Here is a 57,671-nt window from a genome sequence, read left to right as displayed (position 1 = left end):
CACTGGAGCCGATGCAACGGCAGGAGCCGAAGGTGCAAACACTGGAGCCGACGCAACAGCAGGAGCCGAAGGTGCAAACGCTGGAGCTGACGCAACAGCAGGAGTCGATGGTGCAAATGCTGGAGCTGACACAACAGCAGGTGTGCAGGCGCATGCTGGCACCAGCCCCGGCAAGCAAGACACGGAAGCTGCGGAGGAGTTAGGAGCTGAGGAGCCAGGGAGCAGCAAAAAGGGTTTTTTTGCCAGATTATTCGGAGACGACGAAGATACAGAAGATGAATCTGATGCAGATTCAGACTCCGGGTCAACAGAGCCACAGGCGCAGGCGGGGAACGGAGCTAAGGCCCAGGCGCAGCAGCCGGACAAACCCAAGCAGAGTCAAAAGAACACCGGCCAGACAAAGGCAGCAGAAAACAAAAATAAAGATCCGCTGCAAAAGAAACGGGACGCTGAGCAGTCCGATTCCCTGGAGCAGTCGATTATTTACTGGCAGGGCAATGACAAAATCTCACCCCGTCTCGATGAAACGAAAAAAACACTCACTGAAGTGCTGGGCCTGGGCTCCTCCTTTGATGTGATATTCCGCGAAATGACCTTCTGCGGGCGCAGGACGGCACTGCTATGCATCAGCGGATTCGCCAAGGATACGATTATTGCTGAAATCCTGAAGCGCTTATCCTATGCGAAGCCAGAGAATATTAATGCCGATTTGCTGGTCAGCTTCATGAACGATTACATCCCCCACATTCAGGTGGAAAAAGGCGACATTCTGAGCGAGAGCATAGGCAAATATCTGGCGGGAATGAGCGTCATCTTCATAGATGGCGAAACAGAAGTTATTATCATAGATACGCGTATCTATCCTGCAAGAAATCCTGATGAGCCCTCCATTGAACGGGTGGTGCGCGGTTCACGCGACGGATTCACAGAGACCTTGCTGAGCAATGTCGCGCTGGTCAGAAGACGGGTGCGTGATCCCGGATTAAAATATGAGCTGCATCAGGTTGGCCGCAGGACGCGAACCGATGTCTGCGTAGCCTATATTGACGATATTGTTGACAAAACCCAGGTACAGGCTGTCACCGATAAAATTAAAAGCCTGGATATTGACGGTATCCCGCTGGCGGACAAGCAGCTTGAAGAGGCGATTGTCGGCGGGGGCTGGAATCCTTATCCGATGGTCCGTTATTCGGAGCGCCCCGATGTCGTCGCTTCGCATTTGCTGGAAGGCCGGGTAGTGGTTTTTGTCGACACTTCGCCCAGCGTTATGGTTCTGCCGACAACGTTCTTTGATCTCTGCCAGCATGCGGAGGAGAACCGCCAGACTCCCTTTATGGGGACTTATCTGCGCTGGGTGCGGTTTATCGGGATCTTTGCTTCGATGTTCCTGCTGCCGCTCTGGATGCTGCTCGTTATCCATCCCGAGCTGAAACCGGCGGCGCTGGATTTTATAGGTCCGCAGAAAATGGCCAAAATTCCGATCCTGGCCCAGTTCCTTATCGTCGAGCTTGGGGTTGATCTCTTGCGCATGGCTGCGGTGCATACACCGACTCCGCTTGGCTCAGCTATGGGCCTGATTGCCGCAATACTGGTCGGAGACATCGCTGTAAAGACCGGTCTCTTCGTTAATGAAGTGGTGCTCTATATGGCGGTCGCCTCCATAGGCATGTTCGCAACACCCAGCTATGAGCTGGGGCTGGCGAACCGGATCGTCAGGCTTGTGCTGCTGCTTGCCGTGGCTGCGTTTCAGGTGCAGGGATTCATAATCGGCACTACGCTGCTGATTATTCTGCTGACCACACACCGTTCCTACAATTCATCATATTTGTGGCCATTTATACCGTTTAATGCAAAGGCGATGGGTGAGATCATCCTGCGCCGGCCGGTGCTAACTTCCGTAACAAGGCCTTCCTTCAACAAAACCAGAGACAATACACGGATGCCGCCTAACACGGGGAATAAAAACAAATCGTAGGAAAATACAAATCAACTGCAAATTAGTCCATTCTATGGCGTTCCCTCTGTCTGCTATACTGAATACACTAAATAGCCCCGTAAGAGTTCATTACAAACTGAAAGGAACACTTCGGGACCACAAAACATACATTAGACAGGGTGGAATTAGAGTTTCCACAGAAATTGGAGGACTGCGCAAAATGTTTTTACACGGGACGAGCCGAATTAATGATAGCGGGCATTTGGAGATCGGCGGATGCGATGTTGCAGATTTGAAGGCGGAGTACGGTACCCCGCTGTATATAGTGGACGAGCAATTGATCCGGCGCCGCTGCCGCGAGTATATGGACGCTTTTGCAGCTTCCGGACTTGAGTTTCAGGTTGCTTACGCAAGCAAGGCTTTTTCAGTAATGGCGATGTGCCGGGTTGCTGACGAAGAAGGGTTGTCACTGGACGTTGTATCTGATGGCGAGCTGTATACCGCACTGCAAGCCGGATTTCCGGCTGAGCGTATTCACTTCCACGGCAACAATAAGACACCTGATGAGATCGAAATGGCGATTGACGCCGGAATCGGTTGCTTCGTAGCCGACAATCTGGTTGAGCTTGGCATGCTGCAGGCGATTGCCCTGCGCAAGGAAGTGACTGTGAATATTCTGCTCCGCGTCACGCCTGGGGTGGAGGCACATGCGCATCATGCCTATGCCTCAACAGGCCAGACCGACTCGAAGTTCGGCTTCGATATCGGTAACGGCTCCGCGCAAGAAGCAGTGCGTCTGGCTTCCGGCAAAAGCAATCTGCACCTTCTGGGCGTTCATTCGCACATCGGCTCGCAGATTTTTGAAACGGAAGGCTTTGAGCTGGCGGTTGAGCGGATTGCCGACTTCACCCGTAAAGTGAAAGAAGACCTGGGCATTCAGTTCCGCGTAGTGAACCTTGGTGGCGGCTTCGGTATCCGCTATGTTGAAGGTGATACGCCGCTGCAGGTATCCGAATATGTAGCGGCGATCACAGGCGCGGTGAAGAAGCATTTTACAGGGATAAACGAAACGCTGCCGCAAATCTGGGTGGAGCCGGGCCGCAGTATTGTGGGCGATGCCGGAACTACGCTGTATACTGTAGGCACAAGCAAGGAAATTCCTGGCGTACGCAAATACGTTGCTGTTGACGGCGGTATGACTGACAACCCGCGTCCGGCGCTCTATGAATCCAAATACGAGGCGCTGCTGGCCAACCGTGCCACCGAAGCGAATGAAGAGACCGTTTCGATTGCCGGCAAATGCTGCGAAAGCGGAGATATGCTGATCTGGGATGTGGAGCTGCCGAAGGTGGAGAGCGGGGATCTGCTCGCTGTAGCCTGCACCGGTGCTTACAACTATTCCATGGCCAGCAACTATAACCGGATTCGCCGTCCGGCGGTAGTCTTCGTCCAGAACGGGCAAAGCGACCTTGTCGTGCGCCGTGAGAGCCACCAGGACATTATCGCCAACGATATTGTACCGGCGCGCATCGCGAAGCAGGCGGTTGTGAAGTAGATCTGCAGCGGCAGATAATAAGAGCATAAACAGCAGGCGGGAGAACTTCCGTCTGCTTTGCTTTGTGCGTGATTTCATAGTACACTAAGAAAAGTGTTCAATATCTGAAATTTCGAAAGGGGTCATTTACATATGGCAAAGCAAGCGAAAATCACTCTTGAAAATGGCGGCGTAGTGCTGCTGGATTTGTTCGAAAAGGATGCTCCTAATACAGTAGCCAACTTCGAAAAGCTGGCTAAAGACGGATTCTATAACGGGCTGGTTTTCCACCGCGTTATCCCAGGATTCGTAGCTCAAGGCGGATGCCCGAATGGTACAGGCTCCGGCGGCCCTGGCTACACCATCGACTGTGAGATCAACCCGAACAAGCATGAACGCGGAACGCTTGCTATGGCGCATGCCGGCAGAAACACAGGCGGAAGCCAGTTCTACATCTGCTATGCACCGCAGCCGCACCTTGATGGCGTTCACACTGTATTCGGCAAAGTGGTTGAAGGCATGGACCAAGTGGATGCTTTCAAAGGACGCGACAAAATGACTTCAGTGGAAATTATCGAAGCTTAATTTTCACTATTTCAGCTAAATAGCAATGCAAAAAAGGCAGGCCCCGGATATGGGGTCCTGCTTTTTTTGTGCGCGCTTTTGCTTACAATATCCTTCTCCGGCGTTCATGGCGGGTGCTGAAGTGCTGCGGCAGCCAGAAGAACACCAGGTACATCAGTACAAAGACGGCAAAAGCAAACGCCTCTTCAACCAGCAGATAATACGGGTAAGGTCCAAAATAATCCAGCACGGAAAAAGTGCTTGGTTTGTGCGCCAGGAACATGTAGTTGGACCCCAGCATTCTATCGGCAGCATAGACCGCAGCAGCGATAATATTGAGGCAGAGCATCGTGAAGAACAGCGATTTCCAGGTTGGCCTATAGCCTTCAATCCAGGTCATATACAGCGAAGCAAGGATAATCGCGCCGTGGGCGATGAAGAACAGCAGGAAGCGGAAATGCGGGAATGGATATACCAAATTTGGTGTAATGAGCGCAATGAAAGCACCGGAAGTTCCGGCAAAATAAAGAAAGGAATAGAGCAGACGGCTGCGGGTAAGCAGCATAACGATGGAGAGTAGCAGCGTGATTCCGCACAGCTCCAGCGGCAGTGACGCACTTTTTTTCCATATGTCCTGGGATACATACCACATTTGCAGGGCTCCCTCTGACAACAGCAGGATGACCACCAGCAGCAGGCGGATGAATCTCCTTGGCCCGGAATGTGAGCGAAGTGTAAACCGCGCCCCATAGAGCAGCAGACAGAAACATGCGACTAAAGACAGGGCAATGAGATGTGAAGGGGAGAACATGGTGAAATCGGTATCGTGCTGCCGGTCAAAGAAAGATATACGGTCCACAAACTGCCTCCTTAGGCCTAAAAAATATTTTTTCAAAAAAAATTATCCGAATTTTAAGATTTTATGATTCTAAAGATCTATCGTTAGGTGATATAAGTATATATCGCAGACTCTGGCCAGAACAGGATCAGATACAAATTTCTCATAAGATGAACGTAGAATTTCCAGAATACATAACTGGCCTTTTTGCGGAGTATGTCTCTACAGGGGCATTCGGCGGTGATCTTTATAAGACCTTTGGTATTCTGGCCGTTTTCTGAACATACCTATGTGTATTCAGATGGGATGAGCTGCAAGGAGGATTCATTGAATCCCACAATAATTTGGGGAACGGGGGCTTTTAGTAAATGGTGAAAAAAAGAATTAGCATGGCCGTCGTAATCCTTATGCTGTTTGTGCAATATGCCTACGGCATAGGATTTACTACGCAGGTTAAGGCAGCATCCATTGAAAATGATCGGGACATCATTACCAGTGTCTCTATGGCGGTGTACGGAGCGGACGGACAGACCGTTACAGACAATGTGTATGAGGTGGGGGCGAACGTCAAGCTGGACTATACCTGGTCGCTTCCAGATGGTCATGGCTATAACGCCGGAGATACCTTTACCTTTCAGATCCCCGCACAATTCCAGTTGTTTAATGACATCAGCGGACCGCTGGTTTCGGATGACGGAGAAGTGGGCAGCTTCAGTGTGAGCCAGTCTACACACCAGGTGGTCATGACCTTCAACAACTACATTGAGACTCATGACAACGTGCAGGGAACGCTTAGAATCAATACGAAATTTGATAAGCAGGTGATCACCGGAAGCACGGTGCAGGAGATCAAGTTCCCTGTGAACGGCGGGATACAGACGGTAACGGTAATCTTCAAGCCGTCCGTTGACTCGACGATTGAGAAGAAGGGAGTGTCCAGCGGCTTCAACGCAGACTCCATTCAGTGGACCGTTGATGTCAACAAGAAGCTGGAACATGTGTCAAACGCTGTTGTCACCGACCCGATCCCGTCCGGTTTGTCTTTGGACAGTACGGTTACACTTGCAGTGTATCAGCTTGGAGTTCAGCTCGATGGTACGGTTACTGTAGGCGCTCTGCTTGACAGCAGTAAATATACGGCTGACGTTTCGGGCGGGAAGCTTACTGTGAATTTTACCGATCCTGTGATTAACAGTGCTTACCGGATTGCCTATACCACTGCAATCGTGTCCGACTCACCGTACTTCACCAACAGGGCGACATTTACCGGGGATGGACGTGTTCCTGTAAGCTCTTCGGCAATAGTATCGGTGGAGCGCGGCGGAAGCCTCAAAAAAATGGCAACTGCTTATGATTGGGGCAGCCAGACCGTTTTCTGGGCAATTGAGTACAATTACAACAACAAGAAAATCCCGCAAGGCAATGCGGTCCTAAAGGATTTATTCGACGATTCACAAAGGCTTGAGACAGGTACGTTATATGTCTATCCGGTAACTCTGGATGCTGCCGGGAAAGCCACAAAGGGTACTCCTCTTGTAAATAATGTGGACTATACCGTAACAGGGCTTGGCATTGTCGGTAAGAACGGCTTCAAGCTGGAGTTCACAAGCGATATTTCTTCAGCTTACCGGATTGAGTATCAGACAGAGTCGCAGAGCCGCGTATTCAAAGACACAACCATCACCAATACGGTATCGGACAGCACCTACAGCGCTGAGGCGAAACAACTGATCCGTCCGGCAATTATTTATAAAAACTTGTCCGGTATAGATTATAAGAACAAAACGGTAGTTTGGAAAATCACTGTGAATGGCGATAATTATCCGATGAGAGAAGTTGTGGTCACGGACTCCTTCCCGCAAGGGGGATTGAAGTTCGTTCCGGGAACGCTGGTTGTAAGGGATCCCTTCGGTACGGTGCTGAATAGCTCAGCCTATACCCTGGAATACAATACGCCGGTGCAGCCGAATGCCCAGTTCAAGGTAAAGTTTGCTTCACCGATCAGAGATACTTATACCATCACTTATACAACGCAGTTCAACAATGACTGGTTAAATGGCAACACCGATAATTTTGTCAACAATGCGCGTGTAGACTGGAAGGATATTGAGGGTCCGCCCCTTTGGACAGAAGCACAGGGATTATTTATTCCCCGTCCTGAAATGAAGAACAATGGCTTCAAAGCGGGAAGCTACAATGCTTCCGCCAAAGAAATCACCTGGACTGTAGGCGTCAATTACAACAGCAAAGAAATTGCTGATCCCAATGTCACAGACGTTCTAAATTCGGGGCAATCTCTGGTCCCAGGTTCGCTTAAGGTCTACAACATGAATGTCAATGCCAAAGGCGATCCTTCGCAAGGCTCCGAAGTCAGCAGCAGCGATTTTTCGTACAGCGTGAGCGGCAATGAGCTTAAGGTAGTCTTTGCTAAGCCTATCAGCTCGCCGTATTATATTGTTTTTAAAACAAGCCTTGAAGGACAATTGGTGGGCACTTCAGTCTTCAATACGGCTAAGCTGCTGGACGGCACTAAGAAGGTCTCCAAGGATCTGACCGCATCTGTGAACATCCCCCACGGAGATGAATATGTCCATAAAGAAGGCCGGCAAAATGGCGACAAACTGGATTGGACGATTACGATCAACCGCACGCAGTCTTATGTGAAAAATGCAGTGGTCAGGGATTATCCTAGCTCCAATCAGATTCTGCTGCCTGATTCCTTCCACCTCTATCCTGCCGCTGCTGCAGCGAACGGAGAGGTGACAAAGAGCGGAGCTGAACTGGTGAAGGATGCCGATTATACCTTGAACATCAGAACGGATGACGCAGGCAAGCAGTATTTCGTGCTCAGCTTCCTGCATGATATCAACTCCGCTTATATTCTGGATTATCAATCGCTAATCGTTGCGAACTCAGGCGATAAGCTGGTCAATTCAGTGTTTTTCGACGGTACTAATATCGCATGGGGAACCAAGTATACGACAAAAGAGGTTATTGTAGGTGTCTCCAGCGGCTCGGGAACAGGCAGCGGTGTCCGTGGAACCTTGACTGTTCAAAAGCTGGACGCTGCCAACAATCAGCTTGCACTTAGCGGCGCAACCTTTGAGGTATACCGTCTGAGTGGTACGGAACGGGTGCTTGTCAATACCCGGACTACCGATGCCGCAGGCAATGCGGTGTTCAATAATCTGTGGCTGGGCAATTATATCCTGATTGAGAAGGCGGCCCCGGAAGGCTATGCGCTCGATACCAAAGAGTACCCGGTTACTATCGGTTCTTCGGCCAATATCAACCTGACTGTACTTAATACGAAGCTGGCAACACCGACTCCAACGCCGACACCAACACCGACACCGACTGCAACGTCTACGGCAACTGCAACGCCGTCGGCATCACCGGTAGTATCGGCGACACCAGGATCGAGTGCAGTTCCTACTGTGACACCAACACCAGGAACACCTGCAACACCGTCTCCTTCACCCACTGCGGCACCTACTGCGGTGAGTCCTGTCAGTACTGTCGCACCAACACCGGGAGCTTCCCAGATACCGGGAGTGATTATTAATGAGGATCCGGTTCCGGCCGGTGCAGCGCAGACGGCTACACCGACGGTTTCACCGAGCCCGGCGGTTTCCCCAACACCGTCAGCAGATAATGGGATTGAAATTGACGATGATGAGGTTCCGGTAGGAGCCGTTAAAGACCCTGCAAGCGGCGGTAAGCTACCGCAGACTGAAGGCAAGCTACCGCAAACCGGAGAAAACAGCCCAATGCCGATTTACCTGGCAGGTCTTGGATTGATTCTTGTTGGCTTTATTCTAAGCCGGGTATTCAAACGGTCTAAAGAATAGAACATTTGATAGCTAAAGAGCACGCGGCAGATCATCTGCTGCGTGTTCTTTTTTTTGGCGGGCTTCAGCCCGCCGAGCATTCGAAGTATGAGAAATCCAAAGCCGCATGCTATTTGGGTTGTCTAAGCCCCATTTGGTAGACATTAGGGGGAAACTGGGACATGAATTGTAGTCCAAGCCTTATGGCCCAATGGGGGTGAGTGGCAGGTTTGCCGGGAATAACGGCAGAAATGCCGTTGCTAGAGGATGAACAGTCGGTTTGCCCTGGAACAACGGCAGAAATACCGTTGTTGGAGAGAGGAAGGCCGATTTTCCCAGAAACAACGGCAGAAATGCCGTTGCTAGAAGACAGAAGTCCGGTTTTCCCAGAAATAACAGCAGAAATGCCGTTGTTAGAGAACGAACAGTCAGTTTGCCTAGTAATAACGGTAGAAATACCGTTGTTAGAAAACGAGTGGTCGGTTTGCCCAGGAATAACGGCAGAAATGTCGTTGTTAGAGGACGGTCAGCCAGTTTTCCCAGAAACAACGGTAGAATTACCGTTGTTAGAAGAGTCAAATGTCGATTTGTTCCGCGGCTCCAAGTGGGAAACCCGCCGCCTTCTTTCATAACGGCGGTCTTCCAGCCCCCTGCTTATTGGGGGCTGCTCTTTGCCTTCAGGCAGCAAACGAGCGCCCTCAGGCATGAAGCTGCGCCTCGGCTTCCCGCTTCTGCAATGCCTCCTGCTTACTGCCGCTCTTAAGTCCTCTCCGTCCCAGCAGTGTGACAAGTAAAATGGCAAATCCGGAGGCCAGTAGCAGGAGCTCAGAAGGAATCTGGTCCACGAGTACTCCGAATAGAATCATCCCAACCGGCGCGATTGCCCCGGAAGCTGTTTCGACAACGGCGAATACCCTTCCGCGGTAATCCTCTTCAATGATCTGCTGCAAATAGACCTGAATCGGGATGTTGATATTCATCACCGTGACGCCGACAAGAAACATCAGCACAAGCAGGAAAATAAAAGTAAAAGTGCTGCTGAAGGAAAAGATCAGCGGAAACGCCATGCCGAGGAACAGCAGACCAAGTATGCACAGGCCCCGGATCAGGGAGCTGGTGGGATTGTTGCTTTGGCGGCGGACTGTCAGCAGCAGGGACATGGTTAGCATGCCTGCCCCCAGCATGGCCTCGATTGTGCCATATTGGCCGGAAGTGAGCGAGAGGAGCTGTATAGCAACAAAGGGCAGCACGATATTTAGTGATACGACGAAAAAATTGACCCAGAAAACGATAATAATTACAGCGCGGATGATGGGCTTTTTAAAAACATAGGAGATGCCCCCGGCGAGACTGTCCCGTAACTCCGCGAGCACATGGGAGCGGACCTGCGGGGCAGGGGCTTCCGCTGCCGAATGGGAAGGTTCACTGTGTTCTGCCATATCCGCAGATGGCTTGAACCGCAGTCCGAAGCTCATGAGAGTGGAAACGGCGAAGCCGGCTGCGTTCAGCAGCATGAACAGCTTCAGGGAGACAATGGCGTACAGCATGCCGCCGAGTACAGGGGCGAGCAGGTTGCCGATGGAGCCGGCGATTTGATTGAGCGAGCCGGCGCGCTGGATCTGGTCTTTATCCACAAGCTGCATCAGGGAGGAAGAAACGGAGATTCCATAGAAGGTGGAGCAGATGGACAAAAGAACCAAAGAGGCGTAGATAGGAAGCAAAGAGACACCTTCAAGAGAGACAGTCAGGAAGGCTAGCAGCAGCGTAAGAACGGCAGCAAGGTCAGAGCAGATCAGCAGTGTGCGGCGGTTCATCCGGTCTGCCATCACACCGGCGAACGGCGCCAGCAGAATCCGGGGCAGCATCCCGCATACCATCGTAACAGCGAAGCTTCCGCCGGAGCCTGTGAGGTTCAGGATATATAACCCGACTACAAAGGTATACATTCCGGAGCCCAGCATGGAGGCCAGCTTGCCGGTGAAGAACAGGAGCATATTCCGGCTGCTTGGTGACGAGAAAATAGTGTTTTTAGTACTCATGTGAATCACTTCCTTCAGTGAAAGTTAAATTTAATTAAACTTATTGTAAACCTGCAGAAATGAAATCGCAATAAAAAGTTTAATATAATTTAACTTAACTTAACTTAACTTTTTATGAGCTTGCTGTTACGCTATACTGGAGATTAAGACGGACAGAAGGATGGCACACTTATGACAACCAAACAAACGCTCGGAGATAAAATCAAGCATTTGCGCATTACCAAGGGGCTTACACAGAGTGACTTGGCCGGAGAAGATATGACCAAAAGTATGCTCAGTCAAATTGAAAATGGCCGGGCGCTGCCTTCCATGCGCAGTCTGCAAATATTGGCTGCACGGCTTGGAGTGGATGCGGGCTATTTCCTTGAAGAGGAACAGAGTGAAGACCTGCCCTGCTTGGTTCGCGACATTGAAGCCAAGCATAAGCAAAAAAACTACCAGTCGATTGTTTCCACCGTAAAACCGCTTATGGATGGGAAGCTGCCGATGACTGTGGATGCCGCACGGTTGATGGAGTTCTACGTGAGCGCCTGTTATTATACAGGAACGGATGGCGGTGAAGAGGCGATACAGCGGGCTGTGGAGATCTACGAGCGGTTCAATTTATATGTGGAAAGCGCCAAAGTCCAGTATTTGGCCTATGCCCTGATGTTCGCCCGGGGCAGGTATAAGGAGAGCCTTGAGCTGATCCTCCGTGTCAGGGAAGATTATGTGAGCAAAAAAGTCGGCAACGACTTTTTATTCGAAATCGACCTTCATTATGCAGAGAGTGTTACATTATCGGCGCTGGGTGACTATGACGGAAGCCGTGAGGCTGCGCTCGCAGCAATTGCGCTGTCGCGGGAGGAAGGCGTGTTTTATTTAACGGACCATTTATACCGCGTGTTGTCCAATCTTGCCCAACTGTCCGGGAATCTGGAAGAGGCGCGGAAATACCTGGATAAAGCAGGGCTGTTTGTACAGCTTACGGAGGATGACCAGTCCGTGCAGCTTTTCCGGTTGTCCGAAATCAGACAGGCTAACATGGAGCAGCGGTATGAAGAGGCTTTATCGCTTGGACAGCAATATCGGACCCAAATCAAGGGAAGCAAATATGAATCCAACTGGTTCCTTCAGTCTGGAATCGCCCTGTACCATCTGGGCCGGGATGAAGAAGCGCTGGCATCTCTCTCCAAGGTCAATCTGCCTGATGATGCCTATCACCCGCTGGACCTTGCAGGTTATTTCACCGCCTATGCCTACAAAGCCAAAATCTATTCCAGACAGGGGAAGATGGAGGAGGCGCGCCAACAGTCGAAGATTGCTTACGAACGGGTAAGCCAGTATCCGCCTTCGTCATACAGCAAGTTCATAGAAGCCACTTACCGGGAGCTGCATCATTAGAGCTGTCTCAAATTTCTCTCAAAAAGCCTGCAGAAATGCTATAATAACTTTAAATTCAAGATTTCGGAGGGATTAGCAATGTGGAAAGAGTTTAAGAGCTTTGCGCTGAAAGGAAATGTGCTTGATCTGGCGGTTGCGGTAGTGATTGGAGCAGCTTTTGGAAAAATTGTCTCTTCACTGGTAACTGACATTATTATGCCGCTTATTGGTATCCTTACTGGCGGTATAGATTTGAAGGGGCTTAATTTTCATTATGGAAAGGCAATTGTCAATTACGGGGTATTCCTGCAGTCTGTTGTTGATTTCTTTATCATCTCCTTCTCGATATTTATGGTGATCAAGCTGGCAAGCCGGTTTAAGCGCAAGGAAACGGTAAAAGAAGAGGCCGCACCAGCGCCTGCACCAACGCCGGAGGTAGCTTTGTTAACGGAAATTCGTGATTTGCTCAGCGCAGGCAAGCGGACTGAAACTGATAATTAAGTTACATACCCTTCAGGACAGGAAGAATGTCCCTGATAAAGTGAAACCGCCAAAACCCAGTCGTATCAAGGGGGTTCGGCGGTTTTATTGTGTGCAAATTTATTTATTAGGGTAATTATTGTGATAATCGGGAAACCAGAATTGAAGAGGGTTTTTATGTAAGAACATTTGCACTCTCTCTTTCATAAGATATCGCAATTGATGAAGAGAGGTGGCCGAGGATGGAAATACCTGTAACAGGCTTCGTTGTACATTCGGGTGATTCCGATTTCAACCATTCGCATAAGCTGTATATTACTTCGTGGGACGGTAGACCAACTAATGTTCACGTGCATCCATTTGAAGGAAATACATCATTTGATATGGGGCATTACCACCATTACGCTGGAGTAACAGAGCCGGCTCCGACTGGAGTGCCGCATGTTCATCAATATTATGCAGAAACATCATTTAATGACCAGCATAAGCACCTCATTAGAGGAACAACGGGGCCAGCTATTCCCTTGCCAGGAGGCGGGCATTACCATCATTTTGAAGGGTATACCACAGTAAACGGCAGGTTCCCTCATGCTCATGGGTACAGCGGTAACACTGGGAATGAGGAAGGATTACGAATTTAGGCTTCATGGATACAATGAACGAACCGGTTGGTTGCTGCCGGTTCGTTTTGTTTTGACTCCAGATCGATAAGCATTTAAAATGAAGCGAAATGGAGTGATGAGTTTATGGCAAAGCGCGCGATGACGCCTGAGGCGAAGGCTTTAAAAGCTCAGGCTATCTTAGACAAAGCGGCAGAAATGTTTCTTTCATCCGAGTACGAAAAAATTAAAATGTCTGATATTGCGAAACAGATGGGCATGTCGAACGGTATTTTGTTTGTGTACTTTAAAACAAAAGAAGCGTTGTTTTTCAGCCTGCTGTGCCGGGAGTATGAGAAAAGGCTTGCCCGCCTCACGGGAATGGTGAGGGAAATGCCAATCATGGATTTTAATGACTTCAAAATGCTCCTAATCAATGAGCTTACAGAGCTGGTAGATCATAACCCCTTGTATATTAGACTGGAATCCATGCGCACAGCGGTTCTTGAGAGAAATATAGATGCAGAAACAATGCTGAATCAGAAGATCAATTTGTACAAGCTGATGTCAGAGGTGGTGTCCCTAATTTGCAGTCATAACGCATTGCCGCATGAGGATGTCGTGGAGATCCTTCAAGCGGAGGCGTCGATTATAACCGGGTGCAAATTATCTGCCACCTTGCCCGCAGAGGTTATTGATATTATCGAAAAAAACGGGTTGGATGGCTTTAAACGTGATTTTAAAGATGATGTTCTAAAGACAACGATTTGTTATTTGGATGGTTACCTTAAGAATCATATAGAAGCTCGTATTACCAAGCAATAGTTGAAATCTAATTTGCGAAAAGGAATCGGTTTGTCGCTTATGAATAAATCCAGCCTTGAGAATCACAATAAGTAGGGTGTGAATTCATAAAAGGTGGTTCTTCCATGAAAGGTACAAAAGGGGCATTGATTGCTCTGGCTTCCATTCCGCTGATAATGACACTCGGGAATTCCATGCTGCTGCCTGTTCTGCCGCAAATATCGAAAGAGCTGGGTATCAATGCTTTTCAAGTCAGTATGATCATTACTGTTTATGGTCTTATTGCCATCTTGATGATTCCAATTGCCGGATATTTATCTGACCGTTTTGGACGAAAAACCGTGATTTTACCCAGCCTCATTCTTGCTGCCTTAGGTGGAGCGGTCTGTGTTGCGGCTGCCTGGTTCTTTACTGGAGGAACTGCTTATTGGCTAATACTGGGGGGACGTTTTCTTCAGGGAATTGGAGCAGCAGGCGCATTTCCGATTGTACTTCCTTTAGTAGGGGATCTGTTCAAGGATGAAAAGCAGGTCAGTAAAGGATTGGGAATCATTGAGACCTCCAATACCTTTGGAAAGGTATTAAGTCCAATACTGGGTGCTTATCTGGGGACATTGCTGTGGTATGCGCCTTTTATAGCCATTCCTATCCTTTGTTTGATTTCATTTGTGCTGGTTGTGCTTCTCGTTAAAAAACCAGAGACAGGCGAGCAGGCTGCAAAAAAGAGCCTTGGGCAATTTTTAACCGTCATAAAAGGAATCTTGCATGAGAAGGGCCGCTGGCTGTATGCAATTTTCGCGATTGGTGGAATATGCATGTTTGCAACCTTCGGGGTCCTGTTCTATTTATCCGAGACCTTGGAAGCAAAGTATAACCTTCATGGAGCCACAAAAGGATTTGTACTGGCTATTCCCCTTGCCTTGCTGTGTCTGGCTTCTTATGGGAGCGGAAAGATCATCGGGAAAAATAAATTAGTAATGAAATGGCTTGGCTTCGGTGGAATAGCATTACTTACTGCGGCAATGTTCATTATTTGTTTTAGCCAAAATATTTATTTTATTGTAGGATTCCTATGTCTAAGCGGCATTGGGATTGGAGCAGCCTTGCCATGTATGGATGCACTAATCACAGAGGGTATTGAAAAAGACAACCGGGGTACAATCACTTCTCTTTATAGCAGTATGAGGTTTATCGGGGTTGCGCTGGGACCGCCGGTTGTTTCGCTCCTGATGAACCGGGCACATTGGGTCTTATTTGGCACAATGGCAGCAGTAGGGGCAGTCGGTGGAATACTGTCCTTGTTCGCTGTTACTCCGAGTAAAGAGAGGACTGAAGGGGACAACCAGAAGTAAAGAATTTCATCAAACCGCCAAAACCCAATCATATTAAGGGATTTTGGCGGTTTTTTTGTGTGCAGATTTGCTTTTGATCCTGATTGCCCAATATTCAGAAAATCTTTAGAAATTTCCCCTGAAGTTCTTCAGAGTTAATCTATACAATGGTGGCATTGATAATCCGATACAGGAGTTGAGAACTTGCCCCGCCTAAACCAACAAAACTCCCAGCCTGCATGGAAATCTCTGTTATGGCTTATTACTATTCCGGTCATAAATGTTTTTTATGGCATACTAAATGCTCCCAGAGAACATGTCTATAGTCTGGAAACGAGTCTGGACCGCATGGTTCCTTTTGTCCCTTCGTTTATTATCCCTTACTTACTATGGTACCCGTTTATTACCGCTGTACTGATTGCCCTTGCGTTTAAGAACAGGCAAATCTACTTTCAAACATTGCTTGCGCAATGCAGCGGCCTAATCATCTCTTATATCTTTTTTGCTCTGTTTCAAACCGTGATTCAGCGTCCCGATGTTCTGACAGAAACAGACTTTATTCACCGTATGGTTGTTTCTGTGTACAGCAATGATCAGCCATACAACTGTTTTCCAAGTATTCATGTGTTAACCAGCTATCTCATGCTGCGGGGATCACGCATATTCGGGCAAAGGATCTGGTTGTCGATTTCCGCAATGTCCGTTCTAATTATCGTCTCTACCGTGTTGGTGAAACAACATGTATTGGCAGATATTGCCGGGGGGATTCTAGTCGCAGAGTTGTGTTACCGGTTGGCAGGCAGAGTCATTTTATACGTGCGAAAAGACAACAATATTAAGCCGCCAGTATGATTGCCCGCCATGAGCATTTGAAAAGACTTCTTTTTATACTCATAAATGGTCTTCTGTGAGCTTCAATCCGGGGATATATACGATATTAATATAATTATGGCCGATTTTGTGAGAAAACAAACGATTTTTATACTATTCTGTAAGTGGGAACAAGAAGGTAAGGTGCAAGTGAGTACGGAAATCTGGTATTTCCATTGAACTACAACAACTCTCAACTTTTAAGGAGGGAACTTTATGATTCTCCAAGCTGTTTCGTTTATATTTTTGGTAACAGGTTTGTACTTCTCTATAAAAAGCTTAGTTAACTCTCAGTGGCTCGAAAAAATGGCTAAACGTCAACATGAAAGATTTCTCTATTATACAAGTACCAGCTATTCAAGTATGGAGGGGAACGACAATTAAGAAATGGATTTCATTGACCCTGTTTGCGAAAATCTTGTGGGATTTGACCTATTTGTTTACGAAAAACATACGAAAAATAGCTTGCAGTTTGAAAACCGCAGGCAATGGCTATCTCACCGACAGGTCTATTTGTCTCTCTTAGCATTTCACAGCTTTTTTGAATACGATACTGAGTCAAGTAATTATTGGGTGTCAGCCCAACGTATTTTTTGAATAGCTCACAGCATCTGCTCCTGCATACTGAACCGGCGACTGCAATCTCATCAATTGTTATTTTTGAGTCATAATTCTGATGAATGTGTCCAGTCATTTTACGGATTGTCATCCATGAAAGTTCATCATTAATATGTCCGGGAACCTGCTGTATATGATCCGCTATACTCGCACATAAAGATGCTGTCTGGGACAATAAACGAAGTAAATTGCCTGCATTGCTGTGCATCTCATCATAAATCTGGGCAAGTAAGAGCAAAATTTCCTGCTGCCAAGGAATTTGGGACGATAATAATAAAAAATCGTCAGTATTTGAACCGAATTTTTCTTCCAGGTACGCTTTTCCCGCGAGTGTGCCTTCACCAAGCAGTGAAGGATGGACGACGATTACAATGTAAGAGCAATCGTCCTTGTTTGCAGAAAAGCCGTAATGAAGACGTTTACTGTTTACGAAAATTCCATTACCTTTATCAAGAGAAACGGTTTGCCCGTTCACAAAATATTTCATTGACCCATCAAGCACTAAAATGAACTCTAAATCCGGGTGCCAATGACAAGCAGCAGCGTATTTATCGAATTGATAAAGCGTCCCTTTTCGTGCGTATAAAGGAAAATCCGGCAAATTATAATTTAATCTTTCAGATAAATCGGAAAATACTTCAAGTTGTTTGTCCATAGCTATACCTCATGAAAATATACGATTTTGATATTATAATAAACACTTTTGGAGGAGAAAACAAACGGAATCGAATACAAGTACATTCAATCGAGAGCTGTTATCCTTAGTAATTCCTATTGCACTGCAGAACCTTATATCAGCAACAGCAGTTTCAGCAGATGTTGTAATGCTGGGAGTTGTCGGGCAATCTGCAATGTCAGCCGTGTCATTGGCAGGACAAATAACCTTTGTTTTGACCTTATTTTATATGGGGATGTCAGCAGGAGCAGGTATTCTGGCTGCACAATATTGGGGGAAAAAGGATCTGCAAATCATTCAGCGGGTTCTTAGCATCGCCTGTGTGTTTTCTATTTGCATATCTCTTATCTTTTTCGTGATCTCCCTATTATTTCCAGATGCATTGATGCGCTTTTTTACGAAGGATGAGGAACTGATCGGATACGGTGCAAATTTTCTGCATACGATTTCTTTTTCCTATCTTGCAATGGGTCTTACTCAGATGTATCTCGGCGTGATAAGAAGTATGGAAAATGCACGTCTGAGTGCATTAATTAGCTCCGTAGGCTTGCTCCTGAATATTCTGCTGAACGCGCTGTGTATATTTGTCTTTTTTCCAGGCATGCCTGATAAAGCGATAACGGCGGTTGCCCTTGCGACAGTTATTGCACGTTTTTTTGAGCTTGGATGGTGTTTTGTTTATTCGATTACACGAGGGCCGGTTCGCTTCCAATTGCCTGTACGTGATGCTATACAGCGCAAATTGCTTAAGGATTACTTGAGATACACAATGCCCGTGCAAGGAAACTATATCGTTTGGGGAGGCGCTTTGGCTGCAACGGCTGCAATTATTGGACATGTAAATGCTGATATGGTCGCGGCTAATTCCGTTGCGTCGGTAGTAAAGAATCTGGCCGTTGTATTATGTGGAGGCATTGCCACAGGTGGATCGGTGCTTGTCGGAAAATATCTGGGTAATGGTGAAATCGAGATGGCAAAAAGAGCCGGGAGCAAGTTGAACTGGTATGCGCTGTTATTTGGCGTCCTTTCCGGTGTGATGATTTTGCTAATTAAACCGTTGGTGTTCTATGCGGTGGATTTGAATCAAAACGCGCAAGACTATCTTCATAGCATGCTTTATATATGTGCATATTATTGCATTGCCAAGTCGATGAATTCGACGACCATTGCCGGCATATTCGTCGCTGGAGGAGATTCCAAATTTGGGTTCTGGTGTGATACTGTGGTAATGTGGGGTATCATCTTGCCATTAAGTTATCTCTGTGCTTTTGTGTGGCGGGTGCCGCCGGTTGCTATGTATGCCGTAATCAGTTTGGATGAGCTTATCAAGCTGCCGGCCGCCTTAATGCGGTATCGCCAATTCAAATGGCTAAACAATATTACAAGAAATTTTGCTGAAGCAAAATAAAGGAATTTATACAAAAGGAGAAATAGAATGAATATTAGAGAACGAATGTCGAGCCTGCAATTGTTTACCGATCATGATGCTAACTATCCCGAGGAGGCTGCTGAACTTGCCCGTGCCCGCCAGCGCGGCAAAGCGCTTTGTTATGAGATTAACCGCTTGCATCCCGATGATACGGAGAAGCGGTCGGAACTGATGAAGGAGTTATTTGGAAGCATGGGGGAGAACGTATGGATGGAACCTCCTATTCGCATGGCATATGGCTCTAACACCACGGTAGGAAGTAATGTCTATATTAACTTTAATTTGACTGTCGTAGATGATTATAAAGTTACAATTGGAGACAATGTAATGTTCGGCCCTAACGTGACAATTGCAGTTACGAACCATCCGGTACATCCTGATCTGCGCAGGGAAGGCGGGATGTACGCCCTGCCGGTAGTGATTGAGGATGATGTATGGATTGGCAGCGGCGCTATCATTGTGCCAGGCGTTACCCTTGGCAAGGGTTGTGTCATCGGTGCAGGAAGTGTAGTTACCAAGGATATTCCGGCTAATGTAATAGCTGTCGGAAACCCATGCAAGGTACTTCGTGAAATTACAGAGAACGACAGAGTATATTACTACAAAGACATGCGGGCAGATCAGGTCCAATGGTAAAGGGTGAAATCTCTGGGAAGCTGATTGATGGTTTCCGGATGAAAGTTACTTAATACCTGGAACATAACGGCTACGCCGTCCTTCACTGGACAGCGTAGCCGCAGTTTTTTAACCTAGTGATGTCAGAGATACATCATTGAAGCGTTACGTTGTCAACGTAAACGGCTGTCTGACCGTAGCTGTTCGCCGAGGCGAGAAATTGTACACCGATTTCCCTGACATCGCCAAGATTGGCTGCTGTTGCAAGGTTGATTGACAGCGTCGTACCTGTAGAAGAATTAAGCTTGACGGCATTGCCTGCATACCAAGTCCAGCCTGAGCCTGTCTTAACATAAATCTTGGCATAGAGGCCGTCACCTGCAGAGCCCCAAGCTGCATGTTTGACGGTTGCGCTTAACGTTGTCTTGCCGCTTAGGTTGCGGTTTTGCGTGAGGAACAGAGTGTGTTGGGAATTACCGGACATTATGAGATCCGATTTAAGAGAATTGCTGCCCTTGGATGACCACTCGTTGACACTCCATGGACCATTGGATATATTCGAACCGGTCCAGCCCTGCGTACTGCCTTCGAAGTCATACAAGGTGGTCGCATTACCGCTGGGGTCCGAAGGATGTCTCCACTCGGCGTACTGGGCGTGACCGGCAAGGATGCTTTTCAGATAGTTGCCTCCTGCTGTGAGGCTCCCATTGGTATTGAAAATGCTGGCGCCTTCCGTCTTGTCATTGATCGCCCAGTTAGCCCATGACAGGTTGTTCTGATTCATCCAATTGAGCCATTGATTCGTAGAATCGTAATTAATGCTGCCGTCGCCGTCCGCATTGACGAAGCCCATCTCGGTAACAAAAAGCGGAATACCCTTGCTCATTGCGTAGTTGGCTTTGTCCCGAAGCGACTGAAAATGAGATCCAGCGTAAAAATGCAATGTATAGGCGATATTGCTGGTGGATGTAATGGGATCGTTCGCTGCCAGGTCTACATCCTGAGACCAGAACGGTGTGCCAACGATAATCAGATTGTCGGAATGTTGACGAATGACCGGAATAACTTGCTCGGCGTAACTTTTGATTGTCCCCCATGAGACTTGTGTAGGTTCGTTGTAAATCTCAAAGATGACATTGTCATAGCTCCCGTATTCCTGCGCCATCCGGCTGAAGAAGCTTTTGGCGGCGTTGACGTTGTTGTGTGCGTCATGTGAGTGCCAATCAATGATGACATAGATCCCTTTTGCGATTGCCGCATTAACGATATCACGAACTTTGGACTCGTCAGCCGTGTTATACGGATTTCCGCTGGGGTCCACGCCATAAGCCGCTCTTACGATCTCCACCTGAAATTCATCCACCATCCGGTTCACAGTAGCGGCATTCCAGAACGGACCTGACCAGTTGCTCCAAAAGAAGCTTGCTCCTTTGACCATCATGGGCTGATTCGTTTTAGAGCCGTTAATCTTGTTTCCGTTTGCTTTCATTTCGCCAAAATAACTTACCGGGTTGGCATACGCGGTTGCCGAGGCAGGCGTTACAGGAATGGCCGCTTGAACAAGCAGCGTTAAAACAGTGAACAGCAGGATTTTGACTAACGGCTTGACGGATGACTTGATTAATATATTCATAATTCTCTTCTCCTTAGATAGGATATGGTCATTCAGGAAATTTGGAAAATAAAAAGTTCGATCTAATCCCAAAACCATCATAAAGAAAGCGTTTTCAACAAGTGATATCACCTCCTTCATTTGCCATATCTATTCCAGTTCTCTTCCTCTGACGCAATATAACCCCTTAAAAATACATTTTATTCTACTATTTGTCAATTACTCAACTCGTAACTGAAATACTTGCGTTTTTCGAGCAGCAGTGGTAATATTTTCGCTAAGTTAAGCCTGTGGTAGAAAACGAACTAAATATGTGATTATCCTTCAGGGCAGGGTGCAATTCCCTACCGGCGGTGATGCTGCTGTATATTAGCTGAGAATGCTGATTGCGCTGCTCAGTCCGCTACCCGCTTCGTATGGTTCATACGGACGGTGGACCCGGTGCAATTCCGGGACCGACAGTATAGTCTGGATGGAAGAAGGAGAGATTGACGTTCTGTGCTTGTGTAGACAGGCGTAGTGCAGTGTTTTCGAATATTATGTGCGAACTTTCACAAAAGGGGACTTTTGACTGTAGGATCGCGCAGTTTTATTTGAATTGCCGTAAACTCTCGTATAACCCGTCTTGAACTCCTCCTGGAGATTGAGACGGGTTTTCTGTTCTGAACTGAAATTCAGCTTATACATCAATGTGATCGGAGGCAAGACATGGATAGAATGAACGACGAGTTTTATATGTCGCTGGCGCTGGATATGGCGGAAAGAGCACAAGGACAGACAGGCATCAATCCGGTTGTCGGCTGTGTTGTTGTGAAGGATGGAGCGATGATCGGGCTTGGAACCCATCTGCAGCGCGGGACAGGCCATGCGGAAGTGCATGCGCTGAATATGGCCGCAGGCAAAGCGCAGGGCAGCACAGCTTATGTAACCCTGGAGCCATGCAGCCATTATGGCAAGACACCGCCCTGCAGCCAAAGACTGATTGATGAAGGCGTCGCCCGGGTGGTTGTAGCCTGTGAGGACCCTAATCCTCAGGTTGCCGGCCGGGGAATTGCCATGCTGCGCGAGCAGGGGATTGAGGTAGAAGTAGGGCTGTTGCGCAGCCGTGCGCTAAGGCTGAATGAGAAATTTATCAAATACATTTTGACCAAGCAGCCATTTGTTACGCTGAAGAGTGCCAGTACACTGGATGGCAAACTGGCGACCCGGACGGGAGACAGCAAATGGATTTCGAACGGTCAGGCGCGGGAGATTGTACATACGCTCCGGCACCGTCATCAGGGGATTATGGTCGGCGTCAATACCGTAATTGCCGACAATCCGTCCCTGACGACCCGGATGGAAGTGCCGGGACTGAATCCGGTCCGTATTGTCATCGACTCCACGCTGCGCATTCCGCTGGACGCAGCCGTTGTGTGTGACAAACAAGCGCCAACGATTGTCGTAACTACAGAATCCGCTGATCCGGTGAAGCGTGCGGCGCTTACGGATGCTGGTGTCCAGATCGTGGTTAGCGGCGCAGGGCCGCGTGTAGACCTGCAGGCTGCGATGATTGCGCTGGGGGAGCTCGAGATCGGCTCGATTCTGCTCGAAGGCGGCGGAACCTTGAACGGCGCGATGCTGGAGAGCGGACTTGTGGACCGGGTTATCCTCTTCTTCGCTCCGAAGATCGTGGGCGGCGGCGTGGCTGCGCCGGGGACCTTCGACTTTCCGGGCGTCGAGCTGATGCGTGATGCGATCACCTTAGAGGGATTGGAAGTGGAAGTGCTCGGGGATAATGTGTGTATCAGCGGCACGCCCATCCGCTAACCATGCGGGTGTTAGCCTAACAATATTTCAGGAGGGGATCACATGTTCACAGGCTTGATTGAGGAAGTCGGCGTCCTGCGCGGTGTCACCAGCGGAGGAGAGATGATGGTGCTGAATATCGGCGCTTCCCTCATCATGGATGATCTGAAAATCGGCGACAGCGTGTCCGTGAACGGGGTCTGTCTTACGGCGACCTCAATCGGCGACCATTCGTTCACTGTTGACGTCATGCCGCAGACCTACCGCAACAGCACGCTGAAGGAGCTGCGCAGTGGCAGCAAAATGAACCTGGAGCGGGCGATGGCCGCCGGCGGACGTTTTGGCGGACATATCGTTCAGGGCCATGTCGATGGAACCGGTGAAATCCGCAGCGTGAAGCGCGACCAGAATGCGGTCGTATTCGAGATTGCGCCGGAGCGCAAATCGCTGTTCAAATTTATTATTCCCAAAGGCTCCATCACGATTGACGGCATTAGCCTGACAGTGGTTAACACCACGTCGTCCCTGTTTACCGTTTCGGTGATTCCACATACCCTTGGAGAAACAGTGCTTGCGCATAAGCGGCCGGGAGACCGGATCAATATTGAATGCGATGTGCTCGGCAAATATGTTGACCATCTGCTGAACTACGGTTCCCGCTCCGGCAATGAGGAAGAAGAGAACAGCTCCCGGATCAGCCATGATTTTCTCGCGGCGAACGGGTTTGTATAATTAAGATTTGGCTTACGGCTAAGCTCGTCAGGGCTTCGTAAAGCTATCAGGAGGACAGAAATATGAGCCAGCAAGACAAGAAGGAAAGTATCCTCGACCCTATCGAAGATGCCATTTATGACCTGATGCGCGGCAAGGTTATCATCGTGGTCGATGATGAGGACCGCGAGAATGAGGGGGATTTCATCGCCCTCGCTGAACGCGCCACACCGGAAGTGATCAATTTCATGATCACGGAAGGACGCGGGCTGGTCTGCGTGCCGATTACGGCAGAGCGGGCAGAGGAGCTGGATTTGAAGCCGATGGTGGCGAACAACACCGATAACCACGGCACCGCTTTTACCGTCTCCATCGATCACAAGGACACCACCACCGGGATTTCTGCCGGAGAGAGATCCATGACCATCAAGGCGCTGATGGACCCGGATGCGAAGCCCTCCGACTTCCGCAGACCGGGCCATATGTTCCCGCTGATCGCGAAGAAGGGCGGCGTGCTGCGGCGCTCCGGCCACACGGAAGCGGCTGTCGATCTCGCCCGCATGTGCGGCGCCTATCCGGCCAGCGTCATTTGCGAGGTGGTCAAGGAAGATGGAACAATGGCCCGTCTGCCGGATCTGGTGGAGATTGCCCGCAAGCATGATCTTAAGCTGATCAGCATCAAGGACCTCATTCATTACCGCAATGAGAAGGAACACCTGGTTACCCGTGAAGTGTCGGTGAAGCTCCCGACGGATTTCGGCGACTTCCAGACCATCGCCTACACGAACGAGGTAGATGACAAAGAGCATGTCGCCTTGGTCAAAGGCGATATTACCGGGGAGGAGCCGGTGCTGGTGCGGGTGCATTCCGAATGTCTGACCGGCGATGTGTTCCACTCCCACCGCTGCGACTGCGGCCCGCAATTCGAAGCGGCGCTGCGCCAGATTGAAGCGGCGGGCCGGGGGGTTCTGCTCTACATGCGTCAGGAAGGCAGAGGCATCGGCCTGATCAACAAGCTTCGCGCCTACAAGCTTCAAGAGGAAGGTCTCGATACCGTTGACGCCAACCTGAAGCTGGGCTTTCCGGCGGATTTGCGCGATTATGGTATCGGAGCGCAGATTCTTAAAGACCTTGGCGTCAGCAAGATCAGGCTGCTGACCAACAACCCGCGCAAGATCAAAGGCCTGGAAGGCTACGGTCTTGAGGTTGTGGAGCGTGTGCCGATTCAAATGCCGGAGAACAAGGACAATACCAAGTATCTCCATACAAAGCAGGCCAAGCTGGGCCATCTGCTGTCTTTTGACGACATTGAGCAAAATGAGGATTCCAAGCGTTAAAATCCATATAATTTACTAATGAAGGGTAGATGAATACAATGCCAAACTTTTTAGAAGGACATTTAGTATCCGAGGGATTGAAATACGGGGTAGTCGTAGGACGTTTCAATGAATTCATTACAAGCAAGCTGCTGTCCGGCGCGCTCGATGCCTTCAAGCGTCATGGCGTAGCTGATGATGAAGTGGATGTGGCCTGGGTTCCGGGCGTGTTCGAAATTCCTTTGATCGCGCAAAAAATGGCCGAAAGCGGCAAATACGATGCGGTCATTACACTCGGCACCGTCATCCGTGGATCTACAACCCATTATGACTATGTGTGCAATGAGGTTGCCAAAGGCGTAGCGGCAATCAATCTCAAGACAGGCATCCCAACTATATTCGGCGTAGTAACAACCGAAAATATTGAGCAGGCCATCGAGCGTTCCGGAACCAAAGCCGGCAACAAAGGCTGGGATGCTGCGACTGCTGCCATTGAAATGGCGAACCTGAATAAGCTCTTTAAATAAGAGAGCCACTTGACGAATGGGCCTCAAACGTGCTTATTTATATGTATAAGAAGAAAGCATGGTCAATAAGAACTTTCTACTTGTGTAGCGCCCGGGCGGCGCTGCACTTTACTTTTTTTTGGCGGGAGGAAACCGCGTGACGGTATTGTACAAGCTGGAGACATTCGAAGGTCCGCTCGATCTGCTCTTGCACCTAATTGACAAGGCGGAAATCGACATCCAGGACATTCCGGTCAGCGAGATCACCGAGCAGTACATGGATTACCTGCGGAGCATGCAGGAGCTTGAACTGGATATTACCAGTGAATTCCTGGTGATGGCTGCAACGCTGCTGTCGATCAAGAGCAAGCTGCTGCTTCCGAAGCCGCCTGTGATCGAAATCGAGGATTTCGAATATTACGAGGACGACGGCTACGATCCGCGTGCGGAGCTGGTTCAGCGCCTGATTGAATACCGTAAATTTAAGAGCATCGCCGTGCAGCTCCTGGATATGGAGAGCGAGCGCAGCCTGATTTTTACCAAGGAGCCGGAGGACCTGGGGCCTTTTGTGCCGGCACAGATCGACAATACGCTAAAAGGTCTGCACACCGCGGACCTCATTGCCGCATTCCGCAAAGCGCTCAGCAAAGCAGCCAGAAGATCCTCCTATCAGCGGATTACGCGTGACGAGATTTCGGTGAAGGACCGGATTCGGGACGTTTCGGAAGCGCTGCGGCGCAAAGGCGTGGGCGGGAGGCTGCGTTTCTCTTCCCTGCTGGATGATGACATGGCCCGGTATGAGATTGTGGCCACCTTCCTAGCGATCCTGGAACTCATGAAGATGAAGGCGATTTATTGCTATCAGGAGAAATTGTTCGACGACATTGTGATGGAGTGGAGAGGAGACGAAGCATTCAGTGGATTACAAAACGCTGAAATCAATTATTGAAGGACTGCTGTTTTTGTCCGGCGACGAAGGATTATCCGTCCGTCAAATTGCCGAGATTACCGAGCAGCGGCCTGACCTCGCCGGAAAAGCGCTGGAGGAACTGAAAGAAGACTATGTTTCGCAGGAACGCGGCTTGCAGGTTGTGCAGATTGCCGGGAATTACCGGCTGGCTACGCTGCCGGACCATGCACCTTATTTTGAGCGGCTCGCTTATTCGCCTTCCAGATCTTCCTTATCCCAGGCGGCGCTGGAGACACTCGCTATTGTTGCTTACCGTCAGCCGATTACCAGAGTGGAGATTGAAGAGATTCGCGGCGTCAAGTCCGAACGGGCGATTCATACGCTGAACAACAAGGATTTGATCCAGGAAGTGGGGCGTGCGGAGGCTGTTGGCCGTCCGATTCTGTACGGAACGACCAAATCCTTCCTGGAGAGCTTCGGACTGGCCGACCTGAAGGAGCTGCCGGAGCCGTCGAACTTCGATACCTCTGAAGACCTGGAAGAGGAAACACAGCTTCTGTTCAGCAAGCTGGACAGTCAGATGACCTTCGATGATGTCGAGCAATCATAGAATAGGACTATGGAAACCGCTGTGAAGCCTTCTTCCATCATTCACAATGCCAATGGGCAGCGGCGTGAAATGGTGGGAGGGGGCTTTTTTGCGCGGGCACCGAATTTTTTCCAGACGGACATGCCATACTAATCCAAAGGCTCCCAATTATTATGGTTGCATGGAGGTTACTTTCGTGGCATTATGGCTGGCAATACCTTTGGCCCTGCTCCTGCTTGCGGTTGCACTGATTCTACTGATACTGTCCTCGAGTATTCACTTTCATTTTCGGTTATTCAGGCTGGGGAAGGATGACCGGGTGGAATTTGATATTAAAGCCGTATTTGGACTGGTTAAGTTTCATTATGAGCTGCCTGCGCTGGTTTTTGAGAACATCAAACGGGGGGTCATGGTAAAACTGGAGGAGAGCGGCATTGCTCCGTTCAGGAAGGATGAAGATCTGGAGGAGCAAATCAACAAGGAGTGGATTTCGACATGGCTGGACAATATCCGCAAGGCGCTGAAAGCGACCCGGGGATTGAGCAAATGGATGAAAGATACGCTGTCCCATGTCCAGATCACCAAGCTCGACTGGTCTACCGATTTCTCTCTGGGCGATGCCGCAAATACGGCGGTTGCAGCGGGAGCGCTATGGGGCATAAAGGCAAGCATAATAGGCTGGCTGTCCCAGCAGGTCCGGATGAAAAAAGCTCCGCGGCTGTTTGTTGTACCTGTCTTTCAGGATGAGCTGAGTTTCTCTACAGAAGCAGTGTGCGCAGGAAAGCTGTCTGCTGGTTATGCGTGTTATGCCGGATTGCGGCTGCTGCGCCGTATCTCCAAAGAAGCGGGGGGACTAGGCCAGTGGAAGGAGCTGCTGAAACGCAACAAGCCGGACAGATCCCAGGAGAATTCGGATTAAAAAGCATGCCAAAAAGGCAGCGTGTTAAGGCAAGTGGGCTTGCTAGGCTGCCTTATGGTTTGTGCTGGAAGCGGCTCAGACCGGAACAGTCAAATCAAAGCTCTCTCCGTTGAGCTGAACGGGAATATGTTCCCGTCCATCGAGGTAAGCTACTGTCCCCATAGCCATCAGCCCTTCGGGGCTGGCGCCGACAAAGAAGCTGCCGGTATCTTTTTTCAAAATCTGAGACTGGCCGTTATTTACGTAGTAGTGATACCAGAAGGGAAGTCCTCCTAGTTTATGCTGCTTGCCCCCTTGCTCGCTGAGGAATACATGCTCAAAATAACAGGTGCTGTTGCCTTTGATGGTGTCAAACCAGATGGATTTCAGAAATTGAATCCACTCTTCCATAGAACAGCCTGCTTTGAGCTGATGATTATCCTCCGCATATTTGCGTGCGAGCCGCATAGGCGGCGTGTTGGCAGCGAACTTGAGAAATTCGTTGATCTTCGCTTACACCTTTGATGAGCGGCAGCACTCCGTTGCTTTTCATATCCGCTTCCCAAATCTCGTTAAAAATCATCTTTTTGCCTCCCGGTGATGTGTTTGCCTTCCTGATCATTTTTGGTTCGGCTGTTGATATTTATGTGGGTCGAATTTTAGAAGGATTAATTTAGGGAGCATGCCCAACTGCGGATTTATCCCGGCGGCAGGGCGTGATGAATTTCTTATTGTTGTACATATCATGCCCGTGATGTGAGCAAACTGTAAAAGAGTAGGTTATTCCCTTACTTTTCAGACAGCAGAGGAGGAGTAGTTGATGTCAGATCACCCGATTCAAGGTCTCATGCAGACCGCTATGGAAAATATTAAAGGCATGGTGGATGTCAATACAATTGTTGGAGACCCGGTGGAAACCCCCGATGGCAGTGTCATTTTGCCGATCAGTAAAGTGGGGTTCGGCTTTGCCGCAGGCGGCAGTGATTTCCGGGTAGAGGATGACGGACCGGGAGTAAACGGCGCAGGAGCAGGTGTCAAGATGCTTCCGTTCGGAGGCGGTAGCGGCGGCGGGGTATCCATCCGTCCAATTGCTTTTCTCGTAGTGGGCCGGGAAGGTGTGCATACGGTGCCGCTCGACAATCAGACTCATTTGTTTGAGAAAATTATTGATGCAGCCCCGGGGCTGATTGATAAAATTCAAAGCATGTTTCCAAACGGCACAACCGAAGGGGCAGAAGTAGTGGTAACCCCGGCGGTCAAAACAACGGTTAGACACGAGCCGGTCTCCTCGGAATCATCGACTCACTAGTGTGCAGCTCTTTGCCCGGATACTACAATGGATTGGGGATGTCGCCTTGAGTGGGGCGGTGTCCCTTTTTTTTGAGCATACACAGGGTTGATGCGGACCCTGATTCAAGAGATGGACATACCTACCCGCCGCGCCGCATATACTTGTACAACACAAGCGCGATTCCCTGTACTCCCTGATTAAGAACTGATAGAAGCCGGAGGATGAACATGAAGACATTACCATTCAAATCGTCGATGATGGGTTTACTGTGCGCCTTGCTGCTCTTTGCGGCTCCGCAGCCTTTGCTCCGTGCCGAGAACAGCACCATCAATACCCATGCCCGGGCGGCAGCGCTGATTGATGTGGCATCCGGAAGGATTCTGTACAGCAGCCGTGGAGATGAGCGGATGCTGATTGCCAGCCTGACCAAAATCATGACCGCACTCGTGGCTATAGAGAATGGAAGCCTGAATTCCAAGGTCAAGGTCGGGAAAAATGCCTTTGCCAAGGAAGGCTCTTCCCTGTTCTTGAAGCAGGGGGAAGAAATGACGCTTGAGGATATGCTCTACGGTCTGATGCTGCGTTCAGGCAATGATGCGGCTACAGCAATTGCCGAGCATGTCGGCGGATCGGAGGAGGGTTTCGTCTATATGATGAATGCCAAGGCAGAGGAGCTTGGATTAAAGAATACCCGCTTTGCCAATCCGCATGGGCTTGATGCCGAGGGGCATTATTCGAGCGCCAATGATTTGGCTGTGCTAACCGCCTATGCCATGCATAACCCTGTTTTCAAAGAAATCGTGAGAACCGAAGTAAAGACGGCGGATAACCCTTATGAGAAATGGGACTACAAATGGAGCAACAAAAATAAAATGCTGCGCCTCTATGAAGGAGCGGACGGAGTGAAGACCGGTTATACCAAAAAAGCGCTGCGCTGCCTGGTCAGCTCCGCTACCCGCAACGGACAGCAGCTCGTCGCGGTTACGCTCAATGACGGCAATGACTGGAATGACCATGCTTCACTGCTGGATTTTGGGTTCAATCACTATCCGCTCAAGACATTGGTTGAACGCGGAGAGGGCATCAGCGGCTACAAATTTGTAGCCGGCAGGAAGTTTGCGTATCCGCTGGGGCAGGGAGAGGAAGCTCACCTTGTGACGAAGCTTGTGCTGAATCAGCCGAAGAAGCGCAGCGGGAGCAGCTTTGGCCTCAAGGGGACGCTGGTGCTGCAGCTTGGCGGCAGGGAAATAGGCCGGGTTCCGGTCTATACTCCGGATCAGCTGCCGCCGGAGCACTCGGCCTACGAGAAGAGATATAGCCCGGCAGGAGCTGCCGCTTATCCGGCAGCCCACTGGCTGCAGGCGCTGGGAAGCGCACTTCGGGCATTGTTTGAATTAGGGGGGAAAGCATCATGATCAATGGGATTTGGCTGGGGATGATATTGATCGGCTTTGTATTTGCCGCCGTGAACGGCAGGATGGATGAGTTCACCGCGGCTGTGTTCGACGGCGCGAAGAACGGAGTCACAGTCAGCTTCGGCCTGATCAGTGTGCTGGTGTTCTGGATGGGAATCATGCGGGTGGCCGAGGATGCTGGCCTGCTGAAGAAAATCGCCAAGGTGCTTGGGCCGGTAGTAGCCTTCTTGTTCCCGGATGTGCCGAAGGGACATCCGGCGATTGGCTATATCCTCTCTAACATGAGCGCCAATCTCCTTGGGCTCGGCAATGCGGCAACGCCGATGGGTATCAAGGCGATGCAGGAGCTGCAGACGCTTAACCCAGACAAGGACACCGCCACTCCGGCGATGTGTACGCTGCTCGCCTTGAACACGGCCAGCATTACGCTTATCCCGGCTACACTGATAGCGATTCGCCTCAATTACGGCTCGGCGGACCCGGCGGGTATCGTCGGTACGACGCTTGCTGCAACGGCGGTAGCGACGTTTGCCGCCATTGCTGCAGACAGGCTGTGCCGCCGCCTGACTCTGATGCGCAGACCGCCGGGGCCGCCTGCCCTGAGGTCCGGCAAGTCTGCCGGAGGGAGCGCTACGCTCCCGCATTCTTCACTGAAAGGGTGAGCTTGCCTTGTTCCAGCTAATCAGCCTTATCTCAGCTTGGGCGATTCCAGTTATGATTACCTTCATTCCGCTATACGCATTTACACGCAAGGTTCCGGTCTATGAATCGTTTGTCGAAGGAGCCAAGGACGGATTTGGCACGGCAATAGCTATCATACCGCATCTCGTCGGCATGCTCGTTGCCATCAGCGTCTTTCGCGCCTCCGGCGCGCTGGACTTCCTGATGGGCTACATCGCTCCCGCGCTGCAAAGATTTGGCGTACCGCCGGAGGTGCTGCCGCTCGGACTGCTCCGGCCACTCACGGGCACGGGCTCACTCGCCTATACCACCGATCTGATCCGTGTCCACGGACCGGACTCCCTGATCGGGATGATCGCCTCCACCATCCAGGGCAGCACCGACACCACGCTCTACGTGCTCACCGTCTATTTCGGCGCTGTAGGCATCCGAAACGGCCGTTACGCCCTTAAGGTCGGCCTCTTCTCCGACATCGTCGGCTTCGTCGCAGCTATAGCTGTATGCCTGCTGGTGCTTGGTTAGAGAAACCAATACGTGAACAGATCATTAAAGGGCTTGTAGATTATCATGACCAGCATCAGCGGGCTGGGCACATTAATTTTGTATGCGGAGCATGCGGTGGCGGCGAGACCCGCGAGCCAGAACAGGAAATAGACGAGGAGGTCGCGAGGCTTCCGTTTGCGGATGAGGGCAGGCAAGTCCCATGCCGCACATCCGGCGGCAATCGCTACAAATAACAGAAACAGCATAGGGCTTCACTCCTTGATTTCATCCAGGAAAGTCTTATCCATCGTGCCGATCCGGTTGATCCTCACACTAACTTTATAGTGGACGGGCAATCGTTGCAGATACTGGTCACCTTGTTCCGCCTTCAGCTTTGCCCAGGCCTTGGGATTCGCACGGTAAATGGCTTGCCCGAATCCCATTGCATCAACCTTCAATTGTTTGTTGATTTCCTCCACAGCACCCTTCATTCGCTCAATAATGGTTTCTTCCGTTTTTCGCTCCAAATCTCTGATGGAGCTTACAGCCTCCAGGTTCTCTTTGCTCTGAGACTCCTCCACATTGCAGGTCGCTTGAACTTTTATAAAAATATGAGGCTCCCCGTTAATGAATTTAACCATGAGCTTCGACGACGTCTGGAGCGCTTCAATCACAATGGGCTTGCCGTCTGTTCCTGGGACGTACCCTGAAGATTGACTGACTTTATTGATGATATAGTTATAGCCGGCCGTTGATTTCTCAGTCAGCCAACCGATAAGCTTATCTTTTCTGAACACGGCTACATTTTGGTAACGCAGCCTTGTTTTTGGGGCTGTTTGTTCTACATTACTTTTGTTACTGCCTTCGTCGACATCTCCTATAATCCTCACTCCAGTCAAGACAGGGGCTGCCCCTTCATATAATAAATATTCGATAAATCTGTCGAGCGTAATAGCGACAGTCCTGGCTGATATTTTATAGGATTTATCCAGAGCATTGAACAGCTTGTTTGCCGGTATTTTGTCCAGTGGAGTAAGCACCTTAAGTACATTTTCTGCTGTATTGTCCCTGGCCACCATAACATAGAAATCCATCCGCGGTTCACGGCTTCTCTTGATAACATCCAGGATTTCGCCAACTCCGGACCGGGCGAGCTCTTCCCCAATAACGAGTGCGCGGATATGGCCGAGGTAGCTCCTTCTTGAGCAAACCAGATTGAACTGGCGCAGCGCATCATAAAATGTGCGAGCTGTAAAATTATATAGAACTACCGGCACCCCTCCGCCTCCGCCTCCACCTCCGCCCCCGCTCGATGACGAGGTGATGGCGGATGGAATAACTACCTGCATGCTGACGTTATACCCAGACTCCGCTTTATCCAGCCCCAGTCCCAGTATAAATGCCATTTCATTGAGTTCCTTTCTCTCCCAGCATCCGCTCAATACTATAGGAAGAAACAAGACAAGCAATACCTGGAGTAGAGACTTACACTGCTTTTTGATCATGACTCAGGTTTCCCGCGCTTGGATGTGCTTTGCCGGACAGGATTTTGAGTATGATTCTCTGCGGGTCTGGTGCGCAGCTTCGGCCAGGGAAAGCGGAAGATCCCATCCTTCATATCACTTTGGACATAGGGGCCGAGCGGGCTCATATAAGGCATTCCGAAGGAGCGGAGACTCGCCAGGTGCAGCACCAGAACAATACCCCCGCAGATCATCCCGTACAGTCCGATAAAACCGGCCAAACCTATGAATAGGAAACGGATCATGCGTGCGGCTATCGACATTCCCGACTCCGGAATGACAAAGCTTGAAATCGCAGTAATGGAGACGATAATGACCATAGCAGAGGAGATGAAGCCCGCTGCAACGGCTGCTTGACCAATTACAAGTGTGCCGACAATGGAAATGGCCTGGCCGATATTTTTCGGAATCCGTACGCCTGCCTCGCGCAATATTTCATAGGTCAGCTCCATGATCAGCGCCTCCACAAAGGCGGGGAAAGGTACACTCTCGCGCTGGGCGGCCAGGCTGATGACAAGGGTGGTGGGGATCATCTCCTGATGGTACGTGGTAATCGCAACATACAACGAAGGCGCAAGCAAGGTGAGGAGAAATGCAAGAAAACGGATCAACCGCAGCAGAGAGGCGATGTCCGCTCTTTGATAGTAATCTTCTGCCGACTGGAAAAAGGCAATAAAAAAAGTGGGAGCGAGCAGCACAAACGGAGTTCCGTCCACAAGTATAGCTACCTTCCCTTCGAGAATACCCGCAGCTATCGTATCAGGACGGTCGCTGTTATATAAGGTAGGGAAGGGAGTAAGCGCAGTATCCTGAATAAATTCCTCGATATATCCGCCCTCGAGAATGCTGTCTGTGTCGATCTGCTGCAGGCGGCGCTTAACCTCCTGAACCAGCTCTTTGTTAGCGACATTGTTGAGATACATAATCGACACATCCGTCTGGGTGACCCTGCCGATCTGAAAGGTTTCCAGCCATAAGTGGCTGCTTTTGATTTTGCGCCGGACGAGAGCGGTATTGACCCGCAGACACTCATTGAAGCCTTCCATCGGGCCGCGCACCACCGCCTGCGAGTTGGGCTCGCTGACATTGCGGTCCTCCCAGCCGGGAAGACCCATCCGCAGAGCCGAGGAGCTGCCGTCCAGGAGCAGCATAACATTGCCAGACAGCAGATCGTGCATGAACTGTTTGTATCCATGAATTACGGACAGACTGCCGGCCATCAGGATGCGTGACTTCAGCAATTCTATCTTCTGTTCCGGATCCAGCCGGTTGAGTTCGGAAGAGCTGTTTTCCAGCAGGGAATAGAGAACGGAGGTATGGAACAAATTCATATCGATCAGACCGTCTATATAAAACAGCGCGATCCGTGTATTCTCCTCCAGCAGATACTCCTTAACGATCACATCGGTACTGCCGCCCAGCATTTGAAGCAACTGCTTGTGGCTGATGTCCAGCCGGGTTGAAAGCTCATCTGAAGCCGTGTCTTTCATGCAACTCCCTCCATTTCCTATGAAAATGCTATCTGTAGTTTGGTTTATATATCCACAATTATTCCTGCGCCTTGTCTAAACCGGATAACATAATTCTGGAAACTGCAGCCATACTAAGAAAGGATCAGAGGAAGGAAAGAAGTCTGGACGCCCGCAAAGGAGGGACTATATTGAGTCTGGAGAAAGGCCGGATCAGCACGAAGCAAATGGTTACACTCGGCTTGTTCACATTAATAGGAGATATGGCGCTGGTGTTCCCGGCGGCAATAACTGCCGGTGCCAAGCAGGATGCATGGATTGCCGGACTGATCAGCATTCCGATCGGAGTGGCCCTTACCATGCTGCAGGTGCAGCTTCTAAAGCTTAATCCGGGGAAAAATCTCGTCGAGATTTGTTTGAAAATTCTCGGGAAGTGGCTAGGCAGCGCGGTTGCGTTATATTATTTGTTCTTTTTTCTGCTTGCGGCTTCTACCTATGTCCGGGAAATTGAAGATTTTATGGCTACTCAGATCTATGAGAGGACACCTGGAGGGGTCATCCGGTTTATGGCGATTGTCGTATTGGTGTACGGCGTGCGTCTGGGGCTGGAAACCTTGGGCCGTGCGGCGCAGATCTTTTTACCCTTGTTTATCTTTTTTCTGGCTACGCTGATGATTCTCCTGTTTCCGCAAGTCGATCTGGGCCGGCTGCAGCCTATGCTCATTACACCCCTGCCAGATATGCTGCATTCGATCATGTTTGGCGTTTTCTATCCCTTTGGAGAATTGTGTGTATTTACTATGGTATACCCCTATGCCCGGAAAGAAAGCAGTACAAAACGCGATATATTGATCTCCCTGATGGTTGGAGGGGTGGTTCTGAACCTTGTTTTATTTTTGTCCCTGTCGGTATTAGGAGTTTTTTACACGGAGCATCAATTTTATGCCGCTTATATTCTGGCCCAGAAGATCAATATCGGGAATTTTCTGCAAAGAATTGAAGCCTTTTTGGCAACTGCATGGATTATAAGCACCTATTTCAAAACAGCGATGTATTTCTACGCCTTTACTCTGGGTACGGCTCAATTGCTGAAGCTCAAAAGCCATATCCCCTTAATCTTTCCGACAGCATTTCTGATCTACGGCCTTTCAGAATTGATTGCGAAAGACATCATATTCATTATCAAAGAAATCCCTGCCTACTGGGTGGACTGGGATATGACCTATTCTCTCGTTCTGCCGCTGATTATGCTGATTGTCTACTCGATCAGGAAGCGCAAGAGAGCAGGCTCTTCATAAAAAGCCCATCACCCCAATCCTCCGTATAACATATGCTATTGCAGCAATATGGAGGGAGGGCGACCCGAGATGGAATACAAGGGCTTTATTCTGCATCACTCCCGCTGTTCGTCCATTAACGGCAAAGGCTTCGATTTCTGGATTGGGGTAGATGGGTCGATTTATGCAGCACCGCTGCTGACGGACCCGGAATATATCCATATCTGCCTTGAAGGCAATTACGGGGAAGAGGATGCGCTTCCAAAGCTCCCTGGACGCAAGGATCAGCTATTTGCGGCAGGCAAGCTCATTTTGGAATTGGCGGCGCGGTATCAAATTTCCCCCTTGGTCGTAGAACCCCACACGAAAACCTGTCCCGGAGCATTTTTTCCATGGAATGAACTTGTGATTTATCCCGCTGATGGTTATCATTAACCTGAGGTGAATAGTCGAAAATGGAAAGATTACAGAAAATTTTGGCGCAGGCAGGTGTGGCGTCGAGACGCAAGTGTGAAGAAATGATTTTGGCCGGTAAAGTGGAAGTCAACGGGGAACTCGTAACTACGCTTGGCACGAAGGTGGACCCCGCAACAGATATAATCAAGGTCGCCGGAAGACTGATCCGGGGCGAGGATAAAATTTATATCATGTTCAACAAGCCCAAGGGCGTAATTACAAGCGCTTCCGATGACAAGGGCCGCAAAGTAGTAACAGATTATCTGAAAGGCATCAAAGAGCGTGTGTACCCTGTAGGCCGCCTGGATTATGATACGGAAGGGCTGCTGCTGCTGACGAACGACGGCGAGTTCGCGAACCTGCTGACGCATCCGAAGCATCATGTGCCGAAGACGTATCTGGCTACGGTTAAGGGTATACCGCACGGAACAGCGCTGGACAAGCTTAAGGCAGGCATTAAGCTGGAGGACGGAATGACCGCCCCGGCGGAAGTGGAATACAAGGATATTGACGAAGAGAATAAAGAATCGGTCATCAGCATTACCATTCATGAAGGCCGCAACCGCCAGGTCCGGCGGATGTTCGAAGCGATCAGCCATCCCGTTACCCGGCTGAAACGGATTTCCTTCGGCGACATTCTATTGCAGAATCTCAAACGCGGCTCTTACCGCCATCTGACCAAGGATGAAATCAACCATATCCAGCAAATTGCCAAAGCCGGCATGCTGAAAGCAAATCAAACCCGCAAAGACACATAATGTTCACAATTTCCCCCTCCTAAAACTGTGACCACATTCGTTATAATGTTCATGAGATGTTCACATCTAACAACTAGAGTAATGAGTTGCGTCACAGAAGGGGGCTTGGCGTATGGGCAAAGCAAGAAAGCCGGTTCAAATCGTCATTCTGTTCGTGATACTTCTGCTTGGGGGTTATGCAATCAGTTCCTCCGTGTTCGGAGGAGACGGCAAGCCAAGGGAAGGCGGGAAAGCGCCGTCCTTTGAGCTGCTTGGTCTTGATGGCCTGACCCATACGCTGGACGAATACAAGGGCAAATCCGTTGTGCTTAATTTCTGGGGGTCCTGGTGTGCCCCCTGCGTCAAGGAAATGCCCGCTCTGCAGGCCCAGTGGGAGAAATGGAAGGATCAGGGCGTTGTGGTTGTGGGTGTAAATGTCGGCGAGGATCAGATGACGGTGGAGAATTTCGTCAAGCTCGTCGATATTGATTTTCCGGTTGTCATGGATACGGGCCGCGATGCTGTCCGCAGCTATGGCGTATCGCCGCTTCCGACCACCTTCTTCATCAATGCGAAGGGCAGGGTGGACAGCATTCATATCGGCCAGCTTGATCTCAGCTCGCTTGATGAGCAGATCGGGAAGCTGGTGAAGCCGTGAGCAAGCGCGTACCGCTGGTCACTAACACCAAATGCGAATGCGGCCATCAGAACCCGGTGGGAACCGTCCTCTGTGAAGCCTGCGGCAAGCCGCTGGACGAGAAGGAGCAGCTCTCTTCGCAGCATCTGGAAATGCGCTACGACGGTGTTGCCCGGCGCTCACAGCGTGTGAACCCGGGGATGATCGACCGGGTGTGGAATTTTTTTTCCTCGGTCAAAATCGCCATCTACCTCATTGTGCTGACACTGCTTGGCTCCATGCTGGGGACGATTTTTCCCCAGGAGAGCACCTTTTTGAATATTGACGCTTCGACCTATTATGGAGAAACGTACGGAACAGCCGGGGAGATTTATTACAGACTCGGCCTTTCGCACACCTATGAGTCCTGGTGGTTCGTCACCCTGCTTGTGCTGATCGGGGCATCTCTGGTCATCTGCAGCCTGGACCGCGTGCTTCCGCTGTACAAGGCGCTGACCCGGCAAAAGATCCGCAAGCACCGCCAGTTCCTGATCCGCCAGAAGGTAGTGCTCGTAACCGGGCTGCAGGAGGAACCGGAAGCCTGGGTGACGCGGCTGGTGCAGCCTCTGCAGAAGAAGGGCTACCGTGTAAGGACGGATGGAGGGGCATTACTGGCCGAGAAGCACCGTTTCAGCCGCTGGGGACCCTATGTAATTCATATTGGCCTGATTATCTTTTTACTGGCTGTGCTGGCAAGAGGGCTCCCGGGACTGAATATGGACCAGCATCTCGCGTTTCCGCAAGGGGAAATCGTCAAGATTCCCGAAACCACCTACTATCTGCAGAACGAGAAATTTACTGTAGAGTTTTATACCGAAGACGAGATGCCCAAGGAGTTCCGCGGCACCAAAATCCTGCCGAAGCTTTACGAAACCAAGGCAGTGCTCTATGAATGCACCGCAGATTGTGCCGACCCTTCCAAGGAGCCGAAGCTTGCGAAGGTGACGAGTCATAATATTCAGGTGAACTCGCCGCTCAGCTATAAAGGTTTGAAAGCGTATCAGTTTGACTATGACCTGACCCCCGTGCTGCGTTCGGTGCAGCCTGAGCTGACGAATACGTCAAACGGGAAGGTGTATGGCAAATTCAAGCTGGACATGAAAAATCCGCAGCGGACATTTCATGCCGGTCCCTATACGCTGGCGCTGAAAGAGAAATATATGGATTTCGGTTTGAACGAGGAGGGGCAGCCGGTGTCCAAATCTCCCTATCCGAATGCACCCGCCTTCCTCTTCTTGATCACTGGACCGGATTTGCCGCCTGAAGGGCAGCAATATTTCTATTTTCCCAAGCAGGTCGACAAGGAGAAATTCCAGATGTCAGCCATTAACGATAAGCTTGGCGGAGGCGGCCGGTTTCTGGAGCTTCAGGTCAGCAGCATGAGCGATGTGGACTTCTCGGAATCCACGACTTACCTGAACATACGTGTGGACCGGGCAATGCCCTTTGTCTGGACCGGGGCAGGCATTGTTATGGTCGGGCTGGTGCTCGGCTTCTACTGGCAGCATAGACGTATTTGGCTGGCGGCCGAGGGCGGGGAGCTTGTACTCGGAGGGCATACGAACAAGAACTGGTTCGGCTTCCGCCGTGAGATCGCTTCGATTCTGGCAACGACAGGTTTGACAGTGGATGAAAAATCTCTGGATAACGGGGGAGGCCTGGCATGAGCTTGCTCGATTTCAGCAGTGATGTCTTTATTGCCGCGTTTTTCTTATACAGCGGGTCGTTCATGTTGTTTACCATTGCCATTATGGGCCGCAGATGGTCCGGCAGGAAGCCGGAGGAGCATACCGCCCGCTGGGGCAGAATCGCTTTTATTATCTCTTCGTTAGGTTTACTGTGCCATCTGGCTTATTTCATTACCCGCTGGATCGGGTCCGGGCATATTCCGGTCAGCAATATGTATGAGTTCATGACATTTTTATCCATGATGGTCATGGTGGCCTTTACCGTTATCTTCGCGATCTACCGCAAAATCATTCTCGGTGTTTTTGCGGTGCCGATTTCGATTATCGTGATGGCTTACGCGGCAGTTTTTCCGCAAGAGGTTCAGCCGCTGATTCCTTCACTCAAATCAATCTATCTGAACATCCATGTCACGCTGGCTGCGCTGGGTGAATCCTTCTTCGCCGTCGCTTTTGCCGCCGGTCTGATGTACCTGCTGCGCACTGTGAATTTCCACAGCGTGGAGCGGAATGACCGCAAGCAGCAGCGTCTGGTTGAATTTACTCTGTTCTCAATCATTGTTATAATTGGTTTTCTTGGGTCGGTATTTGCTTTTCGCGGCGCCGGTTACGAAACTGTTTTTGTCCGTTCGAACGTTACGATTGACAGCCCCGGGCAGGGAGATAGTACAATAGAGAAAGTGAGTTATAAAATGCCGCCAATTGTGGCACCTTACCATAGCGAAATTGAGAGCTTCCAGCCGTTTCTCGGGATGCGCGAACCGCTTTTCGAAGCGCCTTCATGGATGAAGGGCGTGAATGCCGGGCGGAAATTCAATACGGTAATCTGGTCGCTGATTTCCGGAGCAATTCTTTACGGAATTCTCCGTTTGGCTGCCCGGAAGCCTCTGGGGGCTGCTATTCATCCGATTCTGGATGGAATTGATGAGAATGATCTTGATGAAATTACGTACAGGGCGATTGCCATAGGCTTCCCGATTTTCACGCTGGGGGCTTTGATTTTTGCAATGATATGGGCCCAGGTGGCCTGGGGCAGATTTTGGGGATGGGACCCCAAAGAAGTCTGGGCACTTGTTACCTGGCTGTTCTACAGCGCCTACCTGCATTTGCGGCTGGCACGCGGATGGCAGGGGAGCAAATCCGCTTGGCTCGCCGTACTCGGCTTTCTGGTCGTAATGTTTACCCTGGTTGGCGTCAATTTGGTCATCGCCGGACTTCATTCATATGCGGGGACGGATTGAGGATACTTTATCTGCTGATGCAGCAATTAAACTTAAGGGTAACGTTCTACTGTATTTGATGAAGGGGTTGTTGTGAAATGGCAGAGCATTTGAACAGAATTCTGGTGGTGGATGATGAGGAACGCATTCGCCGCCTGCTAAAGATGTATCTTGAAAAAGAAGGCTATGAAATTGATGAGGCAGAAGACGGCGAAGTCGCTCTGCGCAAAGCAACGGCCAATGATTATGGCTTGATTTTGCTGGATGTGATGCTGCCTGGAATTGATGGGATTGAAGTGCTGACCAGACTCAGAGGAGTCAAATCGACTCCTGTCCTGATGCTGACAGCCAAGGGTGAGGAGATCAACCGCGTGCAGGGCTTCGAGATGGGGGCTGACGATTATGTGGTCAAACCATTCAGTCCGCGCGAAGTGATCTACCGGGTAAAGGCGATTATGCGCCGCTCCTCCGCGACAGCCTTTTTATCTAAAGAGAGCAATTCCAGCAACAATATCGTCTTCCCGCACCTTATTATTGAGCACGATGCGCACCGCGTAACTGCCGGAGGCCAGGAGGTAAGCCTCACTCCGAAGGAGTATGAGCTGCTGCATTATTTGGCTATCTCGCCGGACAAGGTGTTCTCGCGCGAAGAGCTGCTTAAGGATGTGTGGAATTACGAATTTTTCGGAGATTTGCGCACTGTGGACACGCATGTCAAACGGCTGCGCGAGAAGCTGAACAAGGTATCACCGGAATCGGCAGCAATGATCACCACGGTATGGGGCGTAGGCTATAAGCTTGAGGTACCCAAATAGGTGAATTTCTGGAGAAGTCTTGTCGGCAAGCTGTGGATCACGATCATCTGTCTGGTTGCTGTCGTGCTAATCACGCTGGGGCTTTTCCTGCTGCCCTATATCGACAGTAACTTCGCCAATTCCGGGGCGATCAAACGCTTGTTTATGTATGCCTGTATGATAGGATTTTCCTTGACGACGTTCTTCGCCTTATTCCTGTTTACGAAAATAACCCAGCCGATGCAGCAGGTGATTGAAGCGGCCAACGATATCCGCCGCGGTGAATACGGGACCAGGCTGACGCTGGTGACCAGTGACGAAATCGGCCAGCTCGCGACGTCCTTCAATCACATGGCAGAGGAGCTGGAGAAGAATATCCGCAGCCTAAACCACGAAAAGGGTCATTTATCCAGTGTGCTGCGGAGCATGAGCGATGCCGTTATCACCTTTGATATAGAAGGTCGGATTATACTGACGAACCCGCATGGTCAGGCTCTGCTTGAGACCTGGAGCGATCTGAGCTGGGAAACGGAGAGCGAATCCGAGCTGTACCCGCAAGGGGCGGGTAGCAGTAGGGTTCCGCCGCCGCTGCGCCGGTTGTTCGACAGTACTCTGCACCAGGGGGGAGATCAGCGCTCCCAGGTACATGTCCGCCAGGGCGTCTGGTCTGTTCATATGGCCCCGCTGTATTCCGAGGGTTCGATCCGGGGAGCCGTTGCTGTTCTGCGTGATGTAACCGAGGAGGTTAAGCTGGAGAAAATGCGCCGTGACTTCGTTGCGAATGTCTCGCATGAAATCCGCACGCCGCTCTCGATGATGCAGGGCTACAGCGAGGCGCTGCTGGATGGAATGGCCTCCTCCCCAGAGGAGAGCAGCGAGCTGGTGCAGGTTATTCATGATGAATCGCTGCGGATGGGGCGTCTTGTGAAGGATCTGCTGGATCTTGCCCGCATGGAGGCAGGACATACCGATATGAAAAAGACTCAGGTCGATATGGGTGAGCTGCTGGAGCGGATGTACCGCAAATTTTCCGTACGGGCCAAAGAGAGAGGGATTATTCTTGAGCTGAATGCCTCAGGTGATGCCCTGCTTCTTAAGGCGGCGGATGAAGACAAGCTGGAGCAGGTGCTGACCAATCTGCTCGACAATGCCTTCAGGCACACGCCAGCGGATAAAGATATCTCGATGCTGGCCCGCTCTACGGTGCTTGAAGGACGCCGCTTCCTGGAGATTGATATCCGGGATGAAGGGATGGGCATTCCGCCCGAGGATCTCCCCTTTATCTTTGATCGTTTCTATAAAGCGGACAAAGCCCGTGTGCGTGGCGAATCCGGAGGAACCGGGCTGGGATTGGCGATTGTCAAAAATATCGTCGAGTCACATCACGGAACGGTCTCGGCATCCAGCAAGCTGGGAGAAGGAACCACCTTCACCCTGCGGCTCCCTGTCGAAAAACAGTAAAGCCAGACAATGTGTGACAGCGCCTCTGACAGCAGAGGTGCTTTTTGTTGAAATCACCACATTAATCTTGTTCATCGTGGAACATATTCTAAGCGTTTGAAGCCAGTTCTAGGAGGCGCACCTTTATGATTTTATCACTAGACCAAGGTACTACCAGCTCGCGGGCGATTCTGTTCGACCATGAGGCGCGTATGATCTCACAGGGGCAATATGAGATCAGGCAGTCCTTTCCCCGGCCAGGCTGGGTAGAGCACGACCCGGAGCAAATCTGGGAGAGCCAGCTTGCGGCAGCGAGAGATGCCATCAGCAGAAGCGGAAGGGCGCCATCCGGGATATCCGCCATAGGCATTACCAATCAGCGGGAAACCGCGCTGATCTGGGACAAGGCGACCGGTGAGCCGATATATCCGGCTATTGTATGGCAGGACCGCCGCACGGCTGAGCAGTGTGAGGAGCTGAAGCAGAGAGGCTTGGCCGAAGAGATTGCCGCCAAGACGGGCCTTGTTGTGGATGCCTATTTCTCGGCCACCAAGCTGGCCTGGATTCTGGATCATGTGCCAGGCGCCAGAGAACGTGCCGGCAAGGGAGAACTGCTGGCAGGGACCATTGATAGCTGGCTGATCTGGAAGCTCACAGGTGGCGCTGTGCACGCCACGGATGTTACGAATGCATCGCGGACTATGCTCTTTAATCTGCATGAGCGCAGTTGGGATGCACCCCTTATCGAAAAACTCGGAATTCCCTCCTCTATTCTGCCGGAGGTTAGAATGTCCGGCGGAGAATTCGGAGCGGCTGAAGCCCGCTGGTTCGGAGCAGAAATTCCAATACGTTCCGTGCTGGGGGATCAGCAGGCTGCCTTGTTCGGACATACATGTCTTGAGGCCGGCAGCGCCAAGAATACCTACGGCACAGGCTGTTTTATTCTCATGAATACAGGGACTGAAGCCGTTGCCTCCAGTCATGGACTGCTGACCACTGTAGCTTGGGGCATGGGCGACGAATTGTATTACGCCCTCGAAGGGAGTGTGTTCGTAGCCGGAGCCGCCGTGCAATGGCTGCATGAGGGACTGGGGCTTATTGAGGGACCGGCGGACTCGGAGGAGCGGGCCGGGGAGGTAGAGGACAGTGAAGGGGTTGTAGTCGTCCCTGCCTTCACTGGGCTTGGCGCACCGTATTGGGATATGTATGCCAGAGGTGCGGTCTTCGGCTTGACCCGTGGCACTACAGCGGGGCATTTGGTGCGTGCTACACTGGAATCGCTTGCTTTTCAATCGCGTGATGTGATCGGAGCCATGGAAAAGGACGCCGGCATGCCGCTGACAGGGCTCAGGGTTGATGGCGGCGCTGTGCGCAATGATCTGCTTATGCAGTTTCAAGCAGATATTCTGGGAAGCAGGGTTACGCGGACAACGTATGCGGAGACGACAGCACTCGGGGCAGCGCTGCTTGCCGGTCTGACCTCGGGGATTTGGACCAGAGAGCAGCTTGAGCGCTTTAATAAGGCCGAGAAGGTCTTCCTGCCGTACATGGAGGAGGCAGAGCGGGAACGGCGTTACGAAGCCTGGCAGGATGCTGTATCGCGCACTATGGGCTGGGAGAAGCATGAAGGATATCGGTGAGAGCAAGAGCAAGCCGAATTGAATACAGGAGACGCCAGCAACAAAGGAGCGGCCTGCAGCAGAATTCTGCTTGCAGGCCGCTCTTTTATCATTAACTCTAGTACTCGATTACAAAAGCTACGTTTTGCCAGCCTGCGCCAACGGTCCAGAACAGGACCTTGTCGCCGCGCTCGATTTGTCCCGTAGTTACCGCTTTATGCAGAGCGACAAAAGGGCTGCTAGTCGAAGTATATCCGAATTCATCGCCGATGTAGACGGCAACGTCGTTGTCGATGCCGGTCTTCTCGGAAACCGCACGGATGTTCGGCAGTGACAATTGCGAGAAGCAGGCCGCTTTGATGGATTCCGGCTCAATCTCATTGATGCTCAGCAGCGTGTTAATTGATTCTGACGCCGCGTCCACACAAATGGAATCATCAAAGGGAATGAATCTCACATTGAACTCTCCCGCATCCACGCCTTCACGTCCAAGGTTAGCCAATCCTTCCGCAGGGAACAACGAGTTCCCGTATACACAGGTGTCTGTCTGGTAGATGGAATCAATGAAGCCTACGGAGTTCTCATCACGCTCCAGAATGAGTGCAGCAGCGGCGTCGCCGAAATTGGCATAATAGACAGGATCGTTTTTGTTCGCATGCGGTGCAACATGGTCGGAGCCGATGACCAGCGCCCGGCGGATTCTCGGGTTGGCCATCATTTGCCGGCTAACCTGCTCCACCGATGCCGTCATGCCCGCACAGTTCGCATTGCTGTCGATACAAATCGTATGCGATGCTCCGCCGATCAGCCGATGGATCATCAATGAATTCGTAGGAAAAATATATTCAGGAGTTTGGCTCGCATAAGCGATAAGGTCAATATCAGCCCCGGTCAGTCCCGTCTTATCCAGCACATTGCTTGCGGCCTCAAAAGCCATTGTCAGAGAGTTTTCATCCTTGCTGTCAATGCTGTAGCGGCTTTCACGGCCCAGAGTAGCCAGAAGACCACGGATATCAATACCCTTTTCATCAAAATGTTGTATGAAAAAGTCATTGCCAATCTTTTTGCTTGGATGATAGATATCAATGTCCTTAATTCGAATTCCGGCCATATTAATCCTCCTCAAAGTTTTGTGAGAATAAACTTCCTGATACTTCTCTTCGAACAAAACTTGCTTCGGAAATATTTAATTAAGCAGAAACAGTTGAAATGATCTCCAGGTTTTCAAGTCCTGCCTTGCGGCCCAGACGGGCAAGCTGCATTTTGAGGATCGGGTTATTTTCCAGAGTAAGGCTCACTTTATCAAATCCGTCAGCCTTGAACATTACGAAGCAGCTTTCCAGCAAAGGCACAACATCAGGAGCGGTTACATTCAGCTTTCTGCAGTCAATGTCAAGTGCATATTCAGCAGGTGTAATTGGATTGATGGTTTGCTGATAAGCCTGGATTGACTTAAGGCCATCGTCGTTTGAGAAAGTACCTTCCAGTTCAATTTTAATGACCTTTTTAACAGAATCGGTGTTCAAAATAAATTTTCCCATTTGCTGATCTCTCCTAAGTAATTAAATTGTGTGAAGCATAAGTATTAAAATTCAAAAAAACTTATATTTATATGTCGAAAATCGACATTAAAACCTTTGTTTTGGGATATTTTCCCTTTAAATATAACCATAATTTTAACTATAATGCAAGAATAAAGTCGAATATTGTATAATTTTGTCGCAAAAGAACTTATTTGATTTCCTCCAGCGTGTCGAGCAGCACATTAAAGGCCGAAATGACTCTTGGAGCGCCGATAACCGGCACCAGATGCAGCAGAATGCCCTTAATCTGCTCCACGGTCATTCCCACACGGAGCGCCATCACGTAATGGACTCCCAACTGCTCGTACTGTCCCATCGTAATCAGCGAGGATATGACGGCGATTTCCTTCCAATCAGAACCGATAGCAGTACGCTGGAAAATATCGCCGTAGGCATTGCCCATAATAAACTCAGCCAATTCGGGAAAATGCTCTTTAACCGGAGCCAGCGCCTTGGCGCCATAATCGCCGGACAGATTGGAGAAATGCTCAAAACCACTGTTGATATTGTTCTTCACGAAAGACGCCCCCTATAGTGTGATGGTGCAGATGGTTCTTCTTAGTTGAGATTCAAGGTACGGTGGGCCGTAGGAGGCACTTCGTCACGGTCGGTCAACAGCTCAATGACAGCGACACGGTTCGATGCAACTGCTTCATTCAGCGCTGAAGTAAACTGTTCTGCAGTTTCGCATCTATAGCCCGTAGCGCCCAGCGATTCGGCGAATTTTACCGCATCCACTGGAACCTCAAAGAGGGTGCCGTCAATCCGGCCTGTAGTTTTTTGCATACCCTTCAATGCCATGTCGAGCTGCATATTGTTCACCACGATAAAGATGACCGGAATATTCTTGCACACGGCGGTGTTGATTTCTGTTCCGAGCATCATAAAGCAGCCATCGCCGGTAATGCAGACAATGGTTTCCTCAGGAGAGGCCACCTTAGCGCCTATAGACATGCCAATTGAATTGCCCATGCAGGCAAAGTAGGCGTCAAAGACAAAGCTGCCAGGTTTCTTCACGTTGTACCATTTCACGGCATTGAAGCCATGGCTGCCGTCATCAACAAAGAGGGTGTTATTATAAGGGAGCTGTTCGCTCAGTGTGCTCATTACCGAAGCGAGAGAAAGCTTGGACAATACAGGCAGCTCTTCTGTATAACGCGGGGATGTCTCCGGTTCACGTGCCGGAATGCTGCTGGTATCGATATTCTGCAGGTAGAACGCCAGATTATCACGCAAATCGCCGCTGACAGAGATGGTAGGAGAGTTTAATATTTTCCCGACAAACGTAGGGTCGACATCAAATTGAATCAAGGTTTGCGGATGGTTCTCCGCCTTGAGATTGCAGATTGTCATATCGCTCAGCCGCGAACCGAGCACGATGAACAAATCGCTGCGGTTCAATAAATCTTCGCCATGCTTGCAGCCGCCGACACCGATTGGACCGTGATACAGCGGATGATCCCAGGCAATAGCGCCTTTGCCCCCTGGAGAAGTCACAACAGGAATATTGAACGTCTCTGCGAGCTGAACCAGCTCTTTATGCGCTCCGGAGCGGTTGACGCCTTTGCCGGCAATGATGAGGGGATGGCTGGATTGATTGATAGCCGTGATTACCCGCTCGAAATTACTGTGGCTGATCAGACTTTCCCGTTCAGGGATCACAATCCGGCACTCTTCAAGGAGTTCTGTCTGCACATCAAAAGGGATGCACAGGTGGACAGGACCACGTTTACCGCTTAAAGCCGTCGAAATGGCATGATTAAATATGGTGCTGAAATGATCTCCGCGTTCAACCAGCTTGCTGAAAAGAGTTGCGGGTCTGAACATATCCGCCAGATCGGCAAGATAGTTCGAAGAATCCTGGCACTGGGGAATCCCCAGCTCTTTGATGGATTGATGGCCGGTAATGAACAGCACAGGAAGGTTGTTCGCCTTGGCATGCGCTGCAGCGGTAAGCAGATTGGTTCCGCCTGGACCGGAGGTGCCGAAGGCCACTCCAAGGCCGCCGGTTTTTAGAGCATAACCTGCGGCTTCGAACCCGGAACTGGATTCATGTCTTCCGGGAATAAACTCAATGCCATGATCAACCATCTTCAGAACTACAGGACAAATAGACTTGCCGATTATGCCAAAAGAATGTGTTACACCGAGGTTTCGTAGTGCCTGAGCCATATAATCTGCGACTGTTTTCAGAAAATCCACCCCACCCAATGTTATTATTTATTTAGCTTAAATAGAAAACCTGCACTCAGAAGGAGCACAGGCAGCTGCTAAATAACCAGGTTGAACGAGAGAAACATAATACAGACGTTCCGGTTCTTGAGCAACCTGGCTGTCATGGTCCCGGGAAAGCATGAGACTGTAGATCCATGGCTTTGCGTCATTCCCTTTCGGAGAATTTTGCCAATATATTTTTATTAATGAAATAAAGCATAATTTTACTTTACAATATATTCCTAGCGCTGCTTTTGTCAATATATTTGATCAAATAAGCTCGAAATTTGACGAATATAACGATTAACGACATTTATTGATTTGCATGTCAAGTGAATATTAATGCAGGAAATAAAATAATAAAGTCCCAGGTGAAAAAGTCCTAAAATGCAAACGGGATTTGAAATGCCGGACCATGGTGCTATTGATAGTTATTACGGAGGATGGCCGGAACTGTGGGAGTGCTTAGACTTCCAGTTGCCAATCATAATCGTACAAGCATTCCTTGCGGCATTATCGTCCTTTGGATTCATTTTTCAAGCTCAGCTTATACAGATATAAATGCAAATTGAAAATATCATTTTATACTGCGAAAATTCAGTGTTTGGTGAATATTACATCAAGAAAATTGTAAACACAAAAAAACTGCCGCATGAGCATTTTTTGCTCAAGCGGCAGCATTGCAGGGGATGCCTAAAATTTGAAAATATGGATTGTTTTTTGCAACTGGAATACAGCTTGGGTCATCTTTTCTGTCTCTTCGGCAACGGACTTGAGGGCATTGATCTGTTCGTTCATAGATGCGGAGACCTCTTCGGTGCCTGCGGCTGTCTGCTCGGTAATTGCGGAGATATTTTCGATGGCCCCGGAAATTCTGAGCGCACTCTCCAGCATAAGGTCGCTTTCAGCAGAGAATGAAGCGATTTGCTCGGTTATGTATTGAACGCTTTGCACAATTTGAGCGAAAATATTAGCCGTTTCAATGATCATTTCATTCTGTACCTGAACGACTTCCTCGTTGATGGCAATATGCTCAATCGCCTGCTTGATGTCGCTCTCAATGCTGCGCACCAGACTGAACACCTCTTTGGTTGAGGAGGTGGATTCCTCGGCAAGCTTACGGACCTCCTGGGCCACCACAGCGAATCCCCGGCCATGTTCGCCTGCACGGGCGGCTTCAATGGAAGCGTTGAGCGACAGCAGGTTCGTCTGCTCGGCGATTTCCGTTATCGTCTTGGTGATCATCGTGATGCCGCGGGCATTTTGTGAGAGTGCTTCAATCGTGTCGGCTACCTTTTGGGTGGCTTGTATATTTTTACGCATGCCTTCCGCTTGCGTATCTACCGACTGACGGCCTTTTTCAACCAATTCCAGCGTATGTACGGAGCGTCTGTTCATTTCCTTGGTGGAGCTTGTGTAATTGGATACTTTCGTTTCTATATCCTTGATCGACTCTGTCATATCTGCGATATCTACAGAGATTTCATTAGCGCCAAGAGCCAGCTCATTGGAGGAGGAGGCAACCTGGGCCATCACAAGCTTCAGGTTCTGGTTCTTGTCTTCAATGCCACGGCTCGCATCCATGACTTGGCGGGTGATTTGCGACGCTTCAGTAAGAATCTTCTTCAGCTTGTCGATCATGGTATTGAAGGAACGGCTAATGTCGCCCATGGAACCGTTTTCGTCAGCGCGGCTGGTAAAATCCCCTTTGGCTATGGTATGAGTTACGTTGGAGATGTCTTCGAACGAAGATGTAAGCGTTCTCTCAACAACGCGTGCGAGAGGATAGGTTAAGGCTGCCAGTACCGCTACTAAAATAACGCCGATAATGATTTTGCCCATCACAATGAGTGTGATCAGAACAGGAACAGCGAATAAAGCGGCGATCAGGTAACATCCGGCAATAATTCTTTGTTTTAAAGGAAGCTTGTTCATCCATGCCATCATAAAAGTTCCCCCTAAATAAAATTGTTTACTGTAATATTATAGGCGGATCGTGGAGGTTTGGTCTATTGTAAGAACTGACATAAAACCTTTTTTTGAGCCTATTTATGTTTGTTTTTGTGTGTGAACTTCTTATATAACGTTACGGTTTCGGCAAGGGTGCAGGTTACCCGTTCGACAAGTTCTCCAGGAGCAACGGCAATGACATCCGGGCTTAGCGAAAGCACAATGCGGCAGGCGGATTCCAGAGTATTGAAATCGGCATCCACGGACAGCCATTCCGGCTGCGCTGCTGCGCTGCTGCTGGTAATTGACACATAGCGTTCCCGCTCCAGCTCCTCCATCGCTCTGCCGTTCACCAGCAGCTTTGCGGGGAAGCGGGGGAGAGCAGATTTGAACAAAGCCGTGGATTGCTCCCAATAAGCGGCAAGCTCAAAGCCTTCCGGGCGCGTAAATGTCTCATCTGTAATTTCGGCTGCTGCCAGTCTGGAGACCCGGAAGGTTCTGAATTCTCCATCGGTTCCGGCAACGACATACCATACTCCTCGTTTGGCTACCAGCCCCAGCGGCGAAATTAGCCGCTCCTTGCATTCTCCATCACGCATATAGCTGATCTTGACCTTGCGGTTCTCCCAGAGCGCCTCCTGCAGCAAAGAGAGGAACGGGTATGATTCACTTGAAGGATGCCAACCCGCGCCATCAATATGGATTCGCTGATTTAGAAAGGCAAGCGGGGAATCAGGAAGCTTGGAGGTGGCGGCCTCCAGCTTGCGGGCAGCGGAGGAGAAATCCTCCTGAATCCCAAGAGCGTTGAGGATTGCAGTATCAGCCGTCAGCAGCAATGATCCAATCTCTTGGGGTTTCATGCCGGTCAGGGAGGTCCTGTAGCCTTCGCTGAGCATCCAGCCGCCATCACGGCCCCTTTCAGCGAGCACGGGCACACCTGAAGCACTTAGCGCCTCCATGTCGCGGAGAATCGTCCGCTCTGACACCTCCAGAGTCTGCGCCAGTTCCTTGGAGGTGATTTTGCCGCGGCTTTGCAGCAGCAGGAGGATGGATAACAAACGGTCGGCTCTCATGATGAGCTCCTTTCTACGGTGAGTTTGAGTAAAATGAATATTTTTAGTTTAGCATAAATATATGTCAATTGGTGTCATATATAAAGCTTATGATGATTATGAAAGTCATAAGAGAGGAGCTGTACAAATGACGAACCTGAAGGGAAAAGTAGCGCTTGTTACCGGCGGGAGCAGAGGGGCAGGGAGGGGGATTGCCCTGGAATTGGCAAAGGCGGGGGCCTACGTCTACATTACAGGCAGAACTGCACACTCTGAACAGCCGGGTCAGCGCAAAGAAACAATCTATGAAGTGCTGCGCGAGATTACGGGCATGGGTGGAGCAGGTTCCGCGATACGCTGTGACCACACAATTGACAGCGATACGGAGGCTGCGATCGGGCAGATTGCGGCAGAGCAGGGCAGACTTGATATTCTGGTCAACAACGTATGGGGAGGCAATCAGCTTCCTATAGAAAGCAAACCTCTGTGGGAGCTGCCGCCAGAGCATTGGGACAATATGTTCACAGCCGGAGTGCGGGCGCAGCTTATGACGAATTATTATGCGCTCCCATTGATGCGGGGCGGCGGAGAATCCGGTAAACTGATTATCCATACTACTTTTTGGGACCAGTATAAATATATTGACAACCTGTATTATGATTTGGCTAAAAATGCGCTCGTGCGTCTGGCCGGCCGTTTGTCCATTGAACTGGTGGGGGAGGGTATAGCTGTGATTCCGCTGTCCCCCGGCTGGATGCGGACAGAGCTGGTGCTGGAGAGCATGAATACGGACGAAGCGCACTGGCAGGAGGTGGCGGAGCTGCAATCAAGTGAATCCACAGCTTATATTGGGCGGGCTGTAACCCGCCTGGCCGCTGATCCTGAAATCATGTCCATGACAGGCATACCACAGCAGGTGGGTAAGCTCGCTGAGAAATATGGCTTCACCGATGTAGACGGGAGAATAGTTCCTGTATTCCGGATTCCGGAATAATTGCGTTGCCCTATCAGGCAGCAAATTGGCAACAAAAAATCGCTCTTTGGAAATGGCTGGCTTGCGCCGCCATTCCAAGAGCGATTTTTTTAGAAATAATGGTTAAGTTCTGCTATATCTTAGAGCAGAATAATTTCTTCGGCTGTGTTGATTTCCGGCAATCCGGCCAGCTTCACAAGCACTTCTTTAGGAACTGCCTTATCAACGGTCAAAAGCATAATGGCTGCACCGCCGACAATTTTGCGTCCCACCTGCATGGAGGCGATGTTGACGTCGTTTTGGCCGAGCAGGGTGCCGACATGCCCGATGATCCCTGGCTTGTCGTTATGCGAAATCAAGACTTGATGGCCTTCTGGAGCAATATCGACCGGGAACTTGTTTACTTGTACGATCCGTTCCCCGTAGCCTTGCAGCAATGTGCCTGCAACCAGGAATTCTTGTTCGTGATCTGTTTTTGTTGTGACAGTAATCAGGTTGGTGAAGCCCTTGGTCTTGGAAGCCTTTGTCACGACAACATTCACGTCACGGGTTTTGGCCAGATGCATCGAATTGACGATGTTCACATCACTGCCGAAGTGGCGTGTGAGCACGCCTTTTACAACATAGCGGGTCAGCGGCTGGGTATCCACATCCGACAGATCGCCTGCATACTCTACATGGATTTCGCGGATAGCGCCATCTGTAAGCTGGGTTACGAAGTTGCCGAGCTTCTCGCCGAGAGTGAAGTACGGCTGAAGCTTGTTCATCACACTTGGAGCAACCGGAGGGATGTTAACGGCATTGATGAACGGTTCGTTCCGTAGAATGTGCAGAACCTGCTCCGATACGTCGATGGCCACATTCTCCTGAGCTTCAATCGTGGAGGCGCCCAAATGTGGAGTGACGATGATTTTGGGATTGGAGAGGAACGGGTGATCCGCTTGTGGCGGTTCCTTCTCGAATACGTCAAAAGCCGCTCCGGCAACAATGCCGCTGTCGATGGCTTCAACCAGCGCCGCTTCATCAATGACACCGCCGCGGGCACAGTTGATGATGCGCATGCCTTTTTTCATAACTTCAAACTGCGGGCGGGAAATCATGTTGCGTGTTTCCGGGGTCAGCGGAGTATGCACAGTGATGAAATCCGCGCCGCGTACAATGTCGTCTACGGAAGCCAGCTTCACTTCCAGCTTCTCTGCACGGTCTGCAGTAAGGAACGGATCATAGGCAAGAATGTCCATGCCGAAGGCTTTGGCCCGTTTAGCCACTTCGCTGCCGATCCGGCCCATACCTAGAACACCTAATGTTTTGCCGCGCAGTTCTACGCCGAGGAATGTTTTTCTATCCCACACACCGGAGATGGTTTTGGCATAGGCTTGTGGAATGTGACGGGCGAGCGCCATCATCATTGCAAAAGCATGCTCACAGGTTGTAATCGTATTTCCGTCAGGAGCGTTAATGACCACAACACCATGCTGTGTAGCTGCCTCCAGCTTGATATTGTCAACGCCTACTCCGGCACGGCCAATAACCTTCAGCTTGCTGCCTGCTGCAATAATCTTCTCTGTTACGGTTGTCTGGCTGCGGACGAGGAGGCCGTCATATTCGCCGATAATGGCAATAAGCTCATCTTCACTCAGTCCAGTTTTCTTGTCTACAGTCACATCGCTTGCGTCCATTAGCTGCTGAATGCCCAAATCGCTGATCGGATCTGATACTAATACTTTAAACATGGTTTCTTGTCCTCCTTAAATGTGGAAAGCTTTTATATGCCCAAGGATGCCCCGAAGAGGCAGTCCACAGTACCAGAAGCATTGTGACGGGAAAAAAACATGTCGAAATAACGAAGTAACGCGCTGTCGCACAAAAGAAAAAAGCTGCAGAAGTACGCTGAATCAAGAGAATTAGGCCTAAAAATGGCTAACAAAAAAACTCTCAACCCCATACTACTGCCGTAGTAAGGGACGAGAGTTGTCGTGGTACCACCCTAATTCACTGCAACTTATGAAGAAGCAGCCTCATTGGCCTGCAAAGGCCACACTGGTAACGGAGATGATCCGATTGTGCCTACTAAAGGGTTCAACACAATATCTCAGGAGCGCTAAAGAGTTCTGTCCGTCACCGGTTTGCACCACCCACCGGCTCTCTGAAGACTTGCAGAATCTTTGTTCCATCATCGGTTTTGCTTGATTAATTTTTCATAATGTAACATGGTGATGCCAGATGTGTCAATAGGCTTATTCCGAGCGGGTCCAGTTGAAGTGCGGTTCTTTTTTCGTTATGATGCAATAGCTGGTCCTATTCATAAAAAAACGGGAGCTGGGGCATCGTTTCCTTGCCGTAATATTGCTCACGCCATTTGATGAAATCCTGCTCCTGCACTGCTCCGGTAGAAATTAACAGGGTTACCGAGGATTGAACATCCTTCAGCTTCAGCGAGCTGGCCGTGCCGGAATAGATCATATCGTCGATCTTGGCAGTAATATCCTGCGGATCGTAGCCGGCGTAGATGCTGCGGTTGAGCATCATGCCCGCAATTGAAGCGTTTTTGAGCAGCAGCGGCATCTTTTTCCATTGGACGAAGGTGAGGGTTTTCAGCTCTCCGGCTTCATTCGGAATTTTATTGTTGGCCTTGGCTCCCCATTTCAGCATGGAGTCATAGAAATTTTTCTGCGCCAGAAGTCCGAATTTGACTGCATTTCCCGTGAAATTGTCTTTGTCCAGCAGCTTGGCCGTCTCAGCGCCTGATGCGCCCGCAGACACCTTGCTGGAGGCCTGGGAGAACAGGGTCAGACTTTTTAGGATATTGAGCTGGGCTTCATGCAGCAGCGGCGAATTGGTGAAGATGGAATCCTGGGTAACCTTTTCATACTGCTTGTCCGCCAGAATACTGAGATTTTTCAGAATGGCTGCATTTTCACGAGTGCCTGTGCTGCGGGAGAGATTATCCACTTGGCTGTTCCAGCTGCGCTTGAATTCCCGATAAGGCAAAAATACGTTATGATAGAATGTAACAAGATCCTGCTGCTGGTAAGATCCGGAGAATTCCTGTGCGGCCCCTTCTTGCTTCAGGTGAGCGTATTTGGCTTCTGTCTTGTCTGCCCCAACCTTCACTCCCGTAAAAAAAGCGGCGAATGCAGATATCAGAAAACATAGAAATCCTAGGGTGTATAACATTTGAGTGCGGGAGGTACGGCTGTTCATAATTAATGCTCCTTCGTCTAGGGAAATTATCTTATGTAAAAACAATATAGAACAGGCAGGTTACGATGAAAAAATTCAAATTTGGCGAAATCAAGATAAAAAAAGCCGACCCTCAGCAGTTAACCGACAGGCTGCTTTTACTGAATTTGTATATAACACAGAGCCTTACTTTAATTATCGGTTTGATATGGATATTATTACAGAAAAGAAATCCTATTCACATATTAATTTTTCCGGAAAACGTACAATTTGTGTACTGGGGCCTCGGACTGGCGGGAATCATGCTCATTGTCGATTTCCTGCTAACCCATATTGTTCCAGAGGAAAGCATGGATGACGGAGGCATTAACAATCTGCTGTTCGGCAACAGGCCTTTGTGGCATATTATTGTCATTTCAGCTATTGTGGCGATTTGCGAGGAACTTTTGTTCCGCGGAGCGATCCAGTATTCGCTGGGTCCTTATTGGACAAGCATCCTGTTCGCCGTTATTCATGTCCGCTATTTACGCCACTGGATTCCCACAGGCTGGGTATTTCTCAGCAGCTACGGCCTTGGTTATATTTACATTCATTCTGGAAGCCTGTGGGCACCGATTGTCTGCCACTTTTTCATTGACCTGTTCTCAGGTCTAATGATCCGCTACCGGAGGGCATCATGAGCGAGGAATTGAGCCGGGTAAAATCCCGGAGGAAAAAGTATAAGGGCGAAGAGGAGTTTGAGGTCAAAGGTCTGGAAAAATCACAGTCTTCCGCGCACACATCAGATGAAGCGCCTGCTGCGATATCCGGCACCCTGTCCAGAACTAGCCGCTATTCTTCGGCAAAAGCGAAAAAAACGGCCAAGCGGGAAGTGACCCGGACCGATGAGGAAATGGCAACGCCTTCCCGTTCTGAGACTTACCCATCAGAGCGTCTCCGCTTAAGCAAGATGTTCATCAATTCACTGATCGTTATTTTTGTGCTGCTGCTCGGATCGCTTCTGTGGTGGGGACTTGAAGGAGCGCCGCCGCTTAGGACAATATGGTGATCTGGCTGCTTGGCATTCTAACGGTTTGTATTCTGCTGCCCATTACGGTTGGAATGCTCATGCTGACGGCTGCTTTCAGAAATCATATTATTGCCGAGGAAATATTCCTGGAGTCTCTTCCGCAGGGATTTGACGGCTTCCGTATTCTGTTTATCTCGGATATCCACCGCCGGCGGCTTCCTAAAAGGCTGCTTGAGCCGATGAAGGGGAAAGTGGAAATTGTGCTCCTGGGCGGCGACATGACGGATAAGGGCGGCTCCATCAGCCGGCTAAGCGATAATATGAAGCTGGCGGCATCACTTGCCCCGGCTTACGCGGTGCATGGCAATCATGATTACCGGGCGAATACAGCACTTGTCGATGATGTCCTCCGTGGCAGCGGGGTACGGCTGCTGATAGATGAGAACATCATCATTGAACATGAGGGAGCTGAAATGCTGCTGACGGGTGTAGACTTTCCCCAAAAGGGCGGGAAGAGGGCTTACGCGCCTTTACCATCACCGTCCACCTCGGAAGCTCAATTGTTCCGGATCATTCTTGTTCATGATCCGCTCTGGCTGACGCAGCAAACTGAGCTTCCCGCTGATCTTGTCCTGGCCGGGCACACTCACGGCGGGCAGGTTGTGCTGCCTTTTATCGGCCACAGGCATGTGGACCCCTTCTACCGCGAATACAACGCGGGGCATTATGTGCTTCCAAGAAAAGACGGCTCAGAATCGGAAGCCAGGCTGCTCATCAGCCGCGGCTTCGGCACCGCACATCTTCCGCTGCGCTGGGGCAGTCCGGCAGAAATGCATGTGCTGACCCTTCGCAGTGGATTGAAGCAGCAGGACATGCCGGAAGCCCGGAGATAAGCGGCTTAGTGAACAGACAAAAAAGGTATCCCTCATATAGCAGGGATACCTTTTTGTGCGTACGCCCAGCATGGGCGTCATCTCTAGGGTGAAAGTCCCGAGCGGGGGCTGGCAAGCGCCTACCGTTAGCCAAGGGCAAGGGTGTCCATCGCGAGGTGGAATCTGAAGGAAGCCGGGGGCAAAAGCACGGCCT

The 57,671-nt window shown here is 50.0% G+C and carries 54 protein-coding genes, 2 riboswitches and 1 other annotated feature; of the genes, 37 read left to right on the top strand and 17 right to left on the bottom strand.

All coding sequences use genetic code 11. The annotated features are described in order from the left end of the window. The first annotated feature begins 142 nt into the window (after positions 1-142). From AC0LWN_RS19920 to AC0LWN_RS19910, 3 genes are all read left to right on the top strand, one after another. The gene (locus tag AC0LWN_RS19920; RefSeq protein WP_474668596.1) at positions 143-1,975 is read left to right on the top strand and encodes a spore germination protein; all 1,833 of its coding nucleotides are present in this window, start codon (positions 143-145) and stop codon (positions 1,973-1,975) included. Positions 1,976-2,156: 181 nt separating this feature from the next. Next, positions 2,157-3,491: a diaminopimelate decarboxylase gene (gene lysA / locus AC0LWN_RS19915; RefSeq protein ID WP_474668344.1), complete on the top strand. Its 1,335-nt coding sequence runs from the start codon at positions 2,157-2,159 to the stop codon at positions 3,489-3,491. 132 nt (positions 3,492-3,623) lie between these two features. After that, on the top strand, positions 3,624-4,055 hold the full coding sequence (locus AC0LWN_RS19910) for a peptidylprolyl isomerase (protein WP_458964201.1): 432 nt from the start codon (positions 3,624-3,626) through the stop codon (positions 4,053-4,055). Positions 4,056-4,137: 82 nt separating this feature from the next. Here AC0LWN_RS19910 and AC0LWN_RS19905 read toward each other — a convergent pair whose 3' ends face one another. After that, the gene (locus AC0LWN_RS19905) at positions 4,138-4,893 is read right to left on the bottom strand and encodes a YwaF family protein (RefSeq protein WP_474668342.1); all 756 of its coding nucleotides are present in this window, start codon (positions 4,891-4,893) and stop codon (positions 4,138-4,140) included. A gap of 347 nt (positions 4,894-5,240) precedes the next feature. Between AC0LWN_RS19905 and AC0LWN_RS19900 the strand changes: the two genes are divergently transcribed. Further along, positions 5,241-8,723: a collagen binding domain-containing protein gene (locus AC0LWN_RS19900; RefSeq protein WP_474668340.1), complete on the top strand. Its 3,483-nt coding sequence runs from the start codon at positions 5,241-5,243 to the stop codon at positions 8,721-8,723. Positions 8,724-8,923: 200 nt separating this feature from the next. Then, positions 8,924-9,334 carry a hypothetical protein gene (locus AC0LWN_RS19895; RefSeq protein WP_474668338.1) on the top strand — a complete coding sequence of 137 codons (411 nt, stop codon included), beginning with the start codon at positions 8,924-8,926 and terminating at the stop codon, positions 9,332-9,334. A 66-nt stretch (positions 9,335-9,400) separates the two neighbouring features. On the opposite strand, the gene AC0LWN_RS19890 is transcribed toward AC0LWN_RS19895, so the two are convergent. Then, on the bottom strand, positions 9,401-10,741 hold the full coding sequence (locus AC0LWN_RS19890) for an MFS transporter (protein ID WP_474668336.1): 1,341 nt from the start codon (positions 10,739-10,741) through the stop codon (positions 9,401-9,403). A 171-nt stretch (positions 10,742-10,912) separates the two neighbouring features. Here AC0LWN_RS19890 and AC0LWN_RS19885 point away from each other — a divergent pair, with 171 nt between their 5' ends. The 6 genes from AC0LWN_RS19885 (at position 10,913) to AC0LWN_RS19860 (ending at position 16,169) form a co-directional block, all read left to right on the top strand. Then, complete coding sequence (locus AC0LWN_RS19885) at positions 10,913-12,124, top strand: helix-turn-helix domain-containing protein (protein WP_474668334.1); 1,212 nt, start codon at positions 10,913-10,915, stop codon at positions 12,122-12,124. A gap of 78 nt (positions 12,125-12,202) precedes the next feature. Continuing rightward, on the top strand, positions 12,203-12,604 hold the full coding sequence (gene mscL, locus AC0LWN_RS19880; protein WP_474668332.1) for a large conductance mechanosensitive channel protein MscL: 402 nt from the start codon (positions 12,203-12,205) through the stop codon (positions 12,602-12,604). A 221-nt stretch (positions 12,605-12,825) separates the two neighbouring features. After that, on the top strand, positions 12,826-13,224 hold the full coding sequence (locus tag AC0LWN_RS19875; protein ID WP_474668330.1) for a YmaF family protein: 399 nt from the start codon (positions 12,826-12,828) through the stop codon (positions 13,222-13,224). Positions 13,225-13,329: 105 nt separating this feature from the next. After that, positions 13,330-14,007: a TetR/AcrR family transcriptional regulator gene (locus tag AC0LWN_RS19870; RefSeq protein ID WP_474668328.1), complete on the top strand. Its 678-nt coding sequence runs from the start codon at positions 13,330-13,332 to the stop codon at positions 14,005-14,007. Between the two features lie 104 nt (positions 14,008-14,111). Then, the gene (gene bcbE, locus AC0LWN_RS19865) at positions 14,112-15,338 is read left to right on the top strand and encodes a bacillibactin exporter BcbE (protein ID WP_474668326.1); all 1,227 of its coding nucleotides are present in this window, start codon (positions 14,112-14,114) and stop codon (positions 15,336-15,338) included. Between the two features lie 183 nt (positions 15,339-15,521). After that, on the top strand, positions 15,522-16,169 hold the full coding sequence (locus AC0LWN_RS19860) for a phosphatase PAP2 family protein (RefSeq protein ID WP_474668324.1): 648 nt from the start codon (positions 15,522-15,524) through the stop codon (positions 16,167-16,169). Positions 16,170-16,581: 412 nt separating this feature from the next. Here the strand turns inward: AC0LWN_RS19860 and AC0LWN_RS19855 are convergent, their stop codons facing one another. Continuing rightward, a complete protein-coding gene (locus AC0LWN_RS19855) occupies positions 16,582-17,460 on the bottom strand; it encodes an AraC family transcriptional regulator (RefSeq protein WP_474668322.1) in 879 nt (292 codons plus the stop codon). 97 nt (positions 17,461-17,557) lie between these two features. Between AC0LWN_RS19855 and AC0LWN_RS19850 the strand changes: the two genes are divergently transcribed. Together AC0LWN_RS19850 and AC0LWN_RS19845 are read left to right on the top strand one after the other, a co-directional pair. Continuing rightward, positions 17,558-18,889, top strand: coding sequence for an MATE family efflux transporter (locus AC0LWN_RS19850; protein ID WP_474668594.1), 1,332 nt, complete (start codon positions 17,558-17,560; stop codon positions 18,887-18,889). 27 nt (positions 18,890-18,916) lie between these two features. Then, positions 18,917-19,546: a sugar O-acetyltransferase gene (locus tag AC0LWN_RS19845; RefSeq protein ID WP_458964218.1), complete on the top strand. Its 630-nt coding sequence runs from the start codon at positions 18,917-18,919 to the stop codon at positions 19,544-19,546. Between the two features lie 133 nt (positions 19,547-19,679). Here AC0LWN_RS19845 and AC0LWN_RS19840 read toward each other — a convergent pair whose 3' ends face one another. Further along, complete coding sequence (locus tag AC0LWN_RS19840; protein ID WP_474668320.1) at positions 19,680-21,158, bottom strand: glycoside hydrolase family 5 protein; 1,479 nt, start codon at positions 21,156-21,158, stop codon at positions 19,680-19,682. Between the two features lie 295 nt (positions 21,159-21,453). Further along, positions 21,454-21,625, top strand: a riboswitch (FMN riboswitch). A gap of 220 nt (positions 21,626-21,845) precedes the next feature. Here AC0LWN_RS19840 and ribD point away from each other — a divergent pair. The 7 genes from ribD (at position 21,846) to AC0LWN_RS19805 (ending at position 27,876) form a co-directional block, all read left to right on the top strand. Further along, positions 21,846-22,946 carry a bifunctional diaminohydroxyphosphoribosylaminopyrimidine deaminase/5-amino-6-(5-phosphoribosylamino)uracil reductase RibD gene (gene ribD, locus AC0LWN_RS19835; RefSeq protein ID WP_474668318.1) on the top strand — a complete coding sequence of 367 codons (1,101 nt, stop codon included), beginning with the start codon at positions 21,846-21,848 and terminating at the stop codon, positions 22,944-22,946. A gap of 42 nt (positions 22,947-22,988) precedes the next feature. Further along, positions 22,989-23,657, top strand: a complete 669-nt coding sequence (locus AC0LWN_RS19830; RefSeq protein ID WP_474668316.1) for a riboflavin synthase — start codon at positions 22,989-22,991, stop codon at positions 23,655-23,657. Positions 23,658-23,719: 62 nt separating this feature from the next. Further along, a complete protein-coding gene (locus AC0LWN_RS19825; protein WP_474668314.1) occupies positions 23,720-24,973 on the top strand; it encodes a bifunctional 3,4-dihydroxy-2-butanone-4-phosphate synthase/GTP cyclohydrolase II in 1,254 nt (417 codons plus the stop codon). 38 nt (positions 24,974-25,011) lie between these two features. Further along, entirely contained in the window at positions 25,012-25,479 is a 468-nt protein-coding gene (gene ribH, locus AC0LWN_RS19820; RefSeq protein WP_474668312.1) for a 6,7-dimethyl-8-ribityllumazine synthase, read from the top strand. A 136-nt stretch (positions 25,480-25,615) separates the two neighbouring features. Beyond that, a complete protein-coding gene (locus AC0LWN_RS19815; RefSeq protein WP_474668310.1) occupies positions 25,616-26,407 on the top strand; it encodes a segregation and condensation protein A in 792 nt (263 codons plus the stop codon). Further along, positions 26,376-26,978, top strand: coding sequence for an SMC-Scp complex subunit ScpB (gene scpB, locus AC0LWN_RS19810; RefSeq protein ID WP_458964224.1), 603 nt, complete (start codon positions 26,376-26,378; stop codon positions 26,976-26,978). The genes AC0LWN_RS19815 and scpB overlap by 32 nt, the downstream gene beginning before the upstream one ends. Positions 26,979-27,153: 175 nt before the next feature. After that, positions 27,154-27,876 (top strand): DUF2953 domain-containing protein, encoded by a 723-nt coding sequence (locus tag AC0LWN_RS19805; RefSeq protein WP_474668307.1) that lies wholly within the window; start codon positions 27,154-27,156, stop codon positions 27,874-27,876. Between the two features lie 75 nt (positions 27,877-27,951). Here the strand turns inward: AC0LWN_RS19805 and AC0LWN_RS19800 are convergent, their stop codons facing one another. Together AC0LWN_RS19800 and AC0LWN_RS19795 are read right to left on the bottom strand one after the other, a co-directional pair. Then, entirely contained in the window at positions 27,952-28,323 is a 372-nt protein-coding gene (locus AC0LWN_RS19800) for a hypothetical protein (RefSeq protein WP_474668305.1), read from the bottom strand. Beyond that, positions 28,292-28,438, bottom strand: coding sequence for a hypothetical protein (locus AC0LWN_RS19795; RefSeq protein WP_474668303.1), 147 nt, complete (start codon positions 28,436-28,438; stop codon positions 28,292-28,294). The genes AC0LWN_RS19800 and AC0LWN_RS19795 overlap by 32 nt, the downstream gene beginning before the upstream one ends. Positions 28,439-28,675: 237 nt before the next feature. Between AC0LWN_RS19795 and ytfJ the strand changes: the two genes are divergently transcribed. From ytfJ to AC0LWN_RS19775, 4 genes are all read left to right on the top strand, one after another. Next, complete coding sequence (gene ytfJ / locus AC0LWN_RS19790; RefSeq protein WP_458964227.1) at positions 28,676-29,164, top strand: GerW family sporulation protein; 489 nt, start codon at positions 28,676-28,678, stop codon at positions 29,162-29,164. A gap of 203 nt (positions 29,165-29,367) precedes the next feature. Further along, entirely contained in the window at positions 29,368-30,561 is a 1,194-nt protein-coding gene (locus AC0LWN_RS19785; protein ID WP_474668301.1) for a D-alanyl-D-alanine carboxypeptidase family protein, read from the top strand. Next, positions 30,558-31,223: a nucleoside recognition domain-containing protein gene (locus AC0LWN_RS19780; RefSeq protein WP_474668299.1), complete on the top strand. Its 666-nt coding sequence runs from the start codon at positions 30,558-30,560 to the stop codon at positions 31,221-31,223. The genes AC0LWN_RS19785 and AC0LWN_RS19780 overlap by 4 nt, the downstream gene beginning before the upstream one ends. Before the next feature lie 52 nt (positions 31,224-31,275). After that, on the top strand, positions 31,276-31,764 hold the full coding sequence (locus AC0LWN_RS19775) for a spore maturation protein (protein WP_474668297.1): 489 nt from the start codon (positions 31,276-31,278) through the stop codon (positions 31,762-31,764). Here AC0LWN_RS19775 and AC0LWN_RS19770 read toward each other — a convergent pair. The 3 genes from AC0LWN_RS19770 to AC0LWN_RS19760 are packed head-to-tail and all read right to left on the bottom strand — an operon-like array spanning position 31,761 to position 34,738. Then, on the bottom strand, positions 31,761-31,991 hold the full coding sequence (locus tag AC0LWN_RS19770; RefSeq protein WP_458964231.1) for a hypothetical protein: 231 nt from the start codon (positions 31,989-31,991) through the stop codon (positions 31,761-31,763). The two genes, AC0LWN_RS19775 and AC0LWN_RS19770, sit on opposite strands and share 4 nt — an antisense overlap. Positions 31,992-31,997: 6 nt before the next feature. Next, entirely contained in the window at positions 31,998-33,230 is a 1,233-nt protein-coding gene (locus tag AC0LWN_RS19765) for a Ger(x)C family spore germination protein (RefSeq protein WP_474668294.1), read from the bottom strand. After that, complete coding sequence (locus AC0LWN_RS19760) at positions 33,227-34,738, bottom strand: spore germination protein (protein ID WP_474668292.1); 1,512 nt, start codon at positions 34,736-34,738, stop codon at positions 33,227-33,229. Before AC0LWN_RS19760 ends, AC0LWN_RS19765 begins: the two co-directional genes overlap by 4 nt. A 170-nt stretch (positions 34,739-34,908) precedes the next feature. Between AC0LWN_RS19760 and AC0LWN_RS19755 the strand changes: the two genes are divergently transcribed. From AC0LWN_RS19755 to glpK, 9 genes are all read left to right on the top strand, one after another. Next, entirely contained in the window at positions 34,909-36,015 is a 1,107-nt protein-coding gene (locus tag AC0LWN_RS19755) for a GerAB/ArcD/ProY family transporter (protein WP_474668290.1), read from the top strand. Positions 36,016-36,084: 69 nt separating this feature from the next. After that, positions 36,085-36,429 carry a peptidoglycan recognition protein family protein gene (locus AC0LWN_RS19750; protein WP_474668288.1) on the top strand — a complete coding sequence of 115 codons (345 nt, stop codon included), beginning with the start codon at positions 36,085-36,087 and terminating at the stop codon, positions 36,427-36,429. Positions 36,430-36,449: 20 nt separating this feature from the next. Further along, complete coding sequence (locus AC0LWN_RS19745) at positions 36,450-37,208, top strand: pseudouridine synthase (protein WP_474668286.1); 759 nt, start codon at positions 36,450-36,452, stop codon at positions 37,206-37,208. Positions 37,209-37,320: 112 nt separating this feature from the next. Continuing rightward, positions 37,321-37,845 (top strand): thiol-disulfide oxidoreductase ResA, encoded by a 525-nt coding sequence (resA, locus tag AC0LWN_RS19740; protein WP_458964237.1) that lies wholly within the window; start codon positions 37,321-37,323, stop codon positions 37,843-37,845. A 14-nt stretch (positions 37,846-37,859) separates the two neighbouring features. Next, positions 37,860-39,530 carry a cytochrome c biogenesis protein ResB gene (resB, locus tag AC0LWN_RS19735; protein WP_474668592.1) on the top strand — a complete coding sequence of 557 codons (1,671 nt, stop codon included), beginning with the start codon at positions 37,860-37,862 and terminating at the stop codon, positions 39,528-39,530. Continuing rightward, a complete protein-coding gene (gene ccsA / locus AC0LWN_RS19730) occupies positions 39,527-40,789 on the top strand; it encodes a cytochrome c biogenesis protein CcsA (RefSeq protein WP_474668284.1) in 1,263 nt (420 codons plus the stop codon). The genes resB and ccsA overlap by 4 nt, the downstream gene beginning before the upstream one ends. Positions 40,790-40,866: 77 nt before the next feature. Continuing rightward, positions 40,867-41,583: a response regulator transcription factor gene (locus AC0LWN_RS19725; protein ID WP_019909923.1), complete on the top strand. Its 717-nt coding sequence runs from the start codon at positions 40,867-40,869 to the stop codon at positions 41,581-41,583. Beyond that, positions 41,584-43,023, top strand: a complete 1,440-nt coding sequence (locus AC0LWN_RS19720) for a HAMP domain-containing sensor histidine kinase (RefSeq protein WP_474668281.1) — start codon at positions 41,584-41,586, stop codon at positions 43,021-43,023. Positions 43,024-43,148: 125 nt separating this feature from the next. Beyond that, positions 43,149-44,642: a glycerol kinase GlpK gene (gene glpK / locus AC0LWN_RS19715; RefSeq protein WP_474668279.1), complete on the top strand. Its 1,494-nt coding sequence runs from the start codon at positions 43,149-43,151 to the stop codon at positions 44,640-44,642. Between the two features lie 97 nt (positions 44,643-44,739). Here glpK and AC0LWN_RS19710 read toward each other — a convergent pair whose 3' ends face one another. From AC0LWN_RS19710 to AC0LWN_RS19685, 6 genes are all read right to left on the bottom strand, one after another. After that, positions 44,740-45,732 carry a 3-oxoacyl-[acyl-carrier-protein] synthase III C-terminal domain-containing protein gene (locus AC0LWN_RS19710; RefSeq protein WP_474668277.1) on the bottom strand — a complete coding sequence of 331 codons (993 nt, stop codon included), beginning with the start codon at positions 45,730-45,732 and terminating at the stop codon, positions 44,740-44,742. 79 nt (positions 45,733-45,811) lie between these two features. Then, positions 45,812-46,162 (bottom strand): hypothetical protein, encoded by a 351-nt coding sequence (locus AC0LWN_RS19705; protein WP_458964242.1) that lies wholly within the window; start codon positions 46,160-46,162, stop codon positions 45,812-45,814. A gap of 190 nt (positions 46,163-46,352) precedes the next feature. Further along, on the bottom strand, positions 46,353-46,721 hold the full coding sequence (locus tag AC0LWN_RS19700) for a carboxymuconolactone decarboxylase family protein (RefSeq protein ID WP_474668275.1): 369 nt from the start codon (positions 46,719-46,721) through the stop codon (positions 46,353-46,355). 41 nt (positions 46,722-46,762) lie between these two features. Further along, positions 46,763-48,406: a thiamine pyrophosphate-binding protein gene (locus AC0LWN_RS19695; protein ID WP_474668273.1), complete on the bottom strand. Its 1,644-nt coding sequence runs from the start codon at positions 48,404-48,406 to the stop codon at positions 46,763-46,765. A gap of 117 nt (positions 48,407-48,523) precedes the next feature. Beyond that, positions 48,524-48,619: riboswitch (cyclic di-GMP riboswitch) on the bottom strand. A gap of 492 nt (positions 48,620-49,111) precedes the next feature. Next, positions 49,112-50,362 carry a methyl-accepting chemotaxis protein gene (locus tag AC0LWN_RS19690; RefSeq protein ID WP_474668590.1) on the bottom strand — a complete coding sequence of 417 codons (1,251 nt, stop codon included), beginning with the start codon at positions 50,360-50,362 and terminating at the stop codon, positions 49,112-49,114. 101 nt (positions 50,363-50,463) lie between these two features. Further along, positions 50,464-51,441, bottom strand: coding sequence for a helix-turn-helix transcriptional regulator (locus AC0LWN_RS19685; protein WP_474668271.1), 978 nt, complete (start codon positions 51,439-51,441; stop codon positions 50,464-50,466). 127 nt (positions 51,442-51,568) lie between these two features. On the opposite strand from AC0LWN_RS19685, the gene AC0LWN_RS19680 reads away from it, so the two are divergent. Continuing rightward, positions 51,569-52,414 (top strand): SDR family NAD(P)-dependent oxidoreductase, encoded by an 846-nt coding sequence (locus tag AC0LWN_RS19680; RefSeq protein ID WP_474668269.1) that lies wholly within the window; start codon positions 51,569-51,571, stop codon positions 52,412-52,414. Between the two features lie 119 nt (positions 52,415-52,533). On the opposite strand, the gene serA is transcribed toward AC0LWN_RS19680, so the two are convergent. After that, the gene (serA, locus tag AC0LWN_RS19675; RefSeq protein WP_474668267.1) at positions 52,534-54,126 is read right to left on the bottom strand and encodes a phosphoglycerate dehydrogenase; all 1,593 of its coding nucleotides are present in this window, start codon (positions 54,124-54,126) and stop codon (positions 52,534-52,536) included. Between the two features lie 224 nt (positions 54,127-54,350). Further along, positions 54,351-54,579, bottom strand: a binding site (T-box leader). 112 nt (positions 54,580-54,691) lie between these two features. Then, positions 54,692-55,597 carry a hypothetical protein gene (locus AC0LWN_RS19670; RefSeq protein ID WP_458964248.1) on the bottom strand — a complete coding sequence of 302 codons (906 nt, stop codon included), beginning with the start codon at positions 55,595-55,597 and terminating at the stop codon, positions 54,692-54,694. A gap of 65 nt (positions 55,598-55,662) precedes the next feature. Between AC0LWN_RS19670 and AC0LWN_RS19665 the strand changes: the two genes are divergently transcribed. From AC0LWN_RS19665 to AC0LWN_RS19655, 3 genes are read left to right on the top strand one after another with little or no spacing between them, the layout of a single operon-like run. After that, the gene (locus AC0LWN_RS19665; RefSeq protein WP_474668265.1) at positions 55,663-56,256 is read left to right on the top strand and encodes a CPBP family intramembrane glutamic endopeptidase; all 594 of its coding nucleotides are present in this window, start codon (positions 55,663-55,665) and stop codon (positions 56,254-56,256) included. Continuing rightward, positions 56,253-56,624 carry a hypothetical protein gene (locus AC0LWN_RS19660; protein WP_474668263.1) on the top strand — a complete coding sequence of 124 codons (372 nt, stop codon included), beginning with the start codon at positions 56,253-56,255 and terminating at the stop codon, positions 56,622-56,624. Before AC0LWN_RS19665 ends, AC0LWN_RS19660 begins: the two co-directional genes overlap by 4 nt. After that, a complete protein-coding gene (locus tag AC0LWN_RS19655) occupies positions 56,618-57,478 on the top strand; it encodes a metallophosphoesterase (RefSeq protein ID WP_474668261.1) in 861 nt (286 codons plus the stop codon). Before AC0LWN_RS19660 ends, AC0LWN_RS19655 begins: the two co-directional genes overlap by 7 nt. Positions 57,479-57,671 lie beyond the last annotated feature (193 nt).

The organism is Paenibacillus sp. sgz302115 (assembly GCF_056120445.1).
The sequence above is the reverse complement of the archived record's forward strand: the minus strand, read 5'-3'. Positions and strand labels throughout refer to the sequence as shown.

Bases quoted from the DNA above. Each gene is read 5' to 3' on its own strand.
- AC0LWN_RS19870 (WP_474668328.1), top strand. From the start codon at position 13,330: ATGGCAAAGCGCGCGATGACGCCTGAGGCGAAGGCTTTAAAAGCTCAG.
- AC0LWN_RS19660 (WP_474668263.1), top strand. From the start codon at position 56,253: ATGAGCGAGGAATTGAGCCGGGTAAAATCCCGGAGGAAAAAGTATAAG.
- AC0LWN_RS19655 (WP_474668261.1), top strand. From the start codon at position 56,618: ATGGTGATCTGGCTGCTTGGCATTCTAACGGTTTGTATTCTGCTGCCC.
- AC0LWN_RS19910 (WP_458964201.1), top strand. From the start codon at position 3,624: ATGGCAAAGCAAGCGAAAATCACTCTTGAAAATGGCGGCGTAGTGCTG.
- AC0LWN_RS19785 (WP_474668301.1), top strand. From the start codon at position 29,368: ATGAACATGAAGACATTACCATTCAAATCGTCGATGATGGGTTTACTG.
- serA (WP_474668267.1), bottom strand. From the start codon at position 54,126: ATGTTTAAAGTATTAGTATCAGATCCGATCAGCGATTTGGGCATTCAG.
- ribD (WP_474668318.1), top strand. From the start codon at position 21,846: ATGGATAGAATGAACGACGAGTTTTATATGTCGCTGGCGCTGGATATG.
- AC0LWN_RS19795 (WP_474668303.1), bottom strand. From the start codon at position 28,438: ATGATTTTTAACGAGATTTGGGAAGCGGATATGAAAAGCAACGGAGTG.
- AC0LWN_RS19780 (WP_474668299.1), top strand. From the start codon at position 30,558: ATGATCAATGGGATTTGGCTGGGGATGATATTGATCGGCTTTGTATTT.
- AC0LWN_RS19725 (WP_019909923.1), top strand. From the start codon at position 40,867: ATGGCAGAGCATTTGAACAGAATTCTGGTGGTGGATGATGAGGAACGC.
- AC0LWN_RS19875 (WP_474668330.1), top strand. From the start codon at position 12,826: ATGGAAATACCTGTAACAGGCTTCGTTGTACATTCGGGTGATTCCGAT.
- AC0LWN_RS19680 (WP_474668269.1), top strand. From the start codon at position 51,569: ATGACGAACCTGAAGGGAAAAGTAGCGCTTGTTACCGGCGGGAGCAGA.
- AC0LWN_RS19765 (WP_474668294.1), bottom strand. From the start codon at position 33,230: ATGATCAAAAAGCAGTGTAAGTCTCTACTCCAGGTATTGCTTGTCTTG.
- AC0LWN_RS19685 (WP_474668271.1), bottom strand. From the start codon at position 51,441: ATGAGAGCCGACCGTTTGTTATCCATCCTCCTGCTGCTGCAAAGCCGC.
- resA (WP_458964237.1), top strand. From the start codon at position 37,321: ATGGGCAAAGCAAGAAAGCCGGTTCAAATCGTCATTCTGTTCGTGATA.
- ribH (WP_474668312.1), top strand. From the start codon at position 25,012: ATGCCAAACTTTTTAGAAGGACATTTAGTATCCGAGGGATTGAAATAC.
- bcbE (WP_474668326.1), top strand. From the start codon at position 14,112: ATGAAAGGTACAAAAGGGGCATTGATTGCTCTGGCTTCCATTCCGCTG.
- AC0LWN_RS19800 (WP_474668305.1), bottom strand. From the start codon at position 28,323: ATGCGGCTCGCACGCAAATATGCGGAGGATAATCATCAGCTCAAAGCA.
- AC0LWN_RS19770 (WP_458964231.1), bottom strand. From the start codon at position 31,991: ATGCTGTTTCTGTTATTTGTAGCGATTGCCGCCGGATGTGCGGCATGG.
- AC0LWN_RS19825 (WP_474668314.1), top strand. From the start codon at position 23,720: ATGAGCCAGCAAGACAAGAAGGAAAGTATCCTCGACCCTATCGAAGAT.
- AC0LWN_RS19830 (WP_474668316.1), top strand. From the start codon at position 22,989: ATGTTCACAGGCTTGATTGAGGAAGTCGGCGTCCTGCGCGGTGTCACC.
- AC0LWN_RS19760 (WP_474668292.1), bottom strand. From the start codon at position 34,738: ATGAAAGACACGGCTTCAGATGAGCTTTCAACCCGGCTGGACATCAGC.
- AC0LWN_RS19690 (WP_474668590.1), bottom strand. From the start codon at position 50,362: ATGGCATGGATGAACAAGCTTCCTTTAAAACAAAGAATTATTGCCGGA.
- AC0LWN_RS19750 (WP_474668288.1), top strand. From the start codon at position 36,085: ATGGAATACAAGGGCTTTATTCTGCATCACTCCCGCTGTTCGTCCATT.
- AC0LWN_RS19840 (WP_474668320.1), bottom strand. From the start codon at position 21,158: ATGAATATATTAATCAAGTCATCCGTCAAGCCGTTAGTCAAAATCCTG.
- AC0LWN_RS19705 (WP_458964242.1), bottom strand. From the start codon at position 46,162: ATGGGAAAATTTATTTTGAACACCGATTCTGTTAAAAAGGTCATTAAA.
- AC0LWN_RS19710 (WP_474668277.1), bottom strand. From the start codon at position 45,732: ATGGCCGGAATTCGAATTAAGGACATTGATATCTATCATCCAAGCAAA.
- AC0LWN_RS19745 (WP_474668286.1), top strand. From the start codon at position 36,450: ATGGAAAGATTACAGAAAATTTTGGCGCAGGCAGGTGTGGCGTCGAGA.
- mscL (WP_474668332.1), top strand. From the start codon at position 12,203: ATGTGGAAAGAGTTTAAGAGCTTTGCGCTGAAAGGAAATGTGCTTGAT.
- AC0LWN_RS19890 (WP_474668336.1), bottom strand. From the start codon at position 10,741: ATGAGTACTAAAAACACTATTTTCTCGTCACCAAGCAGCCGGAATATG.
- ccsA (WP_474668284.1), top strand. From the start codon at position 39,527: ATGAGCTTGCTCGATTTCAGCAGTGATGTCTTTATTGCCGCGTTTTTC.
- AC0LWN_RS19845 (WP_458964218.1), top strand. From the start codon at position 18,917: ATGAATATTAGAGAACGAATGTCGAGCCTGCAATTGTTTACCGATCAT.
- AC0LWN_RS19670 (WP_458964248.1), bottom strand. From the start codon at position 55,597: ATGAACAGCCGTACCTCCCGCACTCAAATGTTATACACCCTAGGATTT.
- AC0LWN_RS19775 (WP_474668297.1), top strand. From the start codon at position 31,276: ATGATTACCTTCATTCCGCTATACGCATTTACACGCAAGGTTCCGGTC.
- AC0LWN_RS19900 (WP_474668340.1), top strand. From the start codon at position 5,241: ATGGTGAAAAAAAGAATTAGCATGGCCGTCGTAATCCTTATGCTGTTT.
- ytfJ (WP_458964227.1), top strand. From the start codon at position 28,676: ATGTCAGATCACCCGATTCAAGGTCTCATGCAGACCGCTATGGAAAAT.
- lysA (WP_474668344.1), top strand. From the start codon at position 2,157: ATGTTTTTACACGGGACGAGCCGAATTAATGATAGCGGGCATTTGGAG.
- glpK (WP_474668279.1), top strand. From the start codon at position 43,149: ATGATTTTATCACTAGACCAAGGTACTACCAGCTCGCGGGCGATTCTG.
- AC0LWN_RS19665 (WP_474668265.1), top strand. From the start codon at position 55,663: ATGAAAAAATTCAAATTTGGCGAAATCAAGATAAAAAAAGCCGACCCT.
- AC0LWN_RS19855 (WP_474668322.1), bottom strand. From the start codon at position 17,460: ATGGACAAACAACTTGAAGTATTTTCCGATTTATCTGAAAGATTAAAT.
- AC0LWN_RS19885 (WP_474668334.1), top strand. From the start codon at position 10,913: ATGACAACCAAACAAACGCTCGGAGATAAAATCAAGCATTTGCGCATT.